General features: G+C 38.5%; 48 protein-coding genes, 2 tRNA genes and 2 other annotated features. Of the genes, 43 read left to right on the forward strand and 7 right to left on the reverse strand.

The window, feature by feature from the left end:
• Window positions 1-7 precede the first annotated feature (7 nt).
• Entirely contained in the window at window positions 8-232 is a 225-nt protein-coding gene (locus K3T81_RS18105; protein WP_036572221.1) for a helix-turn-helix domain-containing protein, read from the reverse strand.
• A 348-nt stretch (window positions 233-580) separates the two neighbouring features.
• Between K3T81_RS18105 and K3T81_RS18110 the strand changes: the two genes are divergently transcribed.
• The 8 genes from K3T81_RS18110 to K3T81_RS18145 all read left to right on the forward strand — a co-directional run bounded on the left by K3T81_RS18110 (window position 581) and on the right by K3T81_RS18145 (window position 5,564).
• Window positions 581-985, forward strand: coding sequence for a MarR family winged helix-turn-helix transcriptional regulator (locus K3T81_RS18110; RefSeq protein WP_390620588.1), 405 nt, complete (start codon window positions 581-583; stop codon window positions 983-985).
• Window positions 986-1,007: 22 nt separating this feature from the next.
• Window positions 1,008-1,829: a glutamate racemase gene (racE, locus tag K3T81_RS18115; protein WP_106897086.1), complete on the forward strand. Its 822-nt coding sequence runs from the start codon at window positions 1,008-1,010 to the stop codon at window positions 1,827-1,829.
• A gap of 196 nt (window positions 1,830-2,025) precedes the next feature.
• Entirely contained in the window at window positions 2,026-3,093 is a 1,068-nt protein-coding gene (locus K3T81_RS18120; RefSeq protein WP_238022055.1) for a GerMN domain-containing protein, read from the forward strand.
• Between the two features lie 144 nt (window positions 3,094-3,237).
• Window positions 3,238-3,987 carry a ribonuclease PH gene (gene rph / locus K3T81_RS18125; RefSeq protein WP_238022056.1) on the forward strand — a complete coding sequence of 250 codons (750 nt, stop codon included), beginning with the start codon at window positions 3,238-3,240 and terminating at the stop codon, window positions 3,985-3,987.
• A gap of 13 nt (window positions 3,988-4,000) precedes the next feature.
• Window positions 4,001-4,609 (forward strand): XTP/dITP diphosphatase, encoded by a 609-nt coding sequence (locus tag K3T81_RS18130; RefSeq protein ID WP_238022057.1) that lies wholly within the window; start codon window positions 4,001-4,003, stop codon window positions 4,607-4,609.
• 62 nt (window positions 4,610-4,671) lie between these two features.
• Entirely contained in the window at window positions 4,672-5,181 is a 510-nt protein-coding gene (locus K3T81_RS18135; protein WP_106897082.1) for a metallophosphoesterase, read from the forward strand.
• Between the two features lie 226 nt (window positions 5,182-5,407).
• A tRNA-Gly gene (locus tag K3T81_RS18140) sits at window positions 5,408-5,481 on the forward strand.
• A 9-nt stretch (window positions 5,482-5,490) separates the two neighbouring features.
• Window positions 5,491-5,564: transfer RNA gene (locus K3T81_RS18145), tRNA-Arg, on the forward strand.
• A gap of 98 nt (window positions 5,565-5,662) precedes the next feature.
• Here the strand turns inward: K3T81_RS18145 and K3T81_RS18150 are convergent.
• Window positions 5,663-6,418: a MerR family transcriptional regulator gene (locus K3T81_RS18150; RefSeq protein WP_238022058.1), complete on the reverse strand. Its 756-nt coding sequence runs from the start codon at window positions 6,416-6,418 to the stop codon at window positions 5,663-5,665.
• Window positions 6,419-6,502: 84 nt separating this feature from the next.
• Between K3T81_RS18150 and K3T81_RS18155 the strand changes: the two genes are divergently transcribed.
• Window positions 6,503-7,192 (forward strand): CPBP family intramembrane glutamic endopeptidase, encoded by a 690-nt coding sequence (locus K3T81_RS18155; RefSeq protein WP_238022059.1) that lies wholly within the window; start codon window positions 6,503-6,505, stop codon window positions 7,190-7,192.
• Between the two features lie 122 nt (window positions 7,193-7,314).
• On the opposite strand, the gene K3T81_RS18160 is transcribed toward K3T81_RS18155, so the two are convergent.
• The gene (locus K3T81_RS18160; RefSeq protein ID WP_238022060.1) at window positions 7,315-7,656 is read right to left on the reverse strand and encodes a hypothetical protein; all 342 of its coding nucleotides are present in this window, start codon (window positions 7,654-7,656) and stop codon (window positions 7,315-7,317) included.
• Window positions 7,657-8,143: 487 nt separating this feature from the next.
• Between K3T81_RS18160 and K3T81_RS18165 the strand changes: the two genes are divergently transcribed.
• The 8 genes from K3T81_RS18165 (at window position 8,144) to K3T81_RS18200 (ending at window position 18,177) form a co-directional block, all read left to right on the forward strand.
• The gene (locus K3T81_RS18165) at window positions 8,144-9,130 is read left to right on the forward strand and encodes a DUF3196 family protein (protein ID WP_106897077.1); all 987 of its coding nucleotides are present in this window, start codon (window positions 8,144-8,146) and stop codon (window positions 9,128-9,130) included.
• A 145-nt stretch (window positions 9,131-9,275) separates the two neighbouring features.
• Entirely contained in the window at window positions 9,276-10,562 is a 1,287-nt protein-coding gene (gene tig, locus K3T81_RS18170; RefSeq protein ID WP_106897076.1) for a trigger factor, read from the forward strand.
• A 346-nt stretch (window positions 10,563-10,908) separates the two neighbouring features.
• On the forward strand, window positions 10,909-12,186 hold the full coding sequence (clpX, locus tag K3T81_RS18175) for an ATP-dependent protease ATP-binding subunit ClpX (RefSeq protein ID WP_036572235.1): 1,278 nt from the start codon (window positions 10,909-10,911) through the stop codon (window positions 12,184-12,186).
• Window positions 12,187-12,524: 338 nt separating this feature from the next.
• Window positions 12,525-14,858: an endopeptidase La gene (gene lon / locus K3T81_RS18180; protein WP_238022061.1), complete on the forward strand. Its 2,334-nt coding sequence runs from the start codon at window positions 12,525-12,527 to the stop codon at window positions 14,856-14,858.
• Window positions 14,845-15,426 (forward strand): ribosome biogenesis GTP-binding protein YihA/YsxC, encoded by a 582-nt coding sequence (gene yihA / locus K3T81_RS18185; RefSeq protein WP_106897074.1) that lies wholly within the window; start codon window positions 14,845-14,847, stop codon window positions 15,424-15,426. Before lon ends, yihA begins: the two co-directional genes overlap by 14 nt.
• Window positions 15,427-15,889: 463 nt before the next feature.
• Entirely contained in the window at window positions 15,890-16,702 is an 813-nt protein-coding gene (locus tag K3T81_RS18190; RefSeq protein WP_238022062.1) for a transporter substrate-binding domain-containing protein, read from the forward strand.
• Between the two features lie 50 nt (window positions 16,703-16,752).
• Entirely contained in the window at window positions 16,753-17,421 is a 669-nt protein-coding gene (locus K3T81_RS18195; protein WP_106897072.1) for an amino acid ABC transporter permease, read from the forward strand.
• A 15-nt stretch (window positions 17,422-17,436) separates the two neighbouring features.
• Window positions 17,437-18,177 carry an amino acid ABC transporter ATP-binding protein gene (locus K3T81_RS18200; protein WP_275949851.1) on the forward strand — a complete coding sequence of 247 codons (741 nt, stop codon included), beginning with the start codon at window positions 17,437-17,439 and terminating at the stop codon, window positions 18,175-18,177.
• A 44-nt stretch (window positions 18,178-18,221) separates the two neighbouring features.
• Here K3T81_RS18200 and K3T81_RS18205 read toward each other — a convergent pair whose 3' ends face one another.
• The gene (locus K3T81_RS18205; protein ID WP_106897070.1) at window positions 18,222-18,704 is read right to left on the reverse strand and encodes a LiaI-LiaF-like domain-containing protein; all 483 of its coding nucleotides are present in this window, start codon (window positions 18,702-18,704) and stop codon (window positions 18,222-18,224) included.
• 228 nt (window positions 18,705-18,932) lie between these two features.
• Here K3T81_RS18205 and hemA point away from each other — a divergent pair, with 228 nt between their 5' ends.
• From hemA to K3T81_RS18245, 8 genes are all read left to right on the forward strand, one after another.
• A complete protein-coding gene (hemA, locus tag K3T81_RS18210; RefSeq protein WP_238022063.1) occupies window positions 18,933-20,303 on the forward strand; it encodes a glutamyl-tRNA reductase in 1,371 nt (456 codons plus the stop codon).
• 18 nt (window positions 20,304-20,321) lie between these two features.
• A complete protein-coding gene (locus K3T81_RS18215) occupies window positions 20,322-21,140 on the forward strand; it encodes a cytochrome C assembly family protein (protein WP_238022064.1) in 819 nt (272 codons plus the stop codon).
• A gap of 21 nt (window positions 21,141-21,161) precedes the next feature.
• Window positions 21,162-22,091, forward strand: a complete 930-nt coding sequence (gene hemC, locus K3T81_RS18220; RefSeq protein WP_238022065.1) for a hydroxymethylbilane synthase — start codon at window positions 21,162-21,164, stop codon at window positions 22,089-22,091.
• Entirely contained in the window at window positions 22,091-22,852 is a 762-nt protein-coding gene (locus K3T81_RS18225) for a uroporphyrinogen-III synthase (protein ID WP_238022066.1), read from the forward strand. Before hemC ends, K3T81_RS18225 begins: the two co-directional genes overlap by 1 nt.
• Before the next feature lie 5 nt (window positions 22,853-22,857).
• Window positions 22,858-23,841, forward strand: a complete 984-nt coding sequence (hemB, locus tag K3T81_RS18230; protein ID WP_106897065.1) for a porphobilinogen synthase — start codon at window positions 22,858-22,860, stop codon at window positions 23,839-23,841.
• Between the two features lie 50 nt (window positions 23,842-23,891).
• Entirely contained in the window at window positions 23,892-25,181 is a 1,290-nt protein-coding gene (gene hemL, locus K3T81_RS18235; RefSeq protein ID WP_238022067.1) for a glutamate-1-semialdehyde 2,1-aminomutase, read from the forward strand.
• Window positions 25,182-25,603: 422 nt separating this feature from the next.
• Entirely contained in the window at window positions 25,604-26,764 is a 1,161-nt protein-coding gene (gene spoVID / locus K3T81_RS18240) for a stage VI sporulation protein D (protein WP_238022068.1), read from the forward strand.
• A 132-nt stretch (window positions 26,765-26,896) separates the two neighbouring features.
• Window positions 26,897-27,910: a phosphotransferase gene (locus tag K3T81_RS18245; RefSeq protein WP_238022069.1), complete on the forward strand. Its 1,014-nt coding sequence runs from the start codon at window positions 26,897-26,899 to the stop codon at window positions 27,908-27,910.
• On the opposite strand, the gene K3T81_RS18250 is transcribed toward K3T81_RS18245, so the two are convergent.
• Window positions 27,907-28,095 (reverse strand): hypothetical protein, encoded by a 189-nt coding sequence (locus K3T81_RS18250; protein ID WP_058949379.1) that lies wholly within the window; start codon window positions 28,093-28,095, stop codon window positions 27,907-27,909. The genes K3T81_RS18245 and K3T81_RS18250 overlap by 4 nt on opposite strands.
• Before the next feature lie 137 nt (window positions 28,096-28,232).
• Window positions 28,233-28,471 (forward strand) — a binding site (T-box leader).
• A gap of 164 nt (window positions 28,472-28,635) precedes the next feature.
• Here K3T81_RS18250 and K3T81_RS18255 point away from each other — a divergent pair.
• Window positions 28,636-31,281 (forward strand): valine--tRNA ligase, encoded by a 2,646-nt coding sequence (locus K3T81_RS18255; RefSeq protein ID WP_238022070.1) that lies wholly within the window; start codon window positions 28,636-28,638, stop codon window positions 31,279-31,281.
• Between the two features lie 159 nt (window positions 31,282-31,440).
• On the opposite strand, the gene K3T81_RS18260 is transcribed toward K3T81_RS18255, so the two are convergent.
• Window positions 31,441-32,346: an ATP-grasp domain-containing protein gene (locus K3T81_RS18260; RefSeq protein ID WP_238022071.1), complete on the reverse strand. Its 906-nt coding sequence runs from the start codon at window positions 32,344-32,346 to the stop codon at window positions 31,441-31,443.
• Window positions 32,339-33,256, reverse strand: coding sequence for an ATP-grasp domain-containing protein (locus K3T81_RS18265; RefSeq protein WP_238022072.1), 918 nt, complete (start codon window positions 33,254-33,256; stop codon window positions 32,339-32,341). The genes K3T81_RS18260 and K3T81_RS18265 overlap by 8 nt, the downstream gene beginning before the upstream one ends.
• A gap of 86 nt (window positions 33,257-33,342) precedes the next feature.
• Between K3T81_RS18265 and K3T81_RS18270 the strand changes: the two genes are divergently transcribed.
• The 17 genes from K3T81_RS18270 (at window position 33,343) to pheA (ending at window position 47,517) form a co-directional block, all read left to right on the forward strand.
• Window positions 33,343-34,623, forward strand: a complete 1,281-nt coding sequence (locus K3T81_RS18270; RefSeq protein WP_238022073.1) for a bifunctional folylpolyglutamate synthase/dihydrofolate synthase — start codon at window positions 33,343-33,345, stop codon at window positions 34,621-34,623.
• 147 nt (window positions 34,624-34,770) lie between these two features.
• Entirely contained in the window at window positions 34,771-35,676 is a 906-nt protein-coding gene (locus K3T81_RS18275) for a hypothetical protein (protein ID WP_238022074.1), read from the forward strand.
• 176 nt (window positions 35,677-35,852) lie between these two features.
• Window positions 35,853-36,542, forward strand: a complete 690-nt coding sequence (radC, locus tag K3T81_RS18280; protein WP_058949373.1) for a RadC family protein — start codon at window positions 35,853-35,855, stop codon at window positions 36,540-36,542.
• A gap of 156 nt (window positions 36,543-36,698) precedes the next feature.
• Window positions 36,699-36,968, forward strand: coding sequence for a hypothetical protein (locus K3T81_RS18285; RefSeq protein ID WP_238022075.1), 270 nt, complete (start codon window positions 36,699-36,701; stop codon window positions 36,966-36,968).
• 491 nt (window positions 36,969-37,459) lie between these two features.
• Entirely contained in the window at window positions 37,460-38,500 is a 1,041-nt protein-coding gene (locus K3T81_RS18290; protein ID WP_036572273.1) for a rod shape-determining protein, read from the forward strand.
• 12 nt (window positions 38,501-38,512) lie between these two features.
• A complete protein-coding gene (mreC, locus tag K3T81_RS18295; protein WP_106897055.1) occupies window positions 38,513-39,403 on the forward strand; it encodes a rod shape-determining protein MreC in 891 nt (296 codons plus the stop codon).
• Window positions 39,400-39,939 carry a rod shape-determining protein MreD gene (gene mreD / locus K3T81_RS18300; protein ID WP_238022076.1) on the forward strand — a complete coding sequence of 180 codons (540 nt, stop codon included), beginning with the start codon at window positions 39,400-39,402 and terminating at the stop codon, window positions 39,937-39,939. The genes mreC and mreD overlap by 4 nt, the downstream gene beginning before the upstream one ends.
• A 116-nt stretch (window positions 39,940-40,055) precedes the next feature.
• On the forward strand, window positions 40,056-40,739 hold the full coding sequence (minC, locus tag K3T81_RS18305) for a septum site-determining protein MinC (protein ID WP_238022077.1): 684 nt from the start codon (window positions 40,056-40,058) through the stop codon (window positions 40,737-40,739).
• Complete coding sequence (gene minD, locus K3T81_RS18310; RefSeq protein WP_036572282.1) at window positions 40,732-41,529, forward strand: septum site-determining protein MinD; 798 nt, start codon at window positions 40,732-40,734, stop codon at window positions 41,527-41,529. Before minC ends, minD begins: the two co-directional genes overlap by 8 nt.
• A 115-nt stretch (window positions 41,530-41,644) precedes the next feature.
• A complete protein-coding gene (locus K3T81_RS18315) occupies window positions 41,645-42,418 on the forward strand; it encodes a M23 family metallopeptidase (protein WP_238022078.1) in 774 nt (257 codons plus the stop codon).
• 4 nt (window positions 42,419-42,422) lie between these two features.
• On the forward strand, window positions 42,423-43,268 hold the full coding sequence (locus K3T81_RS18320; protein ID WP_238022079.1) for a site-2 protease family protein: 846 nt from the start codon (window positions 42,423-42,425) through the stop codon (window positions 43,266-43,268).
• Window positions 43,269-43,347: 79 nt separating this feature from the next.
• Window positions 43,348-43,423, forward strand: a sequence feature (ribosomal protein L21 leader region).
• A 17-nt stretch (window positions 43,424-43,440) separates the two neighbouring features.
• Window positions 43,441-43,749: a 50S ribosomal protein L21 gene (rplU, locus tag K3T81_RS18325; RefSeq protein ID WP_106897051.1), complete on the forward strand. Its 309-nt coding sequence runs from the start codon at window positions 43,441-43,443 to the stop codon at window positions 43,747-43,749.
• Window positions 43,750-43,761: 12 nt separating this feature from the next.
• Entirely contained in the window at window positions 43,762-44,088 is a 327-nt protein-coding gene (locus K3T81_RS18330) for a ribosomal-processing cysteine protease Prp (protein ID WP_238022080.1), read from the forward strand.
• Between the two features lie 14 nt (window positions 44,089-44,102).
• A complete protein-coding gene (gene rpmA, locus K3T81_RS18335) occupies window positions 44,103-44,393 on the forward strand; it encodes a 50S ribosomal protein L27 (RefSeq protein ID WP_106897049.1) in 291 nt (96 codons plus the stop codon).
• A gap of 401 nt (window positions 44,394-44,794) precedes the next feature.
• Entirely contained in the window at window positions 44,795-45,334 is a 540-nt protein-coding gene (locus K3T81_RS18340) for a Spo0B domain-containing protein (protein ID WP_106897048.1), read from the forward strand.
• A gap of 12 nt (window positions 45,335-45,346) precedes the next feature.
• The gene (gene obgE, locus K3T81_RS18345; RefSeq protein WP_238022081.1) at window positions 45,347-46,627 is read left to right on the forward strand and encodes a GTPase ObgE; all 1,281 of its coding nucleotides are present in this window, start codon (window positions 45,347-45,349) and stop codon (window positions 46,625-46,627) included.
• 35 nt (window positions 46,628-46,662) lie between these two features.
• A complete protein-coding gene (pheA, locus tag K3T81_RS18350) occupies window positions 46,663-47,517 on the forward strand; it encodes a prephenate dehydratase (protein ID WP_238022082.1) in 855 nt (284 codons plus the stop codon).
• Window positions 47,518-47,585: the final 68 nt, after the last annotated feature.

Below are 47,585 nucleotides of genomic sequence, written 5' to 3' on the forward strand. Positions count from 1 at the left end.
TTTTAATCTAGAGCTTTAATTCCCCCATACGAAGGAGCTCTACAACAGCTTGTGATCGCCCCTTGACTCCTAACTTTTGCATAGCATTTGAAATGTGATTGCGGACAGTTTTTTCTGATATGAAAAGCTCCTGAGCAATGTCTTTTGTTGTTTTATCCTGTACTAACAATTCGAATACTTCCTTCTCTCGCTTTGTCAGTAGTTGCTTCGGTTTAAACTCGTTGTCCTTCAAATGTTAACCCCTCCTTGCTCTTATAGAGCTGCAAATTGAAGGGAAATTATTTAGTCTCTATAAAGTATGAAGGGAATGAGAAAACGGTGCGTACAATTCCAATAACTTCACTGTGAAACAGATGAAATTTTGGTATAATAGGTTAATCATTTATTTTTATACCAATTGTGGCTATAATGGGAACAGTAGAATAGGACTACTTTAAAATGAAACATTTTGACTGTTTACTGAATATTATAGGTTGAAATCCTGTTTACATGATAGTGGTTAACAATGAAAGATCATTAGGGGGTTACATTTTTGAAAACCGATGCATCTACGATCACAATAAACAAAATAGAAAAACGTATGCGCTATATATCAGGTATCATTAAACAAAATGGACGTAAGATTTTAAATAATTATCCTATTACCTCCCCGCAGTTTGTTGCATTGCAATGGTTGCTTGAAGAAGGCGACTTAACAATAGGTGAATTATCAAATAAAATTAGTTTGGCATTTAGTACAACGACTGATTTGGTGGATCGTATGGAAAGAAATGAACTGGTAGAACGCGTTCGCGATTCCAAGGACAGAAGGGTAGTCCGAATTCATGTGTTGGAAAAGGGAGAATCCATCATTGAAGAGGTAATTCAAAAGAGGCAGGAATATCTTGGTGAAGTGCTTGATAAATTTTCCCTTGAACAAACAGAGCAATTAAGTGAACTACTCGATTTTTTACATGAAGAAATGATACAAGTAGATAAAAAATAATAGAAAAGTAGAGGGGATTTTTGTGGAGCAGGCAATCGGGGTCATCGACTCTGGGGTAGGCGGACTCACGGTAGCATATGAGCTGATGAGGCAGCTGCCGAAAGAAAAATTAATCTATCTTGGAGACACAGCTAGATGCCCGTATGGACCTAGATCGGAAGAAGAAGTGAAAAAGTTCACTTGGGAGTTAGTAGATTTTTTGTTGGAGAAAAATATTAAAATGCTCGTGGTGGCATGTAATACTGCAACAGCGTTTACACTACAGGAACTACAAGAGAAGTTAGATATTCCGGTTATCGGTGTTATTCAACCTGGTGCAAGGGCTGCTATTAAGTTTACAAGAAATAATAATATTGGTGTTATTGGAACAGAAGGAACAATTCGTAGTGAGGCTTATACCAAGGCACTTGAAAGCATCCATTCAAGCATTAAAGTAAATGCACTGGCCTGTCCGTTATTCGTACCGATGGTTGAACAGGGGATATTAACCGGTAAAAAAGCCCAGGAAGTTGTAGAGTCATCACTATCTCCTCTAATGGAAGGCGAGATGGATACATTGATACTTGGCTGTACTCACTATCCTTTGCTTAAACAAACGATTCAAAATGTGATGGGAGAACAGGTGACAGTTATCTCCTCGAGTGAAGAAACAGCCAGAGAAACGAGTACTATCCTCGATGTGCATAAGATTATTAAAACAGGTGATGTCATACCTGTTCACGAGTTTTATACAACAGGTGAGTTGGAAATCTTTATTGAGATTGCTAAAAGTATATTCAAAGATCCATATTTACAAATGGTTACCATAAAAAAAGCTCAACTTGGGCAAACCCAGAAAACCTAGTTTCATAGGTTACTGGGTTTTTTATTTATCTATTAGAAAGGATGGCCTTATCTTGCAAAATCGCCAAACATACTAATTTTTCAACTTATTTATAAAGTGCACTTATTTCTTTCTCACTTATTTTTATCTTGTTTTGGTCTATTTTCACTGGAGGCTCGTATACATAGTAGTACAAACCATCCTAGGGGGGAAAGACATGTATAAGCGCGGGATATTATTAACAGGAAGTATTACAATGGCCATATTATTATCAGGTTGTTTCCAGGGAGAGGAATCGCTGGAGGACATGGATCCACCACAAAATGCATCACCCGTTGATAATATAGAAGACGGGGAAGATAATGAAAGTGTGGCAGGGGACGGTGAAGAAACAAGCGTAAACGAAACTGTACCAAGAGAACTGTACTTAGTGGATGCAAATGGCATGGTAGCGGCACAGACTATAGAATTGCCTAATCCAGAATCAAAAGAGGTAGCTTCTCAAGTATTGGAACACTTAGTTAAAGGTGGACCAGTCACTTCCATGTTGCCAAATGGATTCCAGGCTGTGCTTCCAGAAGGGACACAAATTCTTGGAGTGAATCTTCAGGAAGACGGAACAATAGTGGTCGATTTCTCAGAGGAGTTTCAAGACTATGATGCAAAAGAGGAATTACAAATACTTGAATCAATAACACATACACTGACCCAGTTCGAAAATGTTAATACCGTTCAGCTGCAAATTAATGGACATGCGGTAAAAGAAATGCCAGTCAATGGTACCCCAATTGGTGAAGGTTATTCTAGGGCAAACGGTATTAATGTTACAGAAACAGACACTACTGATTTAATTAATAGTAAAGCTGTTACGATGTATTACCCGACAGAGCATGATGAGAATCGCTATTACGTTCCAGTAACACAATATGTAGAGACAAATGATGAAGAAATTTATGCTTCCATTATACAATCTCTACTCGAGGGACCTGGTTTTAATACGAACGTGCAGCACGTCTTTAATTCTACTACACTCCTGACAGGGGAACCAACACTTAGTGATGGTGTATTGAACCTAACATTTAATGAAGATATCTTACTGAAAGATGGGGAAGGCGTTATCGCGGACGAGGTGATGGAGACGATTGTAAGGACATTGACAGAGCAGCAAGGTATTGAAGCAGTTGATGTAAAAGTGGAGAATGTCGAGCAACTGGTCAATGAAAACGGCGAGACATACGAGGAGCCTGTAACGAAACAACAATTTACACCAACTGAAAAGCTTTAAGCGAAGGGGCTAAGCAATATAGCCTCTTTTTTATTTTTGATGTTTAGATTCGGGACTCAAAATACCCTTTTCTTATAATGTATTAACGTGTTGATTTCGTGCAAAATATGTTAAGCTATTGGTTGAAACAAGGAGGAGACATTCATGAGAAACGATGAAAGAAAAATAAATAGTTTACGGTCTGTAAATATTACAGCGAACTATATTACACATCCAGAAGGCTCTGTGTTAATTGAGGTAGGAAATACAAAAGTAATATGCAATGCAAGCATTGAAGACAGAGTTCCACCATTTCTTCGTGGTCAGGGAAAGGGCTGGATTACTGCTGAGTATGCTATGCTACCGAGGGCTACAGAACAGCGAAATATTCGTGAATCTTCTAAAGGGAAAGTTAGTGGAAGAACAATGGAGATTCAACGTTTAATTGGCAGAGCTTTGCGTTCGGTTGTGGACTTGGACAGTATAGGAGAGCGCACCGTCTGGGTAGATTGTGATGTTATTCAAGCGGATGGTGGTACGCGTACAGCTTCTATTACAGGCGCATTTGTTGCAGTCGTCCTGGCATTCGGCAAACTACTAGAAGCAAAGAAAATCAAAAAGATGCCTGTAACACAATTTCTTGGTGCCGTATCAGTGGGTGTTTTACCAGATGGCACGGAAATATTAGATTTAAATTATGAAGAAGATTCCCAAGCGAATGTTGACATGAACATCGTCATGACTGGACAGCAAGAATTTGTAGAAATACAGGGTACAGGTGAGGAAGCTACCTTTACAGCTAATCAATTACAGACAATGCTTAAGTTAGCTGGAGAGGGAATAGAACAGATCTTTGAAATTCAACGTGATACAATTGGTGACTTAGCTGAACGAATTGGTGAAACAAAAGAATAACGGAGTGATTGTAATGGAACAAGTTCTCATAGCGACTAGAAATGCAGGAAAAGCTGCTGAATTTAAGCAATTCTTTTCCCGTTATCAAATCGAGGCATTGTCTATGCTTGATCTTACGGAAGACATACCAGATGTTGAAGAAACTGGTGTTACCTTTGAGGAAAATGCAGCACTAAAAGCCGAAGAAATTTCTGCAAAATTGGGGATACCTGTACTTGCGGATGATTCAGGATTAGTAATTAACGCTCTGAATGGTGAACCAGGTGTATATTCGGCCAGATATGCTGGCCTCGATAAAAACGATGATGCCAACATGGGCAAAGTATTAAAGAAGCTGCAAGGAGTATCCAGGTTGGAGCGCACCGCCCGATTTGTTTGTGTTATTGCGTTATCCATTCCTGGAGAGAAAACAATCTTTCGAACTGGCTTCTGTGAGGGACACATTGCGGAAACAAAAAGCGGAACAAACGGTTTTGGCTATGACCCTATTTTTATACCAAGCGATCAAGAGAAGACGATGGCTGAATTAACTACCGAAGAAAAGAATCGTATTAGCCATAGGACGAAAGCTATTCAGCAGTTTGATGAATGGATAAAAGGGTACAAAGAAGGAAAAGCATAAAGAATTGGTTTTCTCTAATCATGTTGCCGCTGTGAGATTATACATAGTTGGGGTGATGATAAATGACAAAGGTTCTTATAATAAGTGATAGTCATGGGTTAACAGATGAATTACTGCAAATTAAAAAAGAGCATAATTTAGAATACATGATCCACTGTGGAGATTCTGAACTGGATCTTGATTCTGAAGAGATGGAAGGTTTCTTTAAAGTAGCAGGAAATTGTGACATGGACACAAGATATCCAGAAGAACAGACAATGGAAATTGATAAAGTTAAAATCCTTGCTGTGCATGGACATTTGCATAATGTAAAACAAAATTTGTTAACAGCTGGGTATCGTGCTGAGGAATTAGGTGCACAGGTCATTTGTTTTGGTCATACGCATGTAGCAGGTGCGCAACAGGTGAATGACCAGTTATTTATAAATCCAGGAAGTATTCGCCAGCCAAGAGGAAGAATGGAAAAGACTTATGCTATCATGGAGTGGGAAACACCAGGTGAAATATACGTCACATTTTACACATTGGATGGAAAAGAAGTAAAAGATTTAGCTACTCGTGCTTCCATATAAACGAAGAAAGAGAGACCTGCTAGGCTATTTTTTACCAAGCCAGGCAGGTTTTAATCTTTTTTTAATAAAGTGTTGACATTTTCTCGATTTATTAATATAATATTTCTTGTCCGTTAAAAAAGTAACGAACGAAATGAGTAAGAAATAATACATACTTTGTTTTATAGAGGCAGTAAAGACCCATTTATAAAATGTGTTATAATGAAAACACAATTACATATTCCATGCGGGTGTAGTTTAGTGGTAAAACCTCAGCCTTCCAAGCTGATGATGAGGGTTCGATTCCCTTCACCCGCTCCATACATACTTGTCCCAGTAGCTCAGCAGGATAGAGCAACAGCCTTCTAAGCTGTGGGTCGCAGGTTCGAATCCTGCCTGGGACGTCTCAAAAAAACCTTGCAAACACTTCGTTTGTAAGGTTTTTTTATATTCTATTTTAATGTATTAAAAAAGCCCTCTGGCAATCTGGGCTTCTTTTACACTAAGTTCTCACCTTATTATATTGTTCTATCGCTTCATCCAAATATTCTAGAATGCTTTCATCGATTGGATATAATTTCATTGCCTGTGAATCTTCTTTTGATTTTCTAGCCTCCCAAAATTTTCTTTCCAAATCACTATTTCCATTAAACATGTCTTTCAATAATAGTAACGTATCTTCCGCTATAATTTGAGCTTCAACGGAGCTAGGGGAGTTCCCTGCATTCATACTTAATTCAATTCTTCTTATTAAATTAATCCATTTTTTAATACTGGATGAATCTGACCCCATTTTGGGGAGGTTATTCTCCAAAATTTCTTTTTCTTCCTCAACAAATAACTTATTCATTACCTTATTTTTATTCTCATTGCTAGAATCAAGATCTTTGGAAACAAGTGGTAAAAGTCGCTCCCATGGTATGGAGCCTTCCAACTTAATTGTATTAATAAGCGAATGTGTGTAGGCTAAGGCCTTCTTTAAATCTTCTATATTTGTAAGAAGTTGTTCCTTATGGATTGCCACAATTTGTTCTATTGAAATTTGGTTAATCATTTTTTTAATATTAACCAAAGACATAGAAGTAGATTTTAGTAGTAGGACTTTTTGCAGAAGTAGAACATCCTCTTCTGTGTAGCATCGCTTACCATTCTGATCTTTCACATCTGGCACTACCAAGCCAATGCTATCGTAATAACGGATTGTACGTTTTGTTATGTTTAGTTTTATTGCAACTTCACCGGTAGAAAAATATTTCATAAAAAATTCCCCTTTTATGCTTGCAGGTTACGTAGCGTAATCTTTTATTCTAAATATACCATATTATATTTGGAGGAATCAGAATTGAAACATTTTTTTGAAGCAAAATGGACAGCTAAGGAACTTATCATTTTACTGATACTTACTTTTGTAATTGTACCTTTCGCGTTAGAAGGACTATTACAAGACCTATTAAGCAACATTTTCCACAGTAATCTATATGCAGGTACGTTAACAGGATTGATTATGGCGATTGTTTTTACTACTGCTGTGTATGTGGTGGCTTTAAGACCATTTAATTATAGTTGGAGAAAAATAGGGATTCATTCCTTTAAGAAGGATTATTGGAAACGGATATTTGTTTGGCTCCTAATCTTAATTGCAACGAGTATCGCGCTTGTAAGCATAATGGACTTATTTGGTATAGGTACTGATAATAATAAAACACAATCCTTGAAACAAAGTATGAACTGGATAACTATAACGATTGGCTTTGTCTCAGCCGCAATAATTTCTCCCGTATATGAAGAGATCTTTTACAGAGGCTTTCTTTATAAGTGGTTTAGAGTTAAATGGGGTTTAGTACCTGCCCTATTCTTTAGCTCCACAATATTTACGCTTGTTCACATTCCTACGTATAATACGTTGCCTGTCAATTTTATTTCCGGTTTAATTTTCGCTTGGACTTACGAAAAAACAAATTCTATTATACCTGGGATGATCATTCATGGAACTTTTAACGGGATAGCGGTTATTCTAACTACTATAGCCTAATAACTATTTCGTTCGAAAAATACTATAAAAAACCTGTGTCTATTAAATAGAATTAAAAGAGAGTCTGCTCTCTTTACAAATAAAGAAAGCAGACTCTGCTACATTTCACATAACACTACAATTTAACTTCTGTGTTTTTGGTTACGTTGATTTGCGCCAAATACGTTGTTCCTATTATTTCTGCACCTTTTTCTAGGTTGTTGTTCAACTTCTTCAGCTTCCTCTTCCTCTGCATCAACTTCTTCATTCTCACTAGCAGATCTAACGTCACAACCGTTAACATAGACTTTTACGATATTATAGTTATTGTTCTTGTTCTTGTTTTTTAGATCATTCTCATTGTCATTGTCGTTGTCCACGTCGATATCGCTGTCAAAGTCTACATCTGCATGCGCTTTTGCAAAGTAATATTCTTGGTTTCCATCCTGATCAAAGCTTCTATTTTGACTTCTTCTTTTTCCCATTGTTTTCCCTCCTTTTATCTTGATAATGTATCTTATTCTAAAAGTGATAGTTTGGAATGGCAGTTTGCTCAAGTCAATCGTCTGTTTTTAGTAGAAGAGATAGTTTAAAGTTTAGTGACCTTGACGGCATGGTGAGGTTTTTTTGTTCAGAATGGGTTATAGCAAACATTAGGTATATGTGTTAAACTTTCTAGAAAAATGATTAAAGTATATAACCACTTACTATTTCGGCATGTTCACTTAGATTCATGTTATAATTACATAGCTTAGTTCTACATAGTATACGGCGATTCTGTAGGTGATTTGCACTTATACAGACGAAACCTTCTTCTTACTTATAGTTTGTTAACTAAATGAAGAAACAGGCTAAAATCTGTTTTATTGTATTTAAATTTCTTTGGTAAGAGGTTTATTTATACAAAATCAGGGTATGTATCTCTATTGACTGATTAATAATAGAATAAATACGTTGGAAAGGAGGAAATTGATGCAGCAGCATACAGAAAAAGAGAATGTTATTCTCTTCCCAAAGTGGAAAGATGTTTTGGAAGAAGAGAGTGTGCAGGCCCTTAAAGATAAAAGGTATGAAGAGGCCCTTTCTAAGTTGGATAAATTGTTAAGCTACCACATAAGATCCCATGAAATAATAATTGGGAAGCTAATTTGTCTAATGGAATTGGACCGACATACTGAAGCACAAGAGATATGTGAGGAATTACTTACAGAGAAAGATGAACATTATTATCATTACGTACATATTTATTTGACGATTTTATTTCAGACGAATCAGTATGAATTGTTAATGGAACAAGTGGATTATGAATTTGAAATGGGTGACGTTCCACCGCCACTGGAAGAACAATTTCGACAGTTATACACGATGAGCAGTAAGATGAAAGCAGATTTAACGGTGGAGAAGTCAAGCTCTCAACTAAATGGTCTCATTGAAGCTATTGAAGAAGAGGATCATCGAGAACAGTGGAGAATCATAGAAAGTTTAAGGCAGATGTCCGCATTGCCAACTAAAACGATTCCACCAATGCTCACTAATGAGAAAGTACACCCTGTTGTCAAAACGGTAATTATGCAATGGTTAACGGAATCAGACTATAACCAAGAAGTAGGCATACATAAGTTCGGAAGGGAACACACCGTAACACCTTCCGAGTTAGAGAAGCTTGATGATATTGCGATATTACACCAAACCAGAAGTTTATTGGAAGAAACGGAGCAGAAAAACCCTACGCTATTTGAAATGCTAGAAAAATTGTTGTTTCGTTTCTTGTATGTGCATTATCCAATACTTCCCCCTTCAGAGGAAGTATTCCAGCTGGCTGAGGCAATAAAGCATGTTGGCCAGGAATACCTTGGTATACATATGGAAGAGGGGTCGTCACAATCTGACAAAATGCAACAGTTTAGTGAAGAGGTTATGCTATGTGACTCCCTCTACTTAAGCATTATTGAAGAGTAGTAGAAGCTGGGCTTGAAATGCTTGAAAGGCATAGTAATTATGTTATAATAAGATGGTTGTAAATTTAGATCATTATATAAGTAGTTATCATAATGAACGTGTAAAATGATTGGAAACAATAGATTTGATTTTGGAGGGAAATTTTATGTCAGTAAAATGGGAAAAACAAGAAGGAAATGAAGGAGTACTTACTTTTGAAGTCTCCGCAGAAACGTTTGATAAAGGATTAGATCAAGCTTTTAAAAAGGTTTCCAAGGATGTTCAAATTCCTGGATTCCGTAAAGGGAAAATTCCGCGTAAAATCTTTGAAAACCGCTTTGGTGTAGAAGCATTGTATCAAGATGCTGTTGACATTGTTCTACCAGAGGCTTATATCAGTGCAGTAGAAGAAGCAGGAATCGATCCAGTAGCACAGCCGGAAATTGATATTGAAACAATTGAACAAGGTCAGCCACTTGTTTTCACTGCTAAAGTGACAGTTAAACCAGAAGTGACACTAGGTGAATACAAAGGTCTTGAGGTAGAAGAACAGTCTGTTGAAGTAACAGATGAAGATGTTAACCACGAATTGGAGCATCAACGTCAGCATCACGCAGAACTAATTGTAAAAGAAGAAGGCAGCGTTGAAGAAGGCGATACTGTTGTTATGGACTTTGAAGGTTTCCTAGATGGAGAAGCTTTTGAAGGTGGAAAAGGTGAAAACCATTCACTGGAAATTGGCTCCGGGCAATTCATTCCAGGATTTGAAGAGCAATTAGTTGGAAAAACTCCTGGTGAAGAAACAGAAATTGAAGTTACATTCCCTGAAGATTACCATGCTGAAGAACTTGCAGGTAAAAAAGCTATATTTAAAGTGAAATTAAATGAAGTAAAAGCAAAAGAACTTCCTGAGCTTGATGATGAATTCGCTAAAGATGTAGACGAAGAAGTAGAAACTCTAGAAGAATTGAAGAGCAAGAAAAAAGAAGAACTTGAAGCTCAAAGAAAACAAGATGCTGAAAATCAAACCAGAGAAACCTTAATTGAAAAAGCTTCTGAAAATGCACAGGTTGAGATACCTGAAGCAATGGTTAATACAGAGCTTGATCAAATGGTTAAAGAATTTGAACAGCGTCTACAAGCGCAAGGGATGACATTGGAAATGTATTCTCAATTTTCCGGTCAAGATGAGAGTGCGTTGAAAGAACAAATGAAAGAAGATGCTGAAAAACGCGTCAAAACAAACCTTACACTGGAAGCTATTGTCAACGAGGAGAACCTTGAGGTTACCGAAGAAGACGTAGAAGCAGAGCTTGAAAAAATGGCGTCTATGTACGGAACTGAATTGGATCAGTTGAAACAAATGCTTGGCGGAAATACTGACGCTGTAAAAGGCGACCTTAAAATGCGCAAAGCAATTGAATTTCTTGTTGAGAACAGTAAAACTGTCTAATTCAAACAATTTTGTTTAGACTCAGTTAGATAAGGTAAATACTAAAACAAGGTGCAGAGAAGTCGCACCTTGTTTTCTCATATTACTTTCCATTTATTATCTTAGCCCCTAGGCTAAAAAATATGATGGATTATCTGTTTTAATAAAAATACTTAATTTTAGAAAGTTACATATAGTATAAGTAGTATGATTTGACTTTTACGGATTATTATCCATAATTAGATTATGCTATTGTTATGAAAGTGTATCGCTTTGTATTTTAAATTTGATCTGATATGATGACTATGAAAGTTGAATCCTGAAAATTCCATTCAGGTGGAGATTTAAACTTTTAGGGGTGAAATTAATGTTTAAGTTTAATGAAGAAAAAGGACAACTGAAATGTTCGTTTTGTGGAAAGAGTCAAGAACAAGTACGTAAGCTAGTTGCCGGACCAGGCGTTTATATATGTGATGAATGTATTGAGCTTTGCACGGAAATTGTGGAAGAGGAATTAGGTACAGAGGAAGATACTGAACTGAAAGAAATTCCAAAACCAAAAGAGATCTGTGAAATACTAGATGACTACGTAATTGGACAGGACAAAGCAAAGAAAAATCTTTCAGTTGCTGTATACAACCACTACAAACGGATCAATTCCCCGAAAGCCACTGGGGATGATGTGGAATTGTCTAAAAGTAATATTTCAATGATTGGCCCAACTGGTAGCGGAAAAACACTTCTTGCTCAAACGTTGGCAAGAATCATTAATGTGCCGTTTGCAATGGCGGACGCTACTTCCTTAACTGAAGCAGGTTATGTAGGAGAAGATGTAGAAAATATCCTTCTTAAACTGATCCAGGCAGCGGATTACGATGTAGAAAAAGCAGAAAAAGGCATCATTTATATTGATGAAATTGATAAGGTTGCACGTAAGTCTGAAAATCCTTCTATCACAAGAGACGTTTCTGGTGAAGGGGTACAGCAAGCGCTATTGAAAATTCTAGAAGGAACTGTAGCGAGTGTACCACCACAAGGAGGACGTAAGCATCCTCATCAAGAATTCATTCAAATCGATACAACAAATATCTTGTTTATCGTTGGCGGAGCGTTTGATGGTATCGACCAGGTAATTAAACGTCGTCTTGGTAAAAAAGTTATTGGGTTTGGCTCAAATGAGAAGCAACAGGATTTCGAAATGGGTGAACTACTTTCTAAAGTGTTGCCAGAAGATCTACTTCGTTACGGTTTAATTCCTGAATTTATCGGTCGTATTCCTGTAATTGGTAGCTTGACACCATTAGATGAAGAAGCACTTGTAGAAATTCTGACCAAACCCAAAAATGCACTCGTAAAACAATACGAAAAACTATTCTCAATTGATAATGTAGAGTTGGAAATTGAGGAAGAAGCATTAAAAGAAATTGCCAAGAAAGCAATTGAACGAAAAACAGGGGCCCGTGGTCTAAGGTCCATTATTGAAGGGATTATGCTTGATGTAATGTTTGAACTTCCTTCAAGAGATGATATTGAAAAATGTGTTATTACGAAAGATACCGTACTGGAAGAGAATGGCAGTCCTAAACTTATCTTCCGCGATGGAACCGTCAAAGAAGGAAATAAAGAGCCTAAAGAAAGTGCCTAAGCCTTTCTAAGCTTATCGCTGTTTTACAAAGATACGGAACGGGTAGCACAAGACTGTCTTGAGTGATTTAGTTGCCAAGACAGTCTTTTTTTGCATCTTTGACTAGAGTTGTAAGTACTATTCTAATTCAATTCCACCTATGCTAATCCAAAAATATTCCCCAATCCATTGGGAAGTATTTTTCTGATTAGGTTGAGTTGATGAAGGGAATGCTACAATATAAACAAGATGTATAGTATTTCGCGTTTACAAATGGTACAGCTTTATATAAACTTTAAGAACACATAGAAGAATTTTAACTTATATTATACATATTAACGAAATACGGAGGTCGTTTCATGACTAAAGAGACAATACAACTCCCTCTCCTTCCTTTGCGTGGATTACTGGTTTTTCCATCAATGGTGATACATTTGGATGTAGGAAGAGATAAATCCATTGCTGCACTTGAGCAAGCAATGATGGGAGACCAAACCATTTTTCTTGTAGCACAGAGGAAGGTAAGTATGGATGAACCAGAGCCTCAAGATATCTATTCTATCGGGACTATGGCAGTAGTGAAGCAAATGTTAAAATTGCCTAATGGAACAATGCGTGTATTGGTTGAAGGTTTACACCGCGGTGAGATCATTCGTTACACAGAAGATAGTAGTGATGCATTTCAGGTAGAAATCGAAAAAAGAGAAGATATACACGGGGACTCGAACGAAGAGGAAGCACTTATGCGCTCTTTATTAGGGCTTTTTGAACAATATGTATCCGTTTCTCGAAAAGTTAATAAAGAAACCTATGCAACGGTTGCAGATATAGATGAGCCTTCAAGGCTAGCTGATCTCATTACCTCGCATTTATCTCTAAAAATAAAAGAAAAACAGGAATTGCTGGAAACGCAGAATGTCGTAGCAAGACTCAAATATCTTATTAAACTTATCACAAACGAAAAAAAGGTGCTTGACCTTGAGAAAAAAATTGGGCAACGAGTAAAGACCTCAATGGAAAAAACGCAAAAAGAATATTACTTACGCGAACAAATGAAGGCGATCCAGAAAGAACTTGGAGAGAAAGACGGCAAAACAGGGGAAGTTGGACAGTTAAAAGATAAAATAACGAATTCCGATATGCCCGAAAATATTTTGGAGGTTGCACTAAAAGAATTAGACCGTTATGAGAAAGTGCCACAAAGCTCAGCGGAAAGTTCTGTCATTAGGAATTATTTAGAATGGCTAATTGCATTACCTTGGACGCAACAATCTGAAGATACCATTGAGATAAATAAGGCAGAGGATATCCTAAACACTGATCATTATGGGCTAGATAAAGTGAAGGAACGAATATTGGAGTATCTTGCTGTTCAAAAATTAACCAATTCTATTAAGGGGCCAATCCTTTGTCTTGTAGGACCTCCTGGTGTGGGGAAAACTTCACTGGCAAAATCGATTGCGCGATCCATTAATCGAAACTTTGTACGTATATCTCTAGGTGGTGTTAGGGACGAGGCTGAAATTCGAGGACACCGTCGAACCTATATTGGTGCAATGCCAGGAAGGATTATCCAAGGGATGAAGAAGGCAAAGACAATAAACCCTGTCTTTCTTTTAGACGAAATTGATAAGATGTCTAATGATTTCCGTGGAGATCCCTCATCTGCAATGCTTGAAGTACTAGACCCTGAACAAAATAGTAACTTCAGTGATCATTTTATTGAAGAAACATATGATTTGTCGAACGTATTATTTGTTGCGACCGCAAATTATGTAAACAATATTCCAGGGCCTTTGCTGGATCGGATGGAGCTTATCTCTATTGCCGGTTATACAGAAGTGGAAAAGCTGCATATTGCGAAAGAACATTTATTACCAAAGCAACTAAGAGAAAATGGGCTTAAGAAAAGCACCCTACAAATGAGAGATGAAGCATTATTAAAATTAATACGTAGATACACACGTGAAGCAGGAGTTAGAAATTTAGAAAGGCAGCTTGCTACAATTTGCAGAAAAGCTGCAAGGATCATAATATCTGAAGAGAAAAAGCGCGTCATTATTACCGAAAAAAGCCTTGAGGAGCTGTTGGGCAAACCTATTTATCGTTATGGCCTAAGGGAACAAGAAGATCAAGTAGGTACAGCGACAGGTCTGGCATATACAGCAGCTGGTGGAGACATACTTTCTATTGAAGTATCCCACTATCCTGGTAAAGGAAAGCTAACACTTACTGGGAAGCTTGGTGATGTCATGCAGGAGTCTGCACAAGCTGCATTTAGTTATATACGTTCAAGAGCTACAGAACTTAAAATAGCGCCTGACTTTTATGAAAAATACGACATTCATATTCACGTTCCAGAGGGTGCTACGCCAAAGGACGGACCATCAGCAGGGATTACGATGGCAACCGCCCTAGTTTCGGCACTAACAGGACGTGCAGTGAAGAAAGAAGTTGGGATGACCGGGGAAATTACGCTACGTGGAAGAGTTCTTCCAATTGGGGGACTTAAAGAAAAGTCTTTAAGTGCACACCGCGCAGGGATAACGACAATTATTATTCCGGCTGACAATGAAAAAGATATAGAGGATATTCCGGAGAGCGTGCGAAATGAATTAACCTTTATCAAAGTTTCACACTTAGATGAAGTACTAAAGTATGCACTGGTGGAGGAGAAAAATGAAAGTAAATAATGCAGAAATCGTAATTAGTGCAGTAAGTCAAAAGCAATATCCAGGTGATCGCCTGCCAGAAATCGCATTGGCTGGAAGATCAAACGTTGGGAAATCTTCCTTTATAAATAAGCTTATTAATAGGAAAAACCTTGCCAGAACCTCATCCAAACCTGGGAAGACCCAAACCCTCAATTTCTATAAAATAAATGATGTTTTTTATTTTGTAGATGTCCCTGGGTATGGTTATGCCAAAGTCTCTAAAAAGGAGAGAGAAAAGTGGGGCGTCATGATGGAGGAGTATTTCGAAACACGTGAAACACTTAAGGCCGTATTGTTAATAACGGATATCCGCCATGAGCCAACGAACGATGATATTCAAATGTACCATTTTCTTAAACATTATGACCTGCGTGTTATCATTGTTGCTACAAAGCTTGATAAAGTACCTAAAAACAAACGTGCTAGCCATGTGAAAAGGACAAAAAAGGCATTAGAAATGGACGAAGAGGATCATCTCCTGCCTTTTTCCTCAGAAACAGGGGAAGGCAAAGAAGAAGCGTGGAGATTGCTAAGCCAATATATTTAACCTTGTTCTAGGGAATATCTTAATCTCCGCTCTTCTGTTGTACTTAAGTTTCCTTCTAGATGGGCAATTTGCTAAATTAACAGATATAGTCAAGCACCAGTCAAAATTATTTGAATGGTGTTTGGCTTTTTTATTAGGGTAAAAAGTCTACCCTTGGTATGGGAATTAAAGCGAAGTTAAGAGGCAAAGAATATGCTATCCCTTGAAATATAGACTTTTTAAAAATTTTTAAGAATTTAGGAGTATTGACGAGGTAATACGGGTATATATAAGAAGGAGAGAGGTAATTACACCATATTTAAATTATTTATACATACATGTGGTGAAATGGGAGGATAGGAGGTTGGTAGTAAGCAGCGTAGATTGCTATAATTTTAGTTATCGGTGCGCGACAATAGAGCGAGTACAAGCGTGTATCCGGAATAAAAACAACGTAGCATATTAAAGAGAGGGAGATTAACGGATGAAAAGACTGAATATTGCAATTTTTTCTGCTTTAATTATTTTATTATTGGCAGCGTGCGGATCAGAAGAGGGTAGTACAAACACTGATTCAGGTGAAGCAGAAGCAGGTGGGGACTATAATCTGATAAAAGATGGCAAGCTTACATTTGCTGCTTCAGGAGAGTTTAAGCCATTTAGTTACATGGAAGGCAGTGAGATGGTTGGTTATGATATCGCAGTCGGGGAGGCCATTGCTGAAAAACTAGGATTAGAACCTGTTCAGCAAAAGGCTAAGTTCTCGGGCATTGTTACAGGTGTAAATGAGGGCCGTTACGATATCGCGGTAGCTAGTCATACCATTACGGACGAGCGGAAAGAGCAGGTTAATTTCACAGAACCATATTATTATTCAGGGCCGGTTATTTATACACGTCCTGATAGTGATATAACTTCGGCGGATGACCTTAATGGCAAGGAAATATCCGTATCACGAGGTTCTTCTTATGTATCCATGGCGGAAGAATACACGGATAATATTCCCCAAGTTGACAGTGATGTAGTGGCGCTACAATCATTAGCAAGTGGTCACCATGACGCTGTAATCACCGATGATATAACAGGCATCACGGCGATTGAAAATGGGCTGGTGATTGAAAATCGTGGCCAACTCGGAGTGAGTAATCAAGCAATTGCCGTTAACAAAGAAAATGAAGAACTGCTTAATGCAATTGATGAAGCACTTCAAGAGATGAAAGACAGCGGTGAACTTGCAGAGCTAGCTGAAAAGTGGATCGGTGAAGATATTACAGAAGAACCAGAAACAACGGAATAAAGAGAAAATGTGCGCATACCTTGCGCACATCTGTACGAATAAGGAGATGAATGTTGTTGTCGTCACTTTTAGAATTTTACGATATATTCGTTGGTAGTTTTGATTTATTTTTAGAGGGATTATGGATTACCTTCAAATTATCAATCGCTTCACTGTTAATCGCATTTGTAATTGGTTTATTTATTGCTATTTTAAAAATATCCAACATTAAAATCTTACAATGGATTGCTGATCTGTATATCTGGATTGTACGCGGCACGCCATTAGTTGTCCAAATCTTCATTTTGTTTTACGGACTAACAGATATATTTCTAATACCAATGTTCTGGGCGGGCGTCGCAGGTCTGGCATTTCATAGTGGTGCATATATTGCCGAAATCATTCGAGGGACAATCCAGTCAATCGATAAGGGACAAAGAGAAGCAGGTCGCTCTCTAGGTATGACAAGTGGTATGACAATGCGGAGAATTATTTTACCGCAAGCGTTTCGTAGGGCAGTCCCCTCCTTGGGGAATCAATTCATTATTGGCATAAAGGATTCTTCCCTTGTTTCCTTTATCGGAATGCAGGATTTATTTGGTGTGGCAAGTTCAATGGGTTCAAATACGTTTAACTATTTACCGTATTTCATTACGGTTGCCATCTACTACCTGTTCATTGTTTTAATTCTTACATTAATAGTAAATAAAATTGAGAAGAAATTAGCACGGAGCGATTGATTCGGGAGGTAAACGATGAGTGAAGTAAGAGAAATGATTCGAGTGGATAAGCTTAATAAATCCTTTGGCGATTTACACGTGCTGAAGGACATAGATATGACAGTTAATGAAAGTGATGTTGTCGTATTAGTTGGGGCTAGTGGTTCGGGAAAAAGTACATTATTGCGCTGTTTAAATTTCCTCGAAATTAAAAACAGTGGGACTATAACGATTGAATCAGAAAATGTGGAGAAAGAAACCCACAATTTAAATAAAATTAGAGAAAAGGTTGGAATGGTATTTCAGCATTTTAACTTATTTCCTCATAAGACGGTTCTTGGTAATGTTACAGAAGCACCTATACAGGTGAAAGGAATTAGTCGACAGCAGGCAGTAAAGGAAGGGAAAGAACTGCTCGATAAAGTTGGCCTTGGAGACAAATATAATGTTTACCCGTCAACATTGTCTGGTGGACAAAAGCAACGTGTTGCGATTGCACGAGCGCTTGCTATGAAGCCTGATGTGATGTTGTTTGATGAGCCAACTTCTGCACTAGATCCAGAGTTAGTAGGAGAAGTGCTAGCTACCATGAAAGAGCTTGCGTTGGAAGGAATGACAATGGTAGTCGTAACACATGAAATGGGCTTTGCTCGAGAAGTTGGGGATTGGGTGGTCTACATGCACGATGGAAAAATTGTGGAGACTGGCATACCATCTGATTTATTTGATCATCCACAGGAGGAGCGGACAAAAGCATTTTTAAGCTCCATCTTATAAAGGGGTTAAAACAAGGGGAAATCAGCTAACAAGGCTGATTTCCCCTATTTCCTTTTCATAAGTAAATACAATCCAATTACAATTAATACAACCGGCCAAAATTGTTCAAGTGTATCAATCACCTGATAGACCCAATCGAGCCAAGGGGGGAGTGATACCGAGAATATAAGCAGGATAGAAACGGCAGTAAGGATGACTCCAGGGAAAAGCCCTTGTTTGACCTTTGTCCGTCTAACAAGGAAGGCAATCCCAATAATTAGAGGATATACAGCCCAATGATCTATCCAAAAATCATAATGCTGTATGCCGTGCAAATGAATGCCGATACCAAGTAAAACCGAGCCGCTGAATAGATTATGATAGCTTTTGGAAGTATAACTATGTATAAGAAGAGCTAAACCGATAATAATGATAATAGTCTGCCATGAATAGAAATCGGTTATAATCGGAAGTTTTAATTGCCGCAATAAGAAAAAGATACCGATTCCTATTAGTATATATGCTGGAAGTGCGTTTTGTTTTTTCACTATTTCACAAACCTTTCCTAATATAGGTTGATTTCTTGCCTATTCAATCTTATTTATGATACAGTACATTCGTACTAATTCATATACGTTATATCCTAACACATTGTTTCAGAATCTGTTCACATTTCTCTGCAATGTGACTGGATACACATGTTATAATATAGTTAATATGTCGAAAGCCATGGCACGAAGATGGACTGGCTTGAAAGTTTTTTGGGGGTAGATGTGATGCATATACTGAAGGTTGGGTTTAACTACAAAACAGCCCCAGTCGAAATTAGGGAAAACCTTACTTTTTCCGAGGATGCACTCTCTGATGCAATGGTAAAGTTAAATGAGCAAAAGAGTGTGTTGGAAAATGTTATTGTTTCCACCTGTAATCGTACGGAAATTTATGCTGTAGTGGATCAAGTCCATACAGGACGTTATTATATTAAAAAATTCATGACTGATTGGTTTGATATTGATAAAGCAGAACTTTCCACCTATTTGCGAATTGCTGAGGACGATGCTGCTATTGAACAGTTATTCCGTGTCACAACAGGCCTCGATTCCATGGTCGTTGGAGAGACGCAAATCCTTGGGCAAGTAAAGTATGCCTTTTTAACTTCCCAAGAGGGCGATACAACGGGAACTGTGTTAAATGAGCTGTTCAAGCAAGCGATCACATTTGGTAAACGCGCGCAGAAAGATACAGCTATAGGACAAAACGCTGTATCAGTTAGCTATGCTGCAGTCGAGCTAGCAAAGAAAATTTTTGGTGATTTGCAGAACAAGCATGTAGCAATTCTTGGTGCTGGGAAAATGGGTGAACTTGCTGCCAAAAACCTGCAAGGTTCTGGAGCAACGGAAATTACGGTATTAAATAGAACATTGGAAAAAGCAGAAGTGCTAGCAGAAAAATTCGCAGCAAAAGCGGTTCCATTAAATGGGTTATCAGATGTCCTACTTGATGCTGATATACTAATTACGTCAACAGGTTCTGATGATGTTGTATTGACTAAGAGTATGCTTGCTCCAATTCAGAAAAAACGCAAAGGCAGTCCATTGTTTTTAGTGGACATTGCGGTCCCAAGAGATTTGGATCCTGCGATAAGTGAATTGGATAATGTATTCCTGTATGATATTGATGATTTACAGCATATTGTGGATGAAAACCTTGCTTCAAGAAAAGCAGCAGCGGAACAGATTGAGATAATGATTGAAGGGGAAATTGTTACTTTTAAGGAATGGTTAAAAACGCTTGGTGTTGTTCCTATTATTTCCGCACTGCGCCAAAAAGCTCTTTCTATTCAAGCTGAAACGGTACAAAGCATTGAGCGGAAGATCCCTGACCTAACAGATAGGGAGAAAAAAGTAATTAACAAACATACCAAAAGCATCATTAATCAGCTTTTAAAGCAGCCAGTTACACAAGCAAAAGAAATGGCTGGCAATGACAAAGCAAAAGAATCATTGGATCTGTTTGTTGAGATATTTGGAATAGAGGATGAATTACAGGAAGAACTTGCGAAACAGGTAAAAAAAAATAGTACTTCCAAAAAAATAAATAAGAACGAAGTATCCTTTCCAATGCTGGACAGTATGACAACCATTTGATGAAAGGATTTTCAGATGATGTTTGAACTGAAATGGGTTTATGAATTCATTTTAATTATTTATGGACTAAGTTTGATTGGGTACTTTATTGATTTCATCCAGAACAACCGGAAGGCAAATAAAACAGCTTTCTGGTTGCTTTGTATGGTATGGGTTATTCAAACGTTATTCTTGCTGTTTGAAGTCATTTTAGAACATAATTTACCAATTTTCACGTTTACAGACAGCCTTTTCTTTTATTCCTGGGTGCTTCTTACATTATCGCTTATCGTAAATGCATTATTTACGATTCACTTTATTTTGTTTTTCATTAATTTATTTAGTTTCTTTATTCTATTACTCTATATTTCCACAAAAGCTCAAGAAACTTTCGCAACAGGTGGAGTGCGAATAGTAGATGAAATGCTGGTGGCCCATATCTCCTTGGCTATATTATCTTACGGTTTCTTCACGCTTTCCTTTTTCTGCTCACTAATGTATATTGCGCAATATCGAATACTGAAGGAGAAGAAAGGTTTAAAATGGTTATGGCGTTTAGGAGATTTAAAAATGTTGGATCGGTATGCGCTACTAGCGATCACAATCGGAGTGCCTTTGTTATTAATTGCCATCACGCTAGGCGTTGTTTGGGCTTACGTATCCAGCTCAGAGTTTTATTGGTTTGATCTAAAAACAGCGGGATCCATTCTCGTATTGCTCGTCTATATTGTATATCTTTTATTACGGGTAGGTCGTGGGTATAATGGGAAGCGCATTGCAATATATAATTCTGCAGCATTTCTGATATTATTGGTAAACTTCTTTTTATTTAGTGTACTTTCAAATTTTCACTTTTAACGATCATATAGGAGGATATTTATGCGGAAAATCGTAGTTGGTTCAAGGAAAAGTAATCTTGCCCTTACGCAAACAAACTGGGTAATTGAACAATTAAAGAAAGCTGGCGTTCAGAATGAGTTTGAAGTAAAAAAAATTGTAACGAAGGGCGATCGGATTCTCGATGTTACGCTTTCTAAGGTTGGAGGAAAAGGGCTTTTTGTAAAAGAAATCGAGCAGGCAATGTATGACAAAGAAATCGACTTTGCTGTACATAGTATGAAAGACATGCCATCAAGCATGCCAGAGGGACTGACAATCTCTTCTATACCGATTCGTGAAGATCACCGTGATGCCTTTATTTCAAAAGGAAATGTGGCCCTGGAGGATCTTCCAGAGGGTGCCATTATCGGAACAAGTAGTTTACGACGTGCTGCGCAAATGCTTGCTGAACGACCAGATGTATCAATCAAGTGGATTCGTGGAAATATTGAAACGCGGATTCGTAAATTGCAGGAAGAAGACTATGACGCCATTATTCTGGCTGTTTCTGGTTTGAAACGGGTTGGTTTGAGTGAAGAACTTATTACAGAATACCTTGAACCAGAGGTTTGTGTGCCGGCAGTTGGACAAGGGGCACTCGCTATTGAATGTCGTGAAGATGACCAAGAGTTGCATACACTTCTAAATCTAATTAATGATCAATATACAACAATAACGGTAACGGCAGAGAGGACCTTCCTTCATTTATTAGAAGGTGGTTGCCAGGTTCCAATTGGCGGATATGCTTATTTGGATAAAGAAGAGATAGTATTAACAGCACTAGTAGGAACACCAGATGGTAAAACTATCTTGAAAGAGGTTGTACGCGGCACAGATCCCTATAAAGTTGGGGAAGAAGCTGCACGTCTACTTGCCAACCAAGGGGCTAAAGAAATAGTGGAGAGGGTAAAAGAGGAGTTTGACAGCTAATGTCTTTTTCCCTTATGAAAAAAAACATTTTGGTTACAAGGGGAGCAGAACAGGCAAATCTCTTTGCCGATAAAATTACCCAATTCGGGGGTAATCCAGTGGTCGTTCCTCTGTTAGAAATCGTGTGTAAAGAAACAGATTCTACTTGGGAAGTATTGAGAAACCTATCTCAATATGACTGGATTTTGTTTACAAGTGCTAATGGAGTCGATTGTTTTTTTGAGTTAAGGAAAAAGCTAGAGAACTCTTCTTCTATTTCCGCCAAAATTGCCACAGTAGGGGAAAAAACGAGTAGTGCTTTGAAGCGATATGGGTATGAGGAAACCTTTACACCAGAAACATATGATGCGAACACAATGGCAAGCGATTTTTTAAAGAGATTTCCTGTCCCTGGAAAATTGTTACTCATTCGGGGCAATCGCTCCAGGAAGGTGTTACCAGAGAAATTTCGTCAAGCTGGGTTGGATTTTGATATGCTGGAAGTATATGATACACATTTCAGTTATGAAAGAAAACCTCAGCTTATTGAAGCCGTTAGCAAGAATAATTTAGACTATGTTAGCTTTACTAGCCCTTCAACCGTTGAAGCTTTTTGTGAAATGGTGGAGAATATACCAGATATCATCCCCTGTGTTTGTATAGGAAGCACAACGAGTCAAAGGGCAAGAGAGCTTGGGTTTCAATATATTTTAACACCAACTAAATTCACCATTGATGGAATGATACAAAGCATAAGTGATCACATTTCAAAGAAGGGATAGATAATATGTCAAATACATCTGAGTTTAAACGACATCGCAGGCTACGTAGTTCTGCTTCCATGCGTTCATTAGTAAGGGAGACAAAAATAAGCACCGATGATTTTATATACCCTTTATTTATATTAGAAGGAACAAATGTTAAAAACGAGGTTCCTTCCATGCCTGGAGTTTTTCAGGTAACCCTCGATCGTTTAGAAGAAGAACTTAAGGAGATCCATGATTTAGGAATTAAAGCAATTATGTTGTTTGGTGTACCGAACGATAAGGATGAAGAAGGTACAGGTGCATTTATTGCGGAAGGAATTGTACAACAAGCTACGAGAAAGGTAAAAGCAGTCTACCCTGAAATTCTTGTTGTAGCAGATACATGTCTTTGTGAATACACGTCACATGGCCATTGCGGTCTAATTCATAATCATGATGTTGATAATGATGCATCTCTTCCACTGTTAGCGAAAACAGCTGTATCACAGGCTGAAGCGGGTGCAGACATTATTGCACCATCTAATATGATGGATGGTTTTGTAACTGTAATTCGACATGCGTTGGACGAAGCGGGCTATACAAATATCCCAATCATGTCTTATGCCGTAAAATATGCTTCAGCATTTTATGGCCCATTCCGTGATGCTGCGGACAGTACGCCACAATTTGGGGACCGTAAAACGTACCAAATGGATCCTGCAAACCGCCAGGAAGCATTGAGAGAAGCTGAATCAGACGTTGCAGAGGGTGCAGACTTTTTAATCGTGAAACCTGCCCTTTCTTATTTAGATATTGTGCGCGATGTTAAAAACAATACGAATGTTCCTGTAGTGGCTTATAATGTGAGTGGGGAGTATTCCATGGTAAAAGCAGCTGCTTTAAATGGCTGGATTAATGAAAAAGAGCTTGTGATGGAAAAATTAACTTCTATGAAACGTGCAGGCGCAGACTTAATTATCACATACTTTGCAAAAGATGTAGCGAAATGGTTGAATGAAAAGTAAGAGCCTACCTGCGGGACAGGATAAAATTCAATAGAGGTGATTGATTCGATATGGTTAATTTAACAAATTCAGAAGATGCATACAAAGAAGCGGTTGATTTAATGCCAGGCGGAGTAAATTCTCCTGTACGTGCATTTAAATCTGTTGGCATGTCACCTGTATTCATGCAATCAGGCAAAGGTTCCAGAATTTACGATATTGATGGTAATGAATATATCGATTATGTACTAAGCTGGGGACCCCTTATATTAGGACATGCAGATGACCGAGTAGTTAGTAAATTAAAAGAAGTTGTTGAAAAAGGGACAAGCTTCGGTGCTCCAACTTTACTGGAAAATGAGTTGGCACAATTGGTTATTGATCGTGTGCCATCCATAGAAATGGTGAGAATGGTTAATTCTGGTACAGAGGCTACCATGAGTGCTTTAAGGCTTGCAAGAGGGTTTACCGGAAGGGACAAGATTCTTAAGTTTGAAGGGAATTATCACGGCCACGGTGACTCCTTATTAATAAAAGCAGGATCGGGTGTAGCAACATTAGGTCTACCGGATAGTCCTGGTGTACCGAAAGGAATCGCAGAGAACACCATTACTGTGCCTTATAATGACATGAAAAGTGTTCGCTATGCATTTGAACAATTTGGCGATGATATTGCTGCAGTAATTGTTGAACCAGTTTCCGGAAATATGGGTGTTGTTCCTCCTAAGGATTCCTTCCTACAGGATTTGCGTAATATCACGGAAGAAAATGGCACACTTCTTATCTTTGATGAGGTAATGACAGGGTTCCGTGTGGGCTTCCATTGTGCTCAAGGCCACTTTGGAGTGACACCAGATCTAACATGCCTTGGGAAAGTAATTGGTGGCGGTTTGCCAGTAGGTGCTTACGGTGGTAAGCGTGAAATTATGGAAAAGGTAGCTCCAACGGGGACAATTTATCAAGCAGGTACCTTATCAGGTAACCCACTTGCAATGACGGCGGGACTGGAGACACTTAGTGCTTTAGACAAATCCTCCTATGAGCAAATAAATAAAAAAGTTGATCGCTTGATGGAAGGATTTAAAGAAGCTGCTCATGCCCATGACATTCCACTGCAGATTAATCGGGCGGGTTCCATGGTAGGTGTCTTCTTTACTGATCAAGAGGTAATTAATTATGAGACGGCACAATCAGCCAACTTAGATTATTTTGCTCAATATTATAGAGCGATGATGGAGCAGGGAGTATTCCTTCCACCTTCGCAATTTGAAGGATTATTCCTTTCTACCTCACACACTGATGAAGATATTGAAAAGACAATTAGTGCTGTTAACCATGCCTTCGCGTCAATAAATAAATAATTTTAAAACTTTGCTATAGAAAAGCCGTGTGTGATTCGAATTCCTTGAGAAGTCGAGTCCGCACGGCTTTTCATTTTAATTGAAATGAATGGTTATTCATTTATCGCGGTGCACCCGTCCGTAAGACTCCCACTTCAAAACATAAAGTAAAACCGTTAGTTTTTAGTGGGAGTATACGGACGCTAACGCCCCGATTCGTTCAGCTAACAATCAGTGGGGGATATTGAAAACCTCCACTAATTGAAGTTTCACTTTATAAGCGTTTGAAAGTAAATTTTTCTACACTTTTTTTTCCTGGTATGTCCATTCTTTTTTTGAGGGTATAGATCGAATCGGCTAAATCAAGCATATCCCTAATTTGTCGTTCATATAGATGAATAAGACATATAAACATATGGAATATGTTGAAGGGAGGAAGCTAGGTGTCAAATAATCGCTCAGTTTTTAGTTTTGAATTGAATGAAGTTCTTTCTTTTGAAAGAGGTCAGGAAGTCGCGGAGATGAAAGGCATTTCGTTAGAACCTGATATTTCGATACAACCTTTTAATGAATACATTTCCATACGTGGAGTAATAGAGTTAAAAGGGGAATATCAAAAGGTTGCTTCTCAGAAAGAAGATACGATTGAACTAGAAGACTATCAAGCAAAGCGTTTTGTTGAAAAAGTCGAAGAATACCCAGATGGTAGAGTGGAATTTACCCACCGTTTCCCAGTGGAAATTTCTGTTCCTACCTATCGCGTACACAATCTTAATGATGTGTCGGTCTATATCGATTCCTTTGATTACGAGATTCCAGATGAAAGTAGTCTTAAGCTGTATTCTACCATTGAGATATATGGGATAAGTGAAATAAAGGAAACACCGAGAAGTGAAATAGACCAAACAGACGTGGAAGAGGTAGCGAACGCAGAGCAACAATTAAGAGATGACACGGAACAACCAGCTCATTCATTTGAGACGCAAGAAGAGGATGAGCAGCCAGATGAAACAGGCAATGAAGAAAGGGAAGAAGAGGAAATACAAGATGACGAGTCTCTATTAGATAGAGAAAAATTGGATTTTCAGTTTGAGTTAAAAGAAAAGGAAGAGCCATTAGAAGAGGTTAAAGCCTTTCCGTTTTCTCCTCCTGAAATTCCAGAACTTAAAAAAGAGTTGGATGATGGTAGTAAAGAAGAAACAGAAGAAGGCAGATGGAAATATAAAGAAACGAAGTCCTTTAGTGAGTTTTTTAACAAATCTGCACCAGAAGAAAGTAGCAGTGAAAGTGAATCTGAGATATTAGATGTAGAAGAAAACGAAGAAGATTGGGAAGAATCCACGGTAGAGTATGACGTACAGGATAGTTCAGAAAACCGTGAAGACCCTGTTCAGGATGTTAGCTACCTATCAGACATGTTCCGTGATAGTGAGGAGGAAAAATATACAAAGATGCGTCTTTGTATCGTGCAAGAAAGGGATACAATCGAATCTATTGCAGAGCGCTATCAGGTTACAACACTACAACTTATCAAGCAAAACCAGCTCGATGATGCGTTTGAAGTGTCGGAGGGACAGCTGTTATACATTCCAAAGAAGAGATAAAATTTAATTCACTGCCCCTTGGTTAAAAACAAGGGGTAGTACTTATTTACATGTTAGGAAAAAATAAATCTCTACTAGATAGAAAGATGAGCAAAGACGGGAATAACAATTCCTCTAAGGTGGTGAGCTAGAATGGAAGCCGAATATATATTGCAGTCGTATTCTGTATACCCATTGACTATAGAAAAGATTACGAAACGTTTATGGAAAATAAGCGATGGAAATCGCAACTATGCACTAAAAGAAAGCAAGCTGTCTTCCAGTACGATCGCAAATTGGGAAAAGTCGTTTAAATTGGCTGAGTATCATCAGCTACATGCTATTTTGCCAGTATATATGACAAGAAATGGTCAACTATATCAGGAACATCTCAGTAGCTTTTATTATCTTTCCCCATGGGTCGACCATGATAACGGTAGGGGCACGGAACGAAACATTGCCGATTTTTATAGCAACCTTGGTGCTGTGCATGCAAAAACGAAACAGACTAAACAAATTGAAAAAGACACTTTCGTTCGTGAGTTTGGTACATACAAGCAGGCTTGTGAAACACTTTTTAATGAATTAAACAGAACGGTTGATCGTTTTGAGCGAAACCACTATATGTCTCCATTTGAATTATTGGTATGCTCACAGTTTCGCGATATTGAAATGGTTTTTCAAGTTTTGAATAATCGCCTGGATCAACTTGTTTATGTGTCCAACGATGAGCAAGTAACCTGGAATAGTAGTTTTTGTCATGGGCAGTTAAGCAGAGATCACATAGTGCATCATAACAATGCCCAGCTTATTAATTGGGAACAAGCACGATATGAGAATGCTACAATGGATTTAGTGCGTTTTTATCGTTCCGAAACGCTTGATTATGATGCTCCAATATCTGCATATACTGAGGAATTTCATTCTTACATAAAGGAAAATGAACTAACTGAAAAAGAGTTACAGCTTTTAACAATCCATTTACTGCACCCATCTTCCTATTTTCGGTTAGTTCAAGAATATCTTGAAGACCCTTCAAACCAAACAATGTTAGCAAGAACGAGACAATTACAACGTGCATACAGACAGCTGACTTTTGGCCTGAAATGGTCTGATTATGTGGAAAAGGAGCACGAAACAATTAATTTTGATGATCTAGATAGCTAAATCCACTCCAAATAAAAAGCTATAAAGACCCCAACGATTAAACCAAGTAAAAAAACATCAAATGTAGTCGGAAAAAATAATGTGCGGACTAACTGAAATATCAGGATAGGTAATGTGACCTTTTCGGCTACAAATAAGCAGTTTCTTGCCCATGGTGGGAGTTTATACCGGTAATAACGGGCCATTATAATCTTCTCCTTTCTACCCCTTCACTTTTGGTGTGTGTTTTAATATACTATGTATAAACATAGGGTGATTGTGCAACCCTGCTAAATAATAGTTGACGTAAATACAGCTTAACTATAAAATGTATCTAGATATTATAATAGTGATGATGGAGAAGAGTACAGAATGAGCTGTCTAAAGAGAGGGAAACAGATGGTGAAAGTTTCCCGGCTGAGCGTATTCTGGAAGGTCGCTCCTGATGCTGCATCTTTGAACGCTTACGTTAGTAGGAGAATGCCGGTTACGAACCGTTATCAATTAATGAAGTGTACAGGTCTGTATGTGACCTGTAAACAAAGGTGGTACCACGGAAATTAGAACTTTTTCGTCCTTTTTATAGGATGAAAGGGTTTTTTTTACGTTAAAAAGTATGAGATTTTTAGCAAGGGAAAAGGGACGACGTAGCTAAAAATTTGAAGTACCAAGTATAAGAAAAACGTACACATTCGTTAACCACTAGCGATTGCTATTTTTTCTAAATGAAAAAAGGAGGATGAAGTATGAGTGAACAAGAAAAACAAGCACTGTCTGCAAAGTATAACCCGCAGGAAGTAGAAGAAAACAGATATCAATTTTGGCTAGATGGAAAGTATTTTGAAGCAGAGGGAAAGGATTCTAAGAAAGAAGCCTATTCTATTGTAATTCCGCCACCTAACGTAACAGGAAGACTCCACCTAGGTCATGCATGGGATACGACGATGCAGGATACGATCTCAAGAATGAAGCGAATGCAGGGATATGATGTACTATGGCTTCCTGGTATGGACCATGCTGGCATCGCTACTCAGGCCAAAGTAGAAGCGAAGCTAAAGGAACAAGGAACCAACCGCTATGAGTTAGGTAGAGAGAAATTTCTCGAAACTGCCTGGGAATGGAAATCCGAATATGCAGATTTTATCCGTTCACAATGGGAAAAATTAGGCTTAGGATTAGATTATTCTCGTGAACGCTTTACGCTTGATGAAGGTTTGTCAGAGGCAGTTAAAGAAGTGTTCGTTAAATTGTATGAAAAAGGCTGGATTTATCGTGGTGAATATATTATTAACTGGGATCCGAAAACCAAAACTGCGCTTTCAGATATTGAGGTTATTTACGAAGAAGTACAGGGGAAATTTTATCACTTACGTTATCCAATTAAGGATAGTAACGAGTATATCGAAATTGCCACCACTCGGCCTGAAACGATGCTTGGTGATACAGCAGTTGCCGTACATCCGAAAGACGAGCGTTATAGCCATTTAATTGGTAAGAAAGTTATCTTACCAATTACTGGTCGGGAGATAGAAATTGTTGCCGATGATTATGTAGATAGAGAATTTGGTTCAGGAGCTGTTAAAATAACTCCCGCACATGATCCGAATGATTTTGAAATAGGAAATCGACACAACCTGGAAAGAGTCCTTGTTATGAACGAGGATGGAACAATGAATGAAAAGGCTGGGAAATACGAAGGTTTAGATCGTTTTGATTGCCGTAAGCAGATAGTGAAGGATCTTGAGGATATGGGCGTGCTATTTAAAATAGAAGACCATACTCATCAAGTGGGACATTCGGAAAGAAGTGGGGCAGTTGTAGAGCCTTATCTGTCTACCCAATGGTTTGTAGACATGCAACCACTGGCAGATGCTGCTGTGGAAATGCAACAAACAGAAGATAAAGTCAATTTTGTACCAGATCGATTTGAACGCACCTATCTGAATTGGATGGATAATATTCGAGACTGGTGTATCTCTCGACAGTTGTGGTGGGGCCATCGGATTCCTGCTTGGTATCATAAAGAAACAAATGAATTGTATGTTGGCAAAGAAGCTCCTGAAGACAGTGAAAACTGGGTACAGGATGAGGATGTACTTGATACATGGTTCTCTTCTGCATTGTGGCCATTTTCTACAATGGGCTGGCCAGATACAGATTCGGACGATTTTAAACGATATTTCCCAACAGGTGTATTGGTGACTGGATATGATATTATCTTTTTCTGGGTCGCACGAATGATCTTCCAATCGAAGGAATTCACCGACGTTAAACCTTTTAATGACGTATTAATTCATGGATTAATACGGGATGCAGAAGGCCGGAAAATGAGTAAATCCCTTGGAAACGGTGTTGATCCAATGGATGTCATCGAAAAATATGGAGCAGACTCTCTACGGTACTTCTTATTAACAGGGTCTACCCCAGGGCAGGATCTGCGTTTCCATTGGGAAAAAGTTGAATCAACTTGGAATTTTGCCAATAAAGTATGGAATGCTTCTAGATTCTCACTAATGAACATGGAAGGCTTTACGTATGAAGACATTGATTTGTCAGGGGAAAAATCTCTAGCAGATAAATGGATACTGGCCAGACTTAATGAGACAATTGGGCATGTAACAAAAAATAATGAGAAATACGAGTTCGGTGAAGCGGGTCGTCATTTATACAACTTTATATGGGATGATTTGTGTGATTGGTATATTGAGATGGCAAAGCTACCATTGTATGGTGAGGATGAAGACCGGAAAAAGACAACTCGCTCTGTACTTGCCTATGTTTTAGATCAGACGATGCGTATGTTGCACCCATTCATGCCATTTATTACAGAAGAAATTTGGCAACAGTTACCACATAAAGGAACTTCTATCACCATTGCAAAATGGCCAGAAGAAAATCCTGCATTTGAAGACGAACAAGCGGTAAATGAAATGAAACGTCTCGTTTCAATCATCAAATCAGTGCGAAATATTCGAGCTGAAGTAGACACACCAATGTCTAAACAAATTAAACTGCTTATCCAAACCGAATCAGCCGTTATTTCAGCAGAGTTGGAACATAATCGTCATTATCTTGAACGTTTTTGTAATACAAGTGAGTTAGAGATAGCTGAGAAGGTTTCAGTACCTGAGAAGGCGATGAGTTCGGTTGTTACTGGAGCGGAGCTTTTCTTCCCACTTGAAGGATTGATTGACTTTGCTAAAGAAATAGAGCGGCTTGAAAATGAATTAGTAAAATGGACGAAAGAAGTCGAACGTGTTCAGAAAAAGCTAGCGAATCAAGGTTTCGTCAGCAAAGCGCCAGATCATGTAGTAGAAGAAGAGAAACAGAAAGAAAAAGATTATTTAGATAAGCAAGCCAAAGTGAAGGCAAGATTGCAGGAATTGAAATAACGTTAAGTTAAAGAGGTCGTGACATAACTTATTTTATTTTATTAGTGAAAAACTAGACGCGATATAGGATCTCTTATTATCACACCTGAAATACACTTCAAAATTAGGATGTCACTTCTTTTGCAAATGAAAGTCCGAACTAGATTGAGTAGAAAACAATCATAGTTCGGACTTTTTTTGATAGAATTCTTCTGTTCCAGCCTGGTTCCTGTTCAATTCATCTTTAATATGCTGAATATAGATCTTTAAAATATTGACATCACTAACAGCACTAAGTGTCCTCGAACCAACAATATCTTCTATTTCGTTAAACAGAAGGGTTCCTTTTTCATCCAATAAAAAATCGATACCAACCATTCCAAATTTAAATGAAGCGATGATTCTTTCAATTTGGCTTTGTTCCTTCTCACTTAATACATAAGCTTCAGCAGATCCACCAAGTTTGTAATTGGCACGGAAGTCTTTGTCACTCTTTCGCAAGACTGCCCCGATTATTTTTTTCCCAACTACGAATACACGAATGTCTTTACCAAGTTGTACCTTACATGACTGGATCACCATATAGTCAGAATCTATGTAAGGGATTGATTGATCGAACATGGAGATATCCTCGATCAAGAATACCTGGGACCCACCTCTACCATGCGGTTCTTTTAAAACAAATGGAAAATCGATAGGAGGTTGTCCATGCAAAGCATCTTCTTTTCTAAGGAAAAAGCTGTCTAACATTGGAATACCTAATCGTTGTATAGCAAGATGTGTCATTGCCTTGTTGTTCGCCATATATGATATTGCAGATGAGTTAAAGACATGAATACCAATGAACTCAAGTTGTTTGCTTAACAATGTATCAATTGTTCTTATAACGGCAAAGTCTGGAAAGGAGACGAACTCACCTTTCCATTTTATTATGGGCTGATCATTACTTATCCCAATGAGGAGATCTTCTCTGTAAATTAGGGAAAGCAAGACATCTTGCTGGGAAGCCTCTGATATAAACCAGTCTATATAAGAGTGATTTTCCTCTGCTTTTTCTTTATCATAAATAAGCCACCCATTAATCATGGCTATTCCTTTTTCTTCCGCTCTTAATAACTTCTAAAATATACTGCACCATATAGTCGGCTACATTTATTCCAGTGCAATCAAACATGCTGCGTATATGGGCGTTAGAATTAATCTCACAAACGATGGGGTGTCCGTCCTCGCCAATAAGTAGGTCCACTCCAGCAAAATCTGCTCCTATTGCCTTGGTCGCGGCTATAGCCAACTCTTCTTCTTGAACTGAAGGAGTGTAAGTTTGCGTGGTGCCGCCGGCAGATACATTAGCGCGAAAATCATTCAATGATTGTCGTTTCATGGCAGCCACCACTTGATCGCCGACTACGTGAAGCCTAAGATCTTTTCCAAAGCTGGAGGAAATAAAAGCTTGATAAAGATATGGTTTTCCTTGGAGTTCAAGTATCTTTTTGTGTAGTTCGTCTTCGTCATGGATTAGATAAACTTGCTCGCCAAATGACCCAAAAGCTTCTTTAATTATTAGAGGAAACCCGAGTTCTTTGGCAATGATATGTACGTCCTCTAAATGAGTATTGTCTTTCATAAATACCTTCGGGGCCACAATAGTAGCTGGCAGGGGAATATCAAATTGGGATAGTTGCTGAAACGTAGCGATTTTGTCATCACTTACCTCAATTGCAGATGAACGATTGAACACTGGAATTCCAAGTAATTCCAGTTGCTTTGCAAGATAGATGTCTTTATCAGCGAAAACGACATAATCCGGTAATGATGGCAAATTATCAGATAAGATTTTTATTTTATTTGTTTGTAATGATACAAGCAACTCATTATTTTTATAGATAGTTGTGGAACTCCCTTGCTTTAAGGCTGCCTCTTGTATCCATTCAGCAAAGTCGAGAAACTTATTACCTTTTAGACTTCCATTATAAACAATCCAACCGTGTAAATTCATGAGAATGCTCCTTTCTGCTATACTAATTCTAGTTTAAGATTTCTAGAACTTAAACTATCATAATACACTATAGGTAGGGGATATATATGTTTGCAACATTTGACCAGGTGGTTGATTTCTTTGAACAAAGAAAAACCTTCGGAATTAAACCTGGCCTTGAGCGAATACAAGCACTATTGAGACTTTCCGACGAACCGCAAAAACGGATGAAAGCTATTCATATTGCTGGTACGAACGGCAAAGGGTCAACCTCTCATTTCTTAAAAGACGCACTTATAGCCAATAACTACAAAACAGGGCTATTTTCTTCACCTAGTCAAACGTTAACTGGGCATATTTGGAACCAAGACAGACCAATCACCGAAAGTGAGTTCATCATAGAGCTAAATAGGCTTTACCCAGTTATTAACGTACTCGATGAGCAGGATATGCATCCGACAGAGTTTGAGATTATGACAGCAATCGCATGTCTCTATTTTTCCCAGCATACCGATATTGCTGTTATAGAGGCTGGTATGGGTGGTAGAGAGGATACCACAAATTGTTTTGTACCGATCCTATCCATTATAACAAATGTGGCTATGGATCATACTGGCTTTTTGGGCGAACGTATAGAGCAAATTGCTTTCCATAAGGCAGGCATTATAAAAAATGGAATACCTGTTATTACAGGTGATCTGAAGCTGAATGCAAATCGCGTCATTGTAGAGGAAGCAAACAGGTGTGAAGCAGATCTTTATCAACTCGGCGACCACTTTACCATTCGTACACCAGTAATTAAAAACGATTTACAGCATGTGACGTGGCAGGATGGCTCTCCTATGACTCACACATTGCAACTGCAAATGAAAGGCGTTCACCAGGCGGAAAATGCTGCTTTAGCAGTAAAGGCAATAAAACTACTTAAGCAAAAAGGTTATATGATGGATCTACCTGTTGCCCTAACAGCTATGAAGCATACAAGAGTGCCTGGAAGATTTGAGCAAGTTTGTCGTGATCCGCAGGTGATCTTGGATGGTGCACATAACCCAGACGGAATTGAATCTTTTCTTTCTTCTGTACAGACCTATTATCCGAGCAAGGAAAGGCATCTTTTGTTTGGTGTTTTTAAAGACAAAGACGTGGAGGCAATGCTAGACAAACTGCGGGCTTATTTTGCTACGATAACCTTAACAACGTTCGATCATCCTCGTGCAGCTAGTAAAGGTGATCTTCAATCATTTCTTGTTAACGATCCTTCTCTGTACTTTGTTCCATGGCGTGAAGCGGTTAACGCAATGAATGATGCAAACGCTGTGTATTTCATTACAGGCTCTCTTCACTTTATTATGCAGGTTGAAGGCTTTTTCGATATATCTAAAAGGTAAAGTCTGTCGTTTAAATTGATTAGTTATGTTTTGAAACGGCGATTTATGTCTAAAGGTTTTTTGATAGTGTGACAAGATTCTTCTTACTTTTCAAACGACGTATGCTAGAGTGTGTGTAACTACCATTCCAGTATCGGAGGGGAAAATGTGGACAAGGACAAAATGGTCGTGTTGTGGGAAAACGGGAAGCAGATTAAGGTGAAAGTAAATACCTCTTCAAGTAAATTGTCTGACCCCCGGTCCAAGGAAGAAGCAGCAGCATCGGTGGAACGACTGCAGGATAATGAGGACGTACCACTTTTTCAAAGAAAGATGCCGAATAAATATAATTCAAAATCGAATAAGCCTAAACGTTGGGGTGCTCTTAAGCCTGTTTTGCTTACCATTGCCTCTGCATTGGGGGTAGGGACATTATTGGGAATCATCATGCTTCGAATGTTTGGGACGATTGATCCAGAGGTACCAACAAATGGTAGCGCTGCTGTCCCGGCAGAAATAGAAACAGCTAATAAGGAAAGTAGTAATGCCGAAGTAGCACTTGAACCAGTGAACGCTTTTGTTTTACAAGCAGGTGTTTTTTCAGGGAGAGAGAATGCTTCAGAATGGGCTGAAACATATAAAGAAGCCGGCGTATCGACCATTTTGTGGGAGAAAGACAATCAATTCTATCTCCTGGCAGGAATGGCACAAGATAAAGAGGGAGCAACACAGCTTCGGGACGAGATGACCAAGGACGGGTTAGAATTTTATGTGAAGGAATGGAGTACTGGAGCAGGTACGTTGCATGTATCAGAAGATAACAAAGCTTGGTTAGAACAGTTGCAAAAAAATTGGATTGAAACCAAAAAGGGACTTTCTAATGAACGTCCTTTTGAAAAAGAAACATGGGACAAGTTGGCTCAACTAATACCCAAACAAGCTGGTCAATTCAGTGCACTTGCTGAAGAAGTGAGAAACAGCGCGGAATTGGCAGAAGATTTATCTTCACAGAAGGCACAGCATCAACTTCTTTTGTTGTGGAATCTCTATACGAATTCAGCGGATAAGCAATAATAGAGTAACTATAAACAATTAGATTATCTAATGACTAACCTATTTAAATAAAGGATTTTATCTAGTAGAAAAAGCATATTTACCAAAAAGGCTAATGACGGAAATATTATTTTATAGAGTTGTTCTGCTCGCTAGTAATTATATAATGGAGGATATCAAAGAAAGGATGATAGACGATGACAGTTTCCTCCATTATGATTAAAAATGTTCCCAAAAATGATCGCCCTCGCGAAAGGATGCTGGAATATGGTGCAGACCACCTATCAAATCAGGAATTACTGGCTATCTTGCTTGGTACGGGGACGAAAGCTGAATCTGTAATGGCTCTTTCAAATCGTGTACTTATGCATTTTGAAGGGCTCAAACTGTTGCACGATGCAACAATCGAAGAATTGACCGCTATTAAAGGGATTGGTTCTGCAAAAGGTGTTCAACTCTTATCCGCAATTGAACTGGGAAAGCGTATGAATCAATACAAACCGGATGTTCGTTATGTCATTCGGTCCCCAGAAGACGGAGCGAATTATGTCATGGAAGAAATGCGCAGTTTACGACAAGAGCATTTTGTTGTTCTCTTCCTAGACACGAAGAATCAAGTCATTCATAGGCAAACCATTTTTATCGGCAGTCTCAATGCTTCCATCGTTCACCCTAGAGAAGTATTCAGAGAGGCAGTCAAACGTTCAGCAGCTTCTATTATCGTCATCCACAACCACCCTTCAGGGGACCCCACCCCCTCTAAAGAAGATATCCATGTAACGAGAAGATTAGTTGACTCAGGAAAAATGATCGGTATTGAGCTATTAGATCATCTTATTATCGGAGATCGAAAATTTGTCTCTTTGAAAGAAAAAGGATATGTGTAAATAGTAAGACAAAACGTGGCAACTCTAACCTAATATGTTTCGATTGGGAATTGAACTTTAATGAGAATAGATTATTAGATGGTAAATAGTATTAACGGAAAATGCCCAACTCGAATATTTTATTTATAAGATGTGAATGTACAGGGGTTGGGACGCATGAATGAGAATTACAAAAATAATGCCAAAAGCTCTACACCAGAACAAGATGCAACGCTTTATGGAAGTCTAAAAGTCGCCTGGGTCGCAGGATTACTCAGTACATTGGGAGATGCATTAGGGACCTATGCGGCATCATTAGCTATTGAAGAAGCAATCGAAGAAGAAATCCTACAGAATAAAAAAGATGAACAGTTAGAAAAAAAGGCTCGAAAATCTGGAAAGGCAGTTAGAGACAATTCAAAACATGTTGGAATCGAAATAAATTAACGATCATATTTATTTGGCACATTACAGGGTTGCAAAAAAGGTCTGGGTTCAATTACTTTTTGAACTCAGACCGATTACAAATAATATCATGAAACCAATAGAAAAGGAATAAAAGAAAAATAATTATAAGCATAGCGCATGCCCATACATAGCGAAATGTAACGCCACACTTCCACGAAATAACGATATACAACCGAATTAACTTGTCTTACTTTAATTAAGATATGTTTGTATAATATCGTTTGCAATCGAAACATGTTAAAAATCCTAATAGAGGTTATGGATAATACTATCTATTTTATGGATTTTCTCGTATAATTATATTGACGAACATATAGACAGCGCCATTTTTCGATTTTATTTTGAAAGTGGCGCTATTAAGATTGTTACTCAGGCAGTCTTAAGTGCGTGCATGTAATGAAGGTAAAGAACCTGACAGCACAAAACATATAAATAATCGATATAGTGTGATTTTGGAGAGGGAGATTTGATTGGGAATTTTTAATTTATCTCAAGATTTGGGAATAGACTTGGGTACCGCCAATACTCTGGTTTTTGTAAAAGGAAAAGGCGTGGTAGTACGTGAACCTTCTGTTGTAGCGAAAAACATTCAAACAGGTGATGTGGAAGCAGTTGGAAACTCTGCCCGTAATATGATTGGCAGAACACCTGGTAACATTACAGTTATCCGTCCAATGAAGGATGGAGTAATAGCTGATTATGATACGACAGCAGTTATGATGAAATACTATATAAAAAAAGCAATGAAAAATCGATCTTATTTTGCAAAAAAACCAAACGTGATGGTTTGTGTTCCTTCAGGGATAACCATGGTGGAGGAAAGAGCTGTCATTGATGCCACTAAGCAAGCAGGTGCGAAAGAGGCATTTCCAATTTCAGAGCCATTTGCTGCAGCTATTGGTGCTGGCCTTCCGGTATGGGAACCGACTGGAAGTATGATTGTAGATATTGGTGGCGGAACTACAGAAGTAGCAGTGATTTCATTGGGTGGCGTTGTAACGAGCCAATCCATTCGTGTAGCTGGAGATGATATGGACGAGGCGATTATTTCTTATATTAAAAAGAATTATAATCTACTCATTGGTGAACGTTCTGCTGAGTCTATTAAAATGGATATTGGAACAGCGGGAGAAGTTACTGGAGACGATGAGATGGACATACGGGGCCGTGATCTGTTAACAGGATTGCCGAAAACTATCACGATCACAGCAAAAGAAATTGCCACGTCACTTGAAGATACGGTGACAGCTATTGTAGAATCTGTAAAGACGACACTCGAGAAGACGCCACCCGAACTTGCGGCAGATATTATGGACCGTGGAATAGTTCTTTCAGGTGGAGGATCTCTTCTTCGAAACATTGACCAGGTTATCAGTGATGAAACAAAAATGCCTGTTTTTGTTACAGAGGACCCGCTAGAAAGTGTAGCAATCGGTACAGGTAAATCTTTAGATTACATTCAACATTTCCGTTCCCATCCGAATGTATCATCACGACCTACAATAGATTAAGCAGGTGTTAAGATGTCATTTTTACGTAGAAGAAAACTATTTATTTTTTTGATTGGCTTTATCGTCCTTGTTGCTTTGATTGGTTTCTCATTAAGGGATAGGGCGAATTTAACGATTGCCGAACAGTTTGTACTTGATACAGTAGGATTTGCACAAAAAGTAGTACACACACCAGTTAATTTTATAACCGACATCTTTACAAATATTGATGATTTTCGTGACACGTACACAGAAAACCAGGTATTGAAAGAGAAATTGGCAGAGTATAAAGGATTAATTTATGAAGTCCAAGGATTAAAAGCGGAGAATGAAGAACTGAGAGAAATTGCGGATCTAAAGGAATCAGATCAATTGCGTAATTTTACGCCAATCCAAGCTTCTGTCATGTCTCGATCTCCGGAACGTTGGGTTGAACAAGTTACGATTAATAAGGGTAAAGATGATGGGGTAGCTGAGAACATGGCTGTCATCACACCCGACGGCATGATTGGAAAGATCCTTACTACATCTTCGTCTACTGCTAAGGTACAGTTATTAACAGGATTTGATCAATTTAACCGGATTTCTGCCTCTGTTTCTCGTGAAGACAGCGATAAAGATATAAGAGGTATGATAGAAGAATATGATGAAGAATCTGGCTCCCTTTTATTCCGAATAATAGAGGAATCAGATAAAGACCTTAAGGAAGGAGAGTTAGTATTCTCCTCCGGACTAGGTGGTGTTTTTCCTTCTGGTTTACCAATCGGTGAAGTGAAAGAAGTTGTACCAGATCAATATGGATTAACACGCACTGCTTTAGTAGAGCCAGCTGCCGATATGTATGATATAAACCAAGTAATCGTGGTGGACAGAGCCATGGATGAAGAAGAGGACACAGCAGACAGTGAGGAGGAGGCTGAATGAAACGGCTATACCTCCCACTAATCCTGTTTCTATTTCTTGTAATGGAAGGTGTGGCACTAGATCTTTTACCAGGAAGTCTTTTAACAGGAGATCTGCTGATTGTGCCGCACTGGGTTCTTATATTTCTAGTCTTTATCACGATTTTTTATGATAAGGAGACGACCTACTTTTCTATCATTTATGCACTTACTTTTGGTCTGTTAATTGATGTGGTATATACGGGAATATTAGGTGTATATATGTTTTCCTATGCATTTGCTATATATATTATTCATCTTTTGAATAAAATGTTGCACGGAAATATTCATGTCAGCATTTTATTGGGGGCTGTAGCGGTCATACTTTCCGATATTTCTATCCATGTTATTTATTTGGTAGCAGGAGTAAACGATATGATGTGGAAGGACTACTTTATGACACGTTTACTTCCAACACTTATTTCCAACCTTGTTTTCTTGGTCGTTCTTTATCCTATTGTAGTAAAGCGTCTTACTACTTGGGGGCAGGAACAATTATCTAGAAGTAATACATTATAAAAAGCATTGTGCTACTATGTTTGTACCATTGAAGAAGTGTTTGTAACGATCGGGTTCTTGAAACGCTGATAGTAAGTTGAATTATTGCTAAGGTAACAGTAATGAGGTGAGTAATCATGCTTGATAAAAAACAGTTTATAACCATAAAGGGTACAAAGGAAGGACTCACTTTATTTGTTGATGATTCCTGTACTTTTGAGCATGCTTTAAATGAATTGCGTGAAAAAATACATGCAAGCCGCCCGAAGCATGATGAACCGGTTGTATCCGTTAAAGTGAAGCTAGGTAATAGATATGTACAGGAAGAACAGAAAGAAATATTGAGAAAAATTATTGCCGAGGATGAAAGGTTTACGATTGACTCGATTGTCTCCGATGTGGTCCGAAGAGACGAAGCTTTGCAATGGCAAGAAGCGAGTGAGGTTAAAACAGTTAATCGTATTATACGTTCAGGACAGATGCTGGAAGTTACAGGCGACCTACTTTTGATAGGAGATGTAAACCCTGGAGGAAAAGTTGTTTCGACAGGTAATATCTACATAATGGGAAGACTGAATGGAATTGCTCATGCAGGCATTAATGGTGACAAGCAGGCTTTTATCACAGCCTCCTATATGAAGCCAAGTCAGCTTAGAATTGCAGACTATATCAGTCGTGCTCCAGATTATGAATCTGATGGTGTGTATATGGAATGTGGTCTCATTGATGAAGAACAAGATAAAATCGTAATAGACCGACTACAAGTTCTTTCACATAAAAGCGAAATAAGCGGATTCGGAAGGAGAATGCAAAATGGGTGAAGCAATTGTTATTACATCTGGAAAGGGTGGAGTAGGGAAAACAACTACGACAGCCAATATAGGTACGGGTTTAGCGCTTATGGATAAAAAGGTGTGCTTGATAGATACTGATATTGGTTTGCGAAACTTGGATGTTGTGATGGGGCTTGAGAATCGAATTATTTACGATATTGTTGATGTAATAGAAGAGCGTTGCAAACTTAAACAAGCCTTGATTAAAGACAAGCGTTTTGATTACTTATCCCTCTTGCCAGCAGCTCAAACAAGCGATAAGTCGGCTGTTACAGAAGAAGGTATGAGAAAGATTGTTGGAGAATTGAAGCAAGAGTATGACTATGTAATTATTGACTGTCCTGCAGGCATTGAGCAAGGATTTAAAAATGCTATAGCGGGAGCTGATAAAGCAATTGTTGTTACTACTCCTGAAAAATCAAGTGTAAGAGATGCTGATCGCATTGTAGGGCTTTTAGAACAGGAAAGTATTGACCCACCACTCCTCGTTATTAACCGTATTCGTAACCATATGATGAAAAATGGCGATATGATTGAGATTGATGATATTGTGCAAATTTTATCCATCGATTTAATCGGGATTGTGGTGGATGATGATGATGTTATAAAGGCATCTAATAGTGGGGAGCCCGTAGCTCTCCAGCCAAATTCGAAAGCTTCTATTGCCTATCGTAATATTGCGAGAAGAATTCTTGGTGAAACGGTTCCCCTTCAATCTCTTGAAGATGAAAAAGGTGTTTTTCAGAAAGTGAAAAAGTTTTTAGGTATACGTGCATAATAGTAAACTAGTAACCTGAGAATACGAGTAAAAACTCGTGTTCTCAGGTTTTTAACATATCTCACAAAAGTCCCTCATAAACTTGTACAAAAGTATGAGAAGGATTGTGAGGATAATGGATAATGGAGTTAAAAAGGTTAGGCAATCTATTAATCAAAGAAAGAAAGCTCGCGGTATAACAGGGAAAGAAGCTGGAAAAAGACAGGTAATACCTGTATTTCCACAAGATGAAGAAAAGCATGGTTATATGCCCATATACGATGGTCAGGGAGCTACAGGTGGCAAGAAGAACAATGTAATGGGTGGTTTCCTGCTAAAAGGAATTTTATCTACCATGCTGTTTTTTGGCGTGGCCTTAGTATGGGAGATTAATGCTCCGGTATTGCAATCTCCAAAGGAGTGGACGAGCGGTGTGCTCACAGAGGAGTTTCCGTTTGCTAAAGTTAACCATTGGTATCAGGAATCATTTGGAACACCGTTGGCCGTGCCCCCTAATGGTGAAAAAGCTGAAAGCGTTACAGAGGAAGTACTAGCTTTACCTGTATCCGGCAGTGTAACAGAGTCTTTTCAAGCTAATGGGACGGGAATTAAGATAGCACCTGAAGACACTTCTGCTGCTGTTTCAGCTTTGCGTGATGGCGTTGTAGTGTTTGCTGGGAATGATAGTTCCACTAATAAAACAATTAAGATTCAGCATGCTGATGGAAGTGTATCAACGTATGGAGAGCTTAGTGACTTGAATGTTCATCTTTATCAATTTGTAAAGAGTAATCAGCCAATTGGGCATTTTACGCCTCAGCCTGATAGTACCACCGTATATTTTGCCATTGAAAAAGATAAGGACTATATTGATCCCGTGCAGGTAATTAAAGTTGACGATAGTGAGTAATTACTTGCCAAAAATCCATTTCCATCCCATCTTACTTGCTTTTTTCTTCATATCCTTTTTGACGGGTACTTTCGTGGAAATGGCAGTAATACTACTTATTGTGTTAATTCATGAACTTGGGCATTTTACGATGGCGAAATGGTTTGATTGGAGAATTGGCACCATTATGCTTTGGGTGTTTGGTGGGGTAATGAAAACAGACGAGCATGGGACCAGGCCAATTGCGGAAGAAGCTCTCGTCACAATTGCCGGCCCACTACAGCATGTATGGATCTATGCAGGCATATTTGCTCTATCATATAGCGGTTTGTTGCCAACTTCATTAATCGATTTGATGTTATACTATAATACAGCTATCCTATTATTCAACTTACTCCCTTTATGGCCACTTGATGGTGGAAAGCTATTGTTTTTGTTGCTTGCCCTAGTACTTCCATACAAACGTGCCTATCATATCGTTATACTCTTTTCTATGGTGTTAGCGGTGGTTTTTCTTCTTGTACAACTAATACTTCCTTCTTTTACGCTAAGCACATTTCTTATCGCGCTCTTCTTATTTATGGAAAACCAGTCAGAATGGAAACAACGTCATTACGTGTTTATGCGATTTTTACTAAAACGGTATGAAAAAAAGACTAAGATAATGAAACATAAGCCACTGTATGTATCATCAGATAGCTCTTTGATGAGAGTGTTTTCTGGCTTTAGCCAAGAAAAAAGGCATACCATCTATGTGACAGATAAACATGGTGGGCATACTGTAATAGAGGAGCAGGAATGTTTGCAAGCCTATTTCAAGCATAAAAAATACCATCAAAATGTTGGGGGAATTATAGAGAAAGGTGCTTGAAACATAGAGAATTTATCGTGCGATACCTTGACAAACCTAGTTAATACATGGTAACATCAATACGTTATTCATCGTAGCACCAGTGCTACAACCGCACAGAACAGGTTTGGATAAACTCTTGATAGAGTACCTGAATGGCGAGTCTGAGTTAATTAAGGAGGTGCAAGTTATTATGTACGCAATTATCGAAACAGGTGGTAAGCAAGTTAAAGTTGTGGAAGGCCAAGAAATTTACGTAGAAAAAGTTGCAGCAGATGCAAATGACGCTGTAACATTCGAAAAAGTTCTATTCGTAGGTGGAGACGATGTGAAAGTAGGCGCACCATATGTTGAAGGTGCAACTGTCACTGCTAAAGTTGAAAAACATGGTCGTCAGAAAAAGATTACAGTTTTCAAGTTCAAGCCTAAAAAGAACTATCATCGTAAACAAGGTCATCGTCAGCCTTATACAAAATTAGTTATTGATAAAATCAATGCATAAAGGTATTTCTCTATGATTCAGGTTACAATTTATCGTAATGACAATCGAATAACCGCATTTAAACTTTCTGGACATGCAGATAGTGGACCTTATGGCTATGATCTTGTTTGTGCAGGAGTCTCAGCAGTTTCGATTGGTACAGTTAATGCTGTTATGACACTGTGTGATGCTGATTTACAAATTGAGCAAGGCGAGGATGGCGGATATCTTTATGTCCAGATTCCCACCAAAGCAGTGGATAACATAGAACAGGTACAACTCCTGTTTGAAGGCATGCTGGTATCATTGCAATCTATTGAGAGTGAATATGGAGAATTCATTAGGATTCGTACTTTATAAGGAGGTGCAGTGGTATGCTACGTCTTGATTTGCAGTTTTTCTCACAGAAAAAAGGTGCTGGTAGTACTAAGAACGGTCGTGATTCAGAATCCAAACGTCTTGGTGCTAAACGTGCTGATGGCCAATTCGTAACTGGTGGTTCTATTCTTTACCGTCAACGCGGTACAAAGATCTATCCAGGTGAAAACGTTGGTCGTGGTGGAGATGACACACTTTTTGCAAAAGCTGACGGCGTTGTTAAGTTTGAACGCGTTGGTCGTGACCGCAAAAAAGTTAGTGTTTATCCAGTGGCACAGGAAGCATAACATTTTGCATGTACGTAAAAAACTCCAACTTTCTTAAGGTTGGAGTTTTTTTAGTATATGAAACAATATACCCTTGTCCGATGTAAAGAATAAAGCTATATTCGGTACAGAAGAGTATCTTATGTTATGCTAGTTTAAAATGGTAGGTCCTAAGCCTGTCCATTCAATTAAAGTGCCCAGCCTTTCTAAAAGTAATCTGCACAGATGTCTAGCTCTGAGCGCCAAGCTAGTTGACTGTGAAAATCGACTTTTGGCTAGGAAGACTTGTCGACTGGTTGGAACAAGAGACTTAGCCGTCTCCCTATTACGGCCGCTCCGCGCTTTTCTAATTACATATACTTCTCTGGTTAGGAAGATTACTGGTTTTTCTGCTATACTTTGATATGTAATGGAGGGAAGACATGAACGAGAAGGATGTTATCTTATTACTGCAGCATTATCGTCATGATTTAATGAACCATTTACAAATAATTCATGGCTACTTAAGTATGAATAAAACAGACAGAGTGGAGAGTAAAGTCCAAGAAAGTCTGGAATATTACAATGAAGAAAGAAAACTCATGCATTTACAAGGCACGTTATTAACATTGTGGGTCATCCAATTTAATGGCTATTATGAAGATTTTCGACTGACCTACCAAATACATACCGAAAATAAAAAAATTTCCCAATCAGATGAGCAATTGGTTAGACAATGTAACCGTGTAATATCGCTTATTAGTCACTTACACGAAAAAATGGAGCTGTTTGAGGCAAAACTCCTTCTCGAGGATACAGATAAACAGGAAGTTTTACGTGTCAAATTGTCCATTAATGGGAATTTTAAAGACAAGGAAGAAGTAATGAAAGAGCTTAATAGCTTGGAGTTGGAATATCAAATGAGTATAGAAAATACCAATGACGGAATCGTGTGTATGTTTGCAGTTCCGTGTGAAATATGAGGTGAGTCAACAATGTTTGTAGATCAGGTTAGTGTTTATGTGAAGGCTGGAGATGGTGGGAATGGACTTGTAGCCTACCGTCGAGAAAAATATGTACCGAAAGGCGGCCCTGCTGGCGGAGACGGTGGTAATGGCGGCGATGTTGTATTTGAGGTAGATGAAGGGTTAAATACTTTAATGGATTTTCGTTATAATCGACATTTTAAAGGCAAGCGTGGCGAAAATGGGATGAGCAAAACACAGCATGGTAAAAATTCTGCACCATTAGTAGTTCCCGTTCCTCCAGGCACTACGGTTATTGATGAAGAAACCGATGAAGTTATTGCTGATTTAACAGCACATAAGCAACGGGCTATCATTGTCCATGGTGGACGTGGGGGGAGAGGAAATACACGGTTTGCTACACCAAGAAATCCTGCACCGGATATGGCTGAAAATGGTGAACCAGGCCAGGAACGAAACATAAAAGTCGAACTTAAATTAATTGCCGATGTTGGATTGGTCGGTTTCCCAAGTGTAGGTAAGTCGACATTTCTTTCTGTTGTAAGTGCCGCTAAACCCAAAATTGCTGATTATCATTTTACTACGCTTGCTCCCAACCTGGGTGTCATCGACACGAGTGATCAGCGCAGCTTTGTTATGGCTGATTTACCAGGCTTAATTGAAGGTGCCCATGAGGGAGTAGGGCTTGGCCACCAGTTTTTACGCCATGTAGAGAGAACAAGATTGATTGTTCATGTAATCGATATGGCCGGAACAGAAGGCAGGGATCCTTACGACGATTTTGTGAAAATAAACCAGGAACTAATAGAGTATGACATGAAGCTGACAGAACGCCCACAAATTATTGCAGCAAATAAAATGGATATGCCTGGTGCTTCGGATAATTTAGAAATGTTTAAAGAACAGCTTGGTGAAGATATTCCCGTTTACGAAATATCTGCTCTAACTAAAGAAGGCTTGCGTGATATTCTATTTGCAATTGCCGATCAACTGGATGCTATTCCTAAGGTTGCTCCTAAGATGGATGAAGTTGAAGAAAAAGTGATCTATCGCCATACAAAAGAGGATGCACCATTTGAAATTACACGTGACGATGATGGCGCGTATGTCCTTTCAGGAGTTAAGATTGAGAAATTATTCAAAATGACGGACTTTGCAAGAGATGAAGCAGTCCAACGTTTCTCTAGACAGATAAGAGGAATGGGCGTAGATAAAGCCCTTCGTGAACGAGGTGCGAGGGACGGCGATACGATTCGACTGCTTGATTTTGAATTTGAATTTATCGAGTAAAAGATGCAGTTTTAAGGGAAATAGGGGGAGAAATTTTGTTAGCAACTATCGGTTATTTGGGACCTAAAGGGACTTTTACAAAATTAGCTGTAGATGCAGCATTTAATGGGGAACATAAAGAAAGCTATGCAACCATTCCCGAATGTATTGACGCAGTGGAACATGAAGAGATAGATATTGCTGTTGTGCCACTTGAAAATGCAATTGAAGGGACGGTTCAGCTAACAGTAGATTATTTGGTACACCAAGTTAGACTACCGATTGTGGCTGAAATTGTAGTGCCTATACAGCAGCATTTGTTGGTACAACCGACCTTTCAAGGTAGCCTTGGTGATATTACTGAAGTGCATTCTCATAGTCATGCGATCGCACAATGTCATCAATATCTTCACCAGTCACTACCTGAGGCTAAGATTCAGTACACCACTTCAACAGGGAAAGCTGCAGAGATTGTAAGTAAGAGCGATTTGTCGATCGCTGCAATTGGAAACAAATTAGCAGCAGAGGTGTATGGTCTCAAATTATTACAGGAAAACATCCATGACTATTCAAATAACCATACTCGTTTTGTGGTACTCTGCAAGGATGAAACAAAGCTAAAAATTAAACATCCTGTTAGCATAGAGAAGACCAGTATGCTCATTTCCTTACCTAGTGACCAAGCTGGTGCTTTGCATCAAGTCCTGTCTGCGTTCGCTTGGAGAAAAATGAGTTTGTCTAAAATAGAATCTAGACCAATGAAAACAGGCCTAGGAAATTATTTCTTTATCATTGATGTCGATCAACCCTATGATGATGTATTGTTTCCAGGAGTAAAAGGGGAATTAGAAGCTTTGGGTTGTAATGTAACGATAATGGGTACATATCCCGTTTATAAGTTAACTATTTAAATGCATCTTATGCCGCCTATTTATTGAGATAGGCGGTTTTTTTGTGGTTGAAAAAGTCATTCATAAAA

This window comes from Oceanobacillus jordanicus, assembly GCF_022095695.1.
In the GTDB taxonomy this organism is placed as follows: domain Bacteria; phylum Bacillota; class Bacilli; order Bacillales; family Amphibacillaceae; genus Oceanobacillus_B; species Oceanobacillus_B jordanicus.

What these genes read in the sequence shown, in the direction of transcription:
- K3T81_RS18200 (WP_275949851.1), top strand. Translation starts at nt 17,437, where the DNA reads ATGAGTGAAGTAAGAGAAATGATTCGAGTGGATAAGCTTAATAAATCC.
- rplU (WP_106897051.1), top strand. Translation starts at nt 43,441, where the DNA reads ATGTACGCAATTATCGAAACAGGTGGTAAGCAAGTTAAAGTTGTGGAA.
- K3T81_RS18190 (WP_238022062.1), top strand. Translation starts at nt 15,890, where the DNA reads ATGAAAAGACTGAATATTGCAATTTTTTCTGCTTTAATTATTTTATTA.
- K3T81_RS18165 (WP_106897077.1), top strand. Translation starts at nt 8,144, where the DNA reads ATGCAGCAGCATACAGAAAAAGAGAATGTTATTCTCTTCCCAAAGTGG.
- K3T81_RS18195 (WP_106897072.1), top strand. Translation starts at nt 16,753, where the DNA reads ATGTTGTTGTCGTCACTTTTAGAATTTTACGATATATTCGTTGGTAGT.
- K3T81_RS18250 (WP_058949379.1), bottom strand. Translation starts at nt 28,095, where the DNA reads ATGGCCCGTTATTACCGGTATAAACTCCCACCATGGGCAAGAAACTGC.
- K3T81_RS18215 (WP_238022064.1), top strand. Translation starts at nt 20,322, where the DNA reads ATGTTTGAACTGAAATGGGTTTATGAATTCATTTTAATTATTTATGGA.
- K3T81_RS18340 (WP_106897048.1), top strand. Translation starts at nt 44,795, where the DNA reads ATGAACGAGAAGGATGTTATCTTATTACTGCAGCATTATCGTCATGAT.
- minD (WP_036572282.1), top strand. Translation starts at nt 40,732, where the DNA reads ATGGGTGAAGCAATTGTTATTACATCTGGAAAGGGTGGAGTAGGGAAA.
- K3T81_RS18255 (WP_238022070.1), top strand. Translation starts at nt 28,636, where the DNA reads ATGAGTGAACAAGAAAAACAAGCACTGTCTGCAAAGTATAACCCGCAG.
- K3T81_RS18330 (WP_238022080.1), top strand. Translation starts at nt 43,762, where the DNA reads ATGATTCAGGTTACAATTTATCGTAATGACAATCGAATAACCGCATTT.
- K3T81_RS18110 (WP_390620588.1), top strand. Translation starts at nt 581, where the DNA reads ATGCGCTATATATCAGGTATCATTAAACAAAATGGACGTAAGATTTTA.
- mreD (WP_238022076.1), top strand. Translation starts at nt 39,400, where the DNA reads ATGAAACGGCTATACCTCCCACTAATCCTGTTTCTATTTCTTGTAATG.
- K3T81_RS18260 (WP_238022071.1), bottom strand. Translation starts at nt 32,346, where the DNA reads ATGATTAATGGGTGGCTTATTTATGATAAAGAAAAAGCAGAGGAAAAT.
- rpmA (WP_106897049.1), top strand. Translation starts at nt 44,103, where the DNA reads ATGCTACGTCTTGATTTGCAGTTTTTCTCACAGAAAAAAGGTGCTGGT.
- tig (WP_106897076.1), top strand. Translation starts at nt 9,276, where the DNA reads ATGTCAGTAAAATGGGAAAAACAAGAAGGAAATGAAGGAGTACTTACT.
- K3T81_RS18245 (WP_238022069.1), top strand. Translation starts at nt 26,897, where the DNA reads ATGGAAGCCGAATATATATTGCAGTCGTATTCTGTATACCCATTGACT.
- K3T81_RS18120 (WP_238022055.1), top strand. Translation starts at nt 2,026, where the DNA reads ATGTATAAGCGCGGGATATTATTAACAGGAAGTATTACAATGGCCATA.
- K3T81_RS18160 (WP_238022060.1), bottom strand. Translation starts at nt 7,656, where the DNA reads ATGGGAAAAAGAAGAAGTCAAAATAGAAGCTTTGATCAGGATGGAAAC.
- K3T81_RS18285 (WP_238022075.1), top strand. Translation starts at nt 36,699, where the DNA reads ATGAATGAGAATTACAAAAATAATGCCAAAAGCTCTACACCAGAACAA.
- K3T81_RS18135 (WP_106897082.1), top strand. Translation starts at nt 4,672, where the DNA reads ATGACAAAGGTTCTTATAATAAGTGATAGTCATGGGTTAACAGATGAA.
- hemB (WP_106897065.1), top strand. Translation starts at nt 22,858, where the DNA reads ATGTCAAATACATCTGAGTTTAAACGACATCGCAGGCTACGTAGTTCT.
- minC (WP_238022077.1), top strand. Translation starts at nt 40,056, where the DNA reads ATGCTTGATAAAAAACAGTTTATAACCATAAAGGGTACAAAGGAAGGA.
- K3T81_RS18225 (WP_238022066.1), top strand. Translation starts at nt 22,091, where the DNA reads ATGTCTTTTTCCCTTATGAAAAAAAACATTTTGGTTACAAGGGGAGCA.
- mreC (WP_106897055.1), top strand. Translation starts at nt 38,513, where the DNA reads ATGTCATTTTTACGTAGAAGAAAACTATTTATTTTTTTGATTGGCTTT.
- hemA (WP_238022063.1), top strand. Translation starts at nt 18,933, where the DNA reads ATGCATATACTGAAGGTTGGGTTTAACTACAAAACAGCCCCAGTCGAA.
- K3T81_RS18130 (WP_238022057.1), top strand. Translation starts at nt 4,001, where the DNA reads ATGGAACAAGTTCTCATAGCGACTAGAAATGCAGGAAAAGCTGCTGAA.
- K3T81_RS18150 (WP_238022058.1), bottom strand. Translation starts at nt 6,418, where the DNA reads ATGAAATATTTTTCTACCGGTGAAGTTGCAATAAAACTAAACATAACA.
- hemL (WP_238022067.1), top strand. Translation starts at nt 23,892, where the DNA reads ATGGTTAATTTAACAAATTCAGAAGATGCATACAAAGAAGCGGTTGAT.
- lon (WP_238022061.1), top strand. Translation starts at nt 12,525, where the DNA reads ATGACTAAAGAGACAATACAACTCCCTCTCCTTCCTTTGCGTGGATTA.
- obgE (WP_238022081.1), top strand. Translation starts at nt 45,347, where the DNA reads ATGTTTGTAGATCAGGTTAGTGTTTATGTGAAGGCTGGAGATGGTGGG.
- K3T81_RS18315 (WP_238022078.1), top strand. Translation starts at nt 41,645, where the DNA reads ATGGATAATGGAGTTAAAAAGGTTAGGCAATCTATTAATCAAAGAAAG.
- K3T81_RS18270 (WP_238022073.1), top strand. Translation starts at nt 33,343, where the DNA reads ATGTTTGCAACATTTGACCAGGTGGTTGATTTCTTTGAACAAAGAAAA.
- radC (WP_058949373.1), top strand. Translation starts at nt 35,853, where the DNA reads ATGACAGTTTCCTCCATTATGATTAAAAATGTTCCCAAAAATGATCGC.
- K3T81_RS18265 (WP_238022072.1), bottom strand. Translation starts at nt 33,256, where the DNA reads ATGAATTTACACGGTTGGATTGTTTATAATGGAAGTCTAAAAGGTAAT.
- yihA (WP_106897074.1), top strand. Translation starts at nt 14,845, where the DNA reads ATGAAAGTAAATAATGCAGAAATCGTAATTAGTGCAGTAAGTCAAAAG.
- clpX (WP_036572235.1), top strand. Translation starts at nt 10,909, where the DNA reads ATGTTTAAGTTTAATGAAGAAAAAGGACAACTGAAATGTTCGTTTTGT.
- hemC (WP_238022065.1), top strand. Translation starts at nt 21,162, where the DNA reads ATGCGGAAAATCGTAGTTGGTTCAAGGAAAAGTAATCTTGCCCTTACG.
- rph (WP_238022056.1), top strand. Translation starts at nt 3,238, where the DNA reads ATGAGAAACGATGAAAGAAAAATAAATAGTTTACGGTCTGTAAATATT.